A 57671-nucleotide genomic window follows, 5' to 3' on the forward strand; every position below is an offset into this window, starting at 1 on the left:
CCACATCATCAGGAAGCATCGGTACATGATCACTGTACGCACGCACACGAGCATACGGCACGCAATCTCAATGACATTATTGCTGTGATCCGCGCCGGAGCCCTGACAGAAAACGCAAAGAAGCTTGCGATCCGCATTTTTAAGATTCTTGCTAAAGCAGAAGCCACTGTACACGGAAAACGTATAGACGAAGTCCATTTTCATGAGGTCGGAGCAGTAGATTCTATCGTAGATATTGTAGCAGCCGCTGTCTGTATCGACAATTTAAACGCCGATGCGATTATTGTCTCTCCGCTTACAGACGGACAGGGACAGATCCGCTGCCAGCATGGCCTGATCCCTGTTCCTGTACCTGCTGTTGCTGCTATTGCTGTGAATGAAGGGCTGACGCTTAAATCTTCTGCCACACGAGGAGAGCTCGTGACACCGACCGGCGCCGCGATCGCTGCTGCTGTTTCTACAGGAAAATCACTTCCGGAAGAATACAAAATCTGCAAAATGGGATTTGGAGCCGGAAAGCGTGATTATGAGACTGCCGGAATCCTTCGCGCCATGCTCATTGAGCCCGCCTTCTCTGATACATGGGACACCATTCTGACGCTGGAGACCAATATCGACGACTGTACCGGTGAGGCGCTGTCCTACACCATGCAGCTGCTGTTTGAAGCCGGAGCTCTCGATGTTTTTTATGTACCGATTTATATGAAAAAAAGCCGTCCTGCCTGTCTTTTAAAGGTCATCTGCCGGCCAGAGGATCGTACGATAATGGAAGCTATTATTTTCCAGAATACTACTACCATCGGCATCCGCGCTTCGCAATCTACGCGTACAAAGCTGGAGCGCCGGATCCTTGCGATCGAAACTCCATGGGGGATGGCCGATGTTAAATGCTGCACGCATGGGCAGGAAACTTATTATTATCCGGAAAATGACAGCATCTGCCGCCTTGCCGCCGCCAATAAAACAGGCTTTCCTGAAATGTATCACATGGTTCAGGCATACGCGCGCGATGCATGCCGTTCCAAATAACTGCAGACCGGGCAATTATGTATCTGCCTTTTTATTCGCAGATATATTTCTTTCTTCCACTATCAGGAGGCGATTATGAATACTTCCATAAAAATGGATCGGGAGCTTTCTCCCAAACTGCTTCAGACCTATGCAGGACTCACTGCATATTTTCAGTCAGAGCTGCACAGAGGGATCTGCATCGCCTATTCCGGCGGAGTCGACAGTACGCTTTTGCTAAAAGCTGCATCTGATGCTGCTTCTTCTGGAATTGCCCCCAAGCCTCGCCCTGTGCTTGCTGTTATCCTGGAGACACAGCTTCACCCGCACTCAGATACACAGCAGGCAGTGCAAAGAGCCAGACAGCTTCACGCCCTTCCGGAAGTTATCCGGGTCAATGAATTTCAAGATCCTCAGCTTCTGAATAACCCGGACAACCGCTGCTATCTGTGCAAGCATCTGTTATTCTCAGAGCTGAAAACACGGGCACTGGAACATGGGTACTGTATGATATGCGATGGTTCTAATAAGGATGATGAGGGCGAATACCGCCCCGGCATGAAGGTATTAAAGGAGCTTGGCATCCGCAGCCCTCTTCTGGAGCTTGGCATTACGAAATCAGAAGTCCGGGCTCTCTCAGGCGCACTTGGCCTGCCAACTGCCGCACTCCCGTCAACGCCCTGTCTGGCTACCAGACTTCCTTATGGCACATATCTGGACCGGGACCTGCTGCTGCGCATCCATACCGGAGAACAATGGCTGCGCGAGCAGGGCTTTTACAATGTACGCCTTCGTTTTCATGAGCCATTGCTGCGGATCGAGATTGACTGCTCCGATTTTTCAAAGCTTTTACGAATGCGCGAGCAGGTGATCCGGCAGATGAAATCTCTCGGTTTTCTCTATGTAACCCTTGATCTGGAGGGGTTTCGCAGCGGCAGCATGGATCTGCAGATAACCAACACGTCCTCTGCGCACTCCGCAATTTCGTAACTTCCCTATACCATAACAAGGCTCCTTTCCAGGCAGACGTATTTATCTGACTGCCCGAAAAGAAGCCTTGTTATATAATTCTAATATTCGCGAGCCGCTACTGTTAAAGAATACATTTCCATGCCTCGACCAAACGCTCCAGAGAGAAGGCTGCGTTTGCCGGACTCGTCGACGGAAGCCCTGTAATCTCCCGCCCACAGCTTTTTTTCTGAAACCGGTCAAACAGCTTCTTTGCTGTCCCTCCGTTCGCATAGATCCGTTCGATCTGAGCTGTGTGCAAAATACACTGCAAGTCTGTTGGAATTACATTTCGGATGCTACTGTCACTCGAACCGATAATATCGCACTGCGCGATCACATCCCACACTGCAATATGATGCGCAAGCAGCAGGTGCTTCTTTGTCTCGATATCTGTCGGAACTTCTTCGCCTGTGAGTGCGGCGATCACCTTCCAGAAACGATTCTGCGGATGCCCGTAAAAAAACTGCTGCTCTCTTGATTTGACCGAGGGGAAACTCCCCAGAATCAATATTCTGCTGTGTTCATCGTACACAGGTGGAAATTCATGTCTGACCTTCTGATATTCTGACATTGCCTGTCTCCTTAAAAAAATACAAATTAAAAGCCTTCCCGTCTTCTCATTTTTCTCAGTTCATTGCGTTTTTTACCAGCTTCCCACTCGATTTCCTGTGTCACACCTTCTACGATCAGTCCTGGCACCTCGACCGGTGTCTGATTTTCATCCGTACCTACCATAACAAAATATGCCCTGTTGATCATTGTGCGCATTCCGTTCAGATTCTCCGCGTATGTATCAATGCGCACCTCCATCGAAGAACGTCCCACATACGTCAGACGCCCGATCAGCACGATCGTATCATTGACCCGTGCGCCCGATTTAAAATACATATTGTCAACAGCTACTGTCACAACATTCATCTCGGCATGGCGCTTTGCCACGATCCCCGCAGTCTCATCGATCCACGCAAGGAGCTGTCCTCCAAACAGATAGCCCGCAGCATTCAGGCAGCGCGGCATCAGAAGGAATGACTGCTCCACCATCGAGTCCTCCACCCGCTTCATTTTCCTATCCGGCATACTGATCCTCCTTTAGCCAATGCCCTGCCAGAGCATTGCTGTCTCTTTACTCGTAATCATGTACCAAAAACATCGGTTTTACAGCCATGATCTCATCAAATTCTTCCTGCTCTACAGATACACTCGAGTTCAGCGCCTTCAGATCCTTTTTGACCGTCTCAAGCGCTTCCTCCGGTGTATGGGCTCGTTCTAAAGCCAATACCTCTGTCATTCTCATCAAAACACCAGGGTGTGCATATCTCGCCGGTACAGGAAATGTCCCATATAAAGCAAGATAATCCTCCATTGCCCTCTCTGCCTCATTGAGCTTCCTTTCGATAAAACGGCGGTTATTTTTTGCTGTCGGAAGTACATGCGCGCCTGAAAACAGGAAAATAGCTGCCAGGCCCAGCAATAAAAAGTACATGGCAAACCCGGCATGTGTAACAAGCGCATAAATACCGTACAAAAGAGCTGCCAGACCCATAAGCGTGATAAACAGCGCCGCCCACTTATACGCTGGATTGGATCGATCATACGTCCGCTTTTTCTTTGCCGCCGCGCTCAACTCCTGATAGAGCTGCGGCCTTTGCTCCAGATACTCCTGCGCTCTTTCCAGATCAGCAATTTGCGCCTGTGCTTCCGGAGAAACCACACGGTTCCTTCGCTCTTTTGCGATCCGTGCTTTCTCTGCCAGACGTTTCTCTGCTTCCGCGCTGTGAAGCTTCAGACCAGGCTTCTTTGTCTGCAGATACGAAAGAATCTGATCCACCTGTTCTTCTCTTTTAAAATTACACTGCTTCTGCATTCCATTGTCATACTCTACCACAAGATATGGAATCGCTGCAAAAATCCCCTTTCCCGTGTATCCGCCTTTGCTCATCGCGATTCTTTTAAACACGCGTGTAATAGAGGAAAACGGAACATAATACCTTCTGTCAATGTAAAAACTGTTCAGGTACATTGCTTTTTCCCCTACACCGCACGGGCCGATCTTCCTGCATTGCTTTTTATCTGCCACAAGCTGCTCTGCTTCCAGCCCCTGCCTGCCTAACTGTTTTGGTTTAAAAATCATATGCTTCCCACCCTTACCTGATCCTGTCCCCTGATATTATCCCTGTCGGCATCCCGGCTTCTCAGGTATCTGCCACCGGCTACAGCAATCTGTGCCACACATTGCTGCAGCCAGCAGTTACAGTATAGTAAAAGGAGGGAATTCAGTCAAGCAGATTCCCTCCCTCTAAAATCAAACGTTTATCCGTATCTGTCTATGCATTTTCCGCTACGCACGCTTTGGCTGCTTTTTCGTCGCATACATAAAGATTCCCAAAAATGCAACTGCCAGAACAATACCTGCCGGATAAGCAACTGCCGTGCCAAGATTCAGACATTCCGGAGCATAGAAGAAATACGTCATAGAAACTGCACTCATAAATGTCGCCGGAACTGCTGTCAGCCAGTAGTTCTTTTTCTCTTTAAACAGATACATGCTTGCCGTCCACAGAACGATCATAGCTAATGTCTGGTTCGTCCAGCTAAAGTATCTCCACACGATCGTATAATCCAAATGTCCGATGATCGCACCTGCACCCAAAAGCGGAATACAGAGCATCAGACGCTTGGAGTACGATTTCTGTTCAATGCCAAACCAGTCTGCCAGTGTCAGACGCGCGCTTCGAAAAGCAGTATCGCCTGAAGTGATCGGGCATACGATTACGCCAACCATGGCAAGCGCTACACCGATGCCGCCCATTGTCTTCGCACATACATCATAGATCGCTGCCGACTGTCCATTTGCAAGAATATCCTGAAGTCCTGTGCTCAGTCCGCCAGTCACCTTGTAAATTGAGCATCCTGCTGCTGCCCAGATAAGGGCGATCACACCTTCACATACCATCGCTCCATAAAATACAAAGCGTCCCTGTCTCTCAGACTTCATACAGCGTGCCATCAAAGGAGACTGTGTCGCATGGAAGCCCGAAATCGCACCACACGCAACGGTGATAAACATAACGCTCCAGATCGGTGTTCCCTTCGGATGCATATTCGTGAGATTTGTCCAGATCTCAGGAATCACAAACTCAGAATGTGTAAAGATACCGAAGCATACACCCACTGCCATAATGATCAGGCAGATGCCAAAAATCGGATAAATACGTCCGATGATCTGATCAATGGAAATAAAGGTTGCAATGAAGTAATACGCCAGGATCACCCACAGCCAGAACTCCGTGCTCGAAAGCACACCGCCTACTCCGCCATTTTTAAACAGCGTAACGATCAGTCCTGCCGGTCCTACAGCAAATACCGTACCTACCATAACAAGGAGGACAACACTGAAGATACGCATCACATTCTTCATTACTCCGCCAAGATAAATTCCACACACTTCTGAGATAGAAGCACCCTCATTTCGCTCGGACAGCATACCTGAAAAATAATCATGCACACCGCCGGCAAAAATCGTACCAAAGGTGATCCACAGAAATACGACCGGCCCCCACAAAGCTCCCTGCATCGCTCCAAAGATCGGACCAGTCACTGCGATATTCAGCAATTGAACAAGGAACAGCTTCCATTGGGGCATGACTACATAGTCTACGCCATCATTGATCCGCACTGCCGGTGTCTCTGTCATCCGGAGCAAAGGTATTCTCTACGACTTTACCGTAAACAAAATACCCGCCGACCAAAAGAAGCAGACAGATAAAAAAACTAATCATAACTCCAACTTCCTCCTTTATAAAAATTTTATAATTTTAGATTAATTTAATTATATTCTTTTTCTCATAAAAATCAATACATTTTAACCAAAAAAAATCTTTTTCTATTTATTTTTTGTACAAACAGGACAAAAAACAGAGGCTCCGCATATCTGCGCAAGCCTCCATTCTTCTCACTTTTCCTGTTCATGCATATTCAGATACTTTTTTCTCGTGGCCATTCCCCCACGTATATGTCTTTCCTGCTTGTTTACATCCAGAATACTGCGCACCTGCGCTGCCATATCCGGATTAAATTCCTCCAGGCGTTCTGTTGCGTCTTTATGTACCGTACTCTTACTTATCCCAAATCGTTTTGCCGCCTGTCTGACCGTTGCATTATTCTCTATAATAAATGCAGCGACCTCTACCGCTCTTTCTTCAATATACTCTTTCAAGGAAATCCCCTGCCAGCATCTTTTTACAATGTATGCCAGGGGATGGTGCGGTATGAACCAGAATCCTGTGTTCTTCCAGTTTTCACAAATATCCCGCACTGCTCCGTCCCTTTTCCTTATAGTTTATTTTTTCCATAGGTACTTATGTTTCCATAGTAGTACCAAACGCAATCTCCAACAGCTTCACGGCCACCTGATGATTTTTAATCCGCATCAGATTATCCCACGATAGCAGCCTGTTTTAACTGTAGCCGCATTTCAGTATTTTCCCTGCCTGAATTATCTCATATAAAAGAAATACATGATCTGCTTACGTATTCTTCACACTTACGATAGTACGCAGTTATATCCTATAAATCTTATATTTCTGCTTGAACAATACGCCCAAAATTCATCTCATCTTTAAAAAGATCATACACATATTCTGAACTTTCCATATATAAACCAGTTTCTTTATCCTGAAGCTTTTCAAAAACTTCTGAATTATAAAACTTATTCATAGCCTCATCATATTCTATGTCCTGGTCTGAAGAAAACATATCAACAATATCTTGAACGATATATTCTATTAACTGTTCCTGCTTACCCATATTATTTTCCTACCTTTCGCAAAAGTTTTATACTTTTTTCTGTATGAAAAGAATACTGCGATGATGTCTTCTTATATATCATACCTCTCAATAAAGTTTCAAAATCAATAACTTCATTTTCATACTGACGAAATAATAATGCTATATTATCATCCGCAACAGGTCCTATAACAATGTCATATTTGTTATCCTTATTACATAAAGTATCTTTCACATTTGTAAAAGATCTATTTCTATTATTCATGACAAATTTTGCCCATTCTTCCGTTGTTTCTAAGCCAAAATCTTTCGCCTTAATATCATCTATTTTTCTGAAATCTTCTTGTATTTCAAAGGTATTTACAACAGGAGAACCTCCATAGATCTTTGACACCCTTACAGCCATTTTTTCTGCCTGCTCTTTTATGTCTGTCAAATAAAACCCTTTTCCAAAATCTTTATATGGTCTGCACATCGCCAGATTTATACTATCAATTACAATATTGCTTCCATGATATAATCTCATAAGACGCCTCCATTTTTTCGGCACAACATCCCCAAATCTTCTATTATTGTTCCAAAATCTAAAGTATGCTCAGCTTCATAGTTTTCTTTTATAAACGCAATACCTTTAAATTGAAAAAGGTAGCGGAACGCTTCTTGTGTGCTGAGATTATGATATTGCGCAAATTCGTTTATACATGCAACAGTAAAACCTATTTTCTTTTTCTTTTCGCTCATACAAACCTCCTACTATTCAATGCCTCTGTATAATCTGTTCCTTCTACTACTGCCATATACCCTGTCGAAGTCTGTTCCAGCGAAGTAACACAACCTTCTTCATAACAATTCAGTCCACGTTCTAATATATGTGTACGAAACAAATCCTTCCATGGTTTCATTTCCTTTATCCCCCAGTCATTTCTAACACATAATTGTCAAACTATCTCAATATGTCCATCTGCTTTCTACACTTTATTTTAACTGATTTTTATCTGCAACTCAAGAAAATGAGCAAAAGAAAAAGACCGCATTTCTGCGACCTTCTCTCCTCTTTACCTGACCTCATAAACAACCTTCACATAACTATCTGTTTTGTTATATCTATATATACCATACTCTTACTTATCCCAAATCGTTTTGCCGCCTGTCTGACTATGCCAGGGGATGGTGCGGTATGAACCAGAATCCTGTGTTCTTTCCAGTTTCCAAAAATATCCCGCACTGCTCCTCTTTCTTCGTTTGTATCCTTCTGGTTTCAGAGCAGATTGGCTACTTTATTCGTCACTGCCACAAACGGCTTTCTGGACAGAAGCCATACAAGTGCGACACAAAACAGGAGCAGCGCCACACTTTCACTGTTGCTCTCCACGGAATACAAAATGTTGGAGCCATATTTCAGGCAGCTGTACACCAGCCCATGGAAAATATAAATCGCCATTGTCCGCTGTCCCAGATAAGAATACGAGCGCTTTTTGTCCGGAAGGACGAGCATGAACACGTAGACCAGGAGGAAGGATATTCCATAACACACAAGACGGACCAGTGCGCCCTCCAGGTTTCCCTGTTCCATATCTGCATAGGAGTAACGTCCATAAAAAATGTACCAGGTCATTGTGCGGTGCAGCTTATCTGTAAAAAGAAAAATCGTAAATCCGCCAAGCAGCGCCAGTGCGCCCGCGTATCCGGCCCGTGTCCTGTATTTTTCCAGCTTGCTGCTGTCAAAACTCAGGCCTGCCAGAAAGAAGGGGAAGAAAAATACAATACGCGGTATGGAAAGAAAATTTCCCAGCTGAGTATATCCGATCAGCAGACCTCCCGCTATAGACAATGCCAGATGATGCGGGATCCTCTGGACAAACGGCGCCGCAATGCGCCATACAAAAAGCGCCATCAAATACCACAGGGTAAATTTCGGTCTGGCAAAATAAAAGCCTGTACTTTTATCAAGAACAAATGTATACAAAAGATAGTATACGATCTCATACGTAAAATATGGAATGACCAGACTCTTAACAAGCTTTTTTATGGACGGGATCTGCTTTGAAAAGTACCCGGAAATAAAAATAAAAGCAGGCATATGAAATGCTACGATCGCCCATTTCAGCTCATATAAATACGGGTTCTGTTCGCAGCAGGGATCGATAAAGTGTCCGATCACTACCAGAAGTATCAATAATACTTTATAATTGTCAAAAAGATATTCTCTGCTGTCCTTCTTCAATTTCTGTCCTCATCTTTCTGTCGGTCAAATTCTAACTGCTTTGGCGTCCTTACGGATCGCCCGATCCAAACAGAGCTATTTTACTTGCCGGATCTAAATTTTTCAAGAAAGAGATTGAAAGAAATCTTTCTGCCATATCGTATTTCTTTTGTACAATTTTAACAATCTGTGTCATGCTCCAGCATATCTTCTATAAAAATCCCATATCCTTTTGTCGGATCATTCACAAAAATGATATTTTATTCTCCATAAAATCCGTTATCACTTTTCTGTGCCCATTTCATATACATTTCCTTGTAGTTATCTTTTATAAATTCACGAATCATTCTGATTTCTCTATCAGTCAGTTGACCTTCATCCTCTATTGTTGTTTCACCATCTTTTTTCACAAAAAACTTTGCAGATCCTGCTTCTGTAAACTTTCTATCACTTGCATGTACATGCATAGCTTCAATTACACAATGCGAGGTATAATACAAATAATACCCACATACTTTATAGTCATAATATTTAGGCATATATTATTCCTCCATATATTTATGATTTTTCTGATAATATTCCAATACGATTTCCAATTCTATATCATCCATACTTGTTTCCAGTACTTCTCCCATTTTGCTTAAATACGCTGCTTTATATGGATTATTCAAATTAAGGACCCTTACATTTTCACTGTCTTTTGTAAATGCATATCCATTTATAATCATTTCCGCTGCATCTGCCACTTCTTTAATATTACACATGTTCAATCCTCACTTTCTCAATCGGCTTCAAAAATTCTTCCACATCAATATACAAATTATCGAGAATTGGAATTAAATCAATGTATTCTTCTTCCTCATCGCATCCCTCATATTTCGCCATAACAACGATATACCCATGATCCCATTCGACTACTTTTGTATATCGTTCCAATCTTGGAGATGTTTTAAAACGTATATTATGTCCATTAAACATAAAAGATGTAAATTCTTTGTTATTGCTTAATACTGCTTCGTTTATCACATTCTCTACCACCTTTCCAATAAATCTTATACCCATATCCTTTGAAATACAAATTTTATAACCTTATTGTAACACATTCCCATTCAAAACAAATAACAGAAAAGTTAAAATAACAAAATAGCCATATGCATTGAAGACTAAAACTCATACCTTGTTCCATGTGAAAGTAACAACCCATCGGTTAATTCTACGCATAAAATTATAGTATTCTCATCATCAAAATCATTATGTCCATTGTCGATCCACTCACAAAATACATTTTTCAGTTTCTCGGCAATCCAATAATTTTCCTCTTTCCCAAAATATCCCAAATTGATCCCCTTTCCATGTGCCGTGAACCATTCACCAGCTATTGCAACAGCAGAGTTGCTTTCCATCTGCCTCATTTTATCTGAAAGTGCATATGTAATAATATAAAATGCACTATTCTCATAATAGGCGTTTACATAGCGTACAAAAGGCATCTCATTTTCTACTGTTGCTAACGCAATAATAGTATCTTTTCCAAATCGTTCTGTCATTATTTTCTCAACTTCTTCACTTAATTTTCTCACAAAATCATCTGCCTTCCCAATTTCAATTTTATTATTCTCTTCCTGTTCTAAAGTCTAAAAAGTTAGCAACACAATAAAAAGGCACTTACAAGCAAGCTTTCATCGTCTACGCAATGCAGCATTCGCAATCCGCTCCAACAAGTCTTCCATCCTGTATGATCGGACTGCCGTTCACGCGTGATTGGCATTAGGGATAACATTTTTAAGCAGTTTACGAAAATGCAGTCTCCCTACACATTATGAAATAGATTTGCAGCCAAACGGAATAAACAACAACGGAGCAAATGAAGAAAGAACAACGGATACCGTAAAATTGCTCGTCAAGTTCATAAATAACGAGGATAATACCCCAGTCCAGTTTTGAATATAGGCTAGAATAACGCACAAAGAATTTGGAAAATTAGGGACATAGAGTTGTGCTAGAACAATCAGCAGGTAAATGCCTGATGTGATACCGGAAGATATCATAATTTCCTTTTTCGACATAGAGCGGAACGCCCATAAACCGCCAGCAAGCAATACAAGCAAAAAAAGTGCAACCTTAAAGATTATGGACCTGATTGAATCCGTAGAAATCTGTGTTACTCCGTCAGCACCAATAGTTTTTGATGTGAAGAAGAATCTGCCAATGTATACAGTTATGTAAAAGCTAATCCAACTGGCAACAGCACAATACACCGGTACTTTGCATAATGTCTGCATACGTATCTTCATGAACATCACTCCTTTTTTCCTTTTCCTACATTTCTTTTAATAATAATTGCTCGCTCTTAAATTTAATTTTTTCTATTACCATTATATCACAAGCACTTTTACTTTCATAGATAACAAAAATTACAAAAACAGGCAACGCATTTTGTTACGCTGCCTGTCTCTGTTATTCTGCTGCTTCCAACATATTCTCTATAAATATCCCATACCCTCTCGCGGGATCATTGACAAACACATGCGTTACCGCTCCCACAATTTTCCCATTTTGAATAATCGGACTGCCGCTCATCCCCTGCACGATCCCGCCAGTCTGATCAAGCAGCGCTTCATCTGTGACCTCAAGGATCATCCCTTTGTTCTCATCGCTTCCATTTAACCGAATCTCCCTGATCTCTATCTCATACGATTCACGTTCGCCTCCGACACAGCACAAAATAGTCGCTTTTCCGGTCTGCACCTCCTGCTTATGTGCTGTCAGATAGGACTCTTTGTCCTGTATAAGTGCCGGAAGATTGGATACCTTTCCAAAAATCCCGTTGCTGCTGTTTTTTTCGATATTGCCGATCTTGTAGCCTTCATTGTAATGGATCACACCGGACAGCTCGCCCGGCACTCCCTGCTGTCCGCGTATTACAGAGATCACGTCAGCATCGTACAGGGTACCGCCGCATACATCCAGCAGCTCGCCTGTATCTATGTCGCTGATCCCATGTCCTAAAGCGCCAAAACTTCCGTCTTCTTCCATATAAGTAAGTGTGCCGATTCCCTGCGTATCGTTGCGCACCCAGATCCCCGCGCGATACGTCCCTTTTTCATCCAGAACCGGCTGCAGTCTCAGACTGATCTGCTCTCCGGCACGTTCTACGTCAAGGACCACGTCCAGTCCTTTGCTCTTCGCAATGCAGGAGATAAGTTCTTCCTTTGTCGTCACTGTCTCCCCGTTTACAGACTGGATATAATCTCCCGACCGTACAATATCCTCCGCCGGACAGCAGCTCCTCCCGTCTGCCGATACAATATTTCCTGTATCCACAACAAGTACTCCGTCTGTCTCCAGATATATTCCGATCGGGCTGCCGCCCGCATAAAGTCTGCTGCGCGGCACGACCGATACGCTCACCATTTTGAGCGGGATCGCACCGAACAGGCGATAGGAAAGTGTGTAGCCCTGCGCACGTTCTGCTGATACCGCCCGCGCTTCTTCGGAAAACCCTGTACCTGACGCCTGTGCCGCACCGTCCTGCGGCAGCTGCGCCGCGTGCTGCCCTCTTTCCTCCTGCATATGAGCCGTCCCGTCTGGCTGTCCGGATATGGTCCGGTCAGACCTTACGCCGCTTGTGGACTGCTCCTGTGGTTCAACATACTCTGCCGTGACGATCCGGTCCAGACCATTTGAAAAAATCTGCGGGACCTCATAAGCCCCGGACACCTGTATCGAATCGGGTATTTCATTGCGGATCGCTTCTACTGTACACCACCCAAGCGCGATCATGCTCAAAAGCAATAACACGCATATGATTCTTCTGTAGCTTTTTCTGACATTCATCTTCTGCACCCCATTTCATCAAAAATTGGAACTGCTCTGCTTTTTTGTGCAAAAAGAAAGCAGAACACTGATCTCTCAGCCTCTGCTTTCAGTATGTGGAATATCTGTAAAACCACACTAGTATTTTTTTGCGTTTTTTGCCAGTTCTTTCATTTCGCGGGCGCTCTCAAGCACTGTGTCTGTGATTTTCGCGCCTCCCAGGATACGCGCCAGCTCTGCGATGCTCTCTTCCTCCGTGAGCAGGCCGATATTTGTCACAGTCTTGCTGTAAGCCGGTTTTTTTTCAATAATATAATGAAAATCAGCCATCGCCGCGATCTGCGCAAGATGTGTAATACAAAGGACCTGATGGTTCTGTGCGATCAGCGCCATTTTTTCTGAAACCTTCTGCGCTGTCCGGCCGCTGATCCCGGTATCGATCTCATCGAAAATCAGGGTGCTGACCTCGTCCTTATCCGCCATCACCGCTTTGATCGCCAGCATGATCCGTGACAGCTCCCCGCCGGAAGCAACGCTGCCGAGCGGCTTTAACGGAAGTCCCGGATTCATGGAGATCATAAAACAGATCTCATCCTTTCCACTTTCTCCCGGCTCTTCCAGCTCTTCAAAATCAATTTCAAAATGCACATCCAGAAAATTCAGATCGATCAAAGCTGCCGTGATCTGAGTCGAAAGCTCTGCCGCATATTTTCTGCGGATCCTGGAAATCTTATCTGCCGTGCGCCAGAGCTTTTCCTTTTCTTTTTCATAGGATGCCTGAAGCGCCGCGAGATATTCCTCATAGTTCATCAGAATATCAAGACGCTCTCTGCGCTGCCGTCCTGCTTCCAGGATCGTTTCAATGGAATTTCCATATTTTGCCTTTAAATGATTGATCAGATCCAGGCGTTCCTGCACTGCCCGAAGCTCCTGTTCATCAAACGTAAATTCATCCATATAATCGGACAGACTGCGGTTAAAGTCACTGACCAGAGCTTCAATATCTGTGATCATGCCGGAAAGCCCGCCGATCGCCTCATCATATGCGCTCACTGCATGGATGGCCCGGACTGCACGGCCAATCTCATCGCTGATCCCGGAATATCCGCTGGCTCCGGTCACAGAAGCTGTTTCCGACAGCGCCTCCATGATCTTCTGACCATTTACCATACGGCGGTACTGCACCTCCAGCTCCTCATCCTCGCCGGGCGCAAGAGCAGCGGATTCGATCTCGTTTAACTCGAACGCAAGGAAATCTACCTCCTTCATCCGATCACTGCGCGCGTTCTGTGCCTCCTGCCATTCCTTTTTTACCTTCTGATAGCTGCGATACTCCTCCCGGCAGCGCTTAAGCTCCTTTAAAAGTGCATCTCCCGCAAAACCATCCAGGATTGCCAGATGATTTTTCGCATACAGCAGGGACTGATGTTCATGCTGTCCGTGGATATCGATCAGCTGTGCGGCAAGTTCTCGCACAAAAGAAACCGGAACTGTCTCTGCATTGATCTTGCTGACGCTTCGGCCGCCCTTATATTTTCTCGTAATGATGATCTCCCCGTCCTCACAGGGGATATCCTGCATCTCCATTAATTGCAGTACGCGCGGGTTTTTTGTTGAAAATACAAGCTCCACAAGCGCATACTCTGCATCCTCCGGAACGTAGTCCCGGAAATTTCCTGTTCCGAGCGCGATATTAACAGAGCCTATCACAATGGATTTTCCGGCTCCTGTCTCACCAGTCATGATATTTAAGCCCTTGCCGAATTCGACCTCAGCTTCCCGGATCAGAGCCATATTCTTTACATGTAAACTGACTAACATTTTACCAACCTACTCTCTTCCCACGATCCTGCTGATCTTGTGCATGATCTGCACCGTATCTTCCGAGCTGCGGATGGCACACATGATCGTGTCATCTCCGGCAATGCAGCCGGCTACCTCCGGCCAGTGCATCGCATCGATCGATGCGGCGACCGCCATCGCCATCCCGGAGACTGTCTTGACAACGAGAATATTCTGCGCCATATCCATAGACACAAAGCCGGCTTTCAGCACATGGAGATACTTTTCATTCATTCCCTCTCCCTGCTGCTGCATCAGGGCATACTTCTGTCTGCCGGCATCCGTCGATATTTTTGTGAGCTTCAGTTCTCTGATATCGCGCGAAATCGTCGCCTGTGTTACACAGAATCCTTCCCGGTTCAGGTATTCGCCCAGCTCCTCCTGCGTCTCAATATCATACTTTCTGATCAGATCCACAATTTTCGCATGTCTTCCTACTTTCATACCAACGCCCTTTCAAAATCATCCAATTCATCAATTATTCATTTTCTCTCCAAGGATCTCAAGAAAGCTTGTATTCTTCGTTTTCACCATACGCACCCTGCTCTCCGACTTTGTGATAACGATCCTGTTTCCAAAATTCAGCTTTACAGAGGTATCTCCGTCAAATGTAGCTACCGCTCCGTCTCCGTCCGCACTGTGGCGCGATACGATCTCTATCGTGATCTCCACATCATCCGGAAGGACGATCGGCCTTGATACAAGCGTATGCGGCGCAACTGCCGTCAAAAGCATCAGCGAGGCCTGGGGCGCAACGATCGGTCCGCCGACAGACAGATTATATCCCGTCGAGCCGGTCGGGGTGGACACAATGATCCCGTCCGCAGAATAGGCGGTCAGAAACACGCCGTCTACATAAATCTTAAAATCGATCACGCGCAGCTTGCCGCTCCTTGAGATCACGATGTCGTTGAGGGCAATGTCACTTAGCACCTTCTTGTTCTGGTGATATACCGTCCCGTGGAGCATCATCCTGCTCTCTACCGAAAACTCTCCCGCCATAAGCTGATCAAGCGCATGTCGGATATTCCTGTGCTCTACCTCGGCCAGGTAGCCCAGCGTGCCCATATTTATGCCAAGCAGCGGTATGTTGCATTCTACAAGATCTCTTGCAGCCTGCAAAAGAGTCCCGTCTCCCCCCAGTACAAGCACGCACTCCGTATCCTTTGGGATTTTCTGCGCATCTGTATAGCGGAACGAGCCCTGATGTGCATCCTCCTCTGTTCTCTGGATGCTGCACACCTTTCCTTTTGATTCCAGATATTCTTTGATACGCCCGGCAGTCTCAAACTCCGGGTCCTTTTGATAGTTCGTGATAACATAAAAAGTATTCATGGATCATCCTCAGTCAAGCGTCGCATGCGCAAGAGATACTACCTGCCCGATCAATGCGCTCTCCAGTGTTCTTGCCTCCTGCTGCGGATCCTTTAACAGGTGGAGCAGATATTCAATGTTGCCTTCCGGTCCTTTGATCGGAGAAAATTCCAGCTCTTGGCTGGTAAGCCCGATCGTCTGTGCAAAGGCTGCAACCTTTTCAATCACCTCTTCGTGTACCTTCGGATCACGTACAACACCTTTTTTTCCAACCTTTTCTCTGCCCGCTTCAAACTGCGGCTTGATCAGGCACACGATATCCCCGCTGTCCGCCATCAGATCGCGCACCGGGCCAAGCACCTTTGTCAGAGAAATAAAGGATACGTCAATTGACACAAATGACGGCGGCTGCGCAATATCCTCCGGCATAACGTAGCGGATATTTGTCTTTTCCATGCAGACGACCCGCTCATCATTTCGCAGCTTCCAGTCCAGCTGACCATGTCCGACGTCGACCGAATACACCATGACTGCTCCGTTTTGCAGCATACAGTCCGTAAAGCCGCCGGTAGAAGCCCCGACATCCATACAGACCTTTCCGTCCGGCGTAATGTCAAAATGACTCATCGCCTTCTCCAGTTTCAGACCACCGCGGCTGACGTATTTTAGCTGGCTCCCCTTTACCGTGATCTCTGCCTTTTCATCAATCATCGTTCCTGCTTTGTCCTCACGCTGTCCATTTACAAATACGCTGCCCGCCATGATCACGGCCTTTGCCTTCTCGCGGGAAGCTGCCAGACCATTTCGGACCAGCAGGACATCCAAACGTTCCTTCATGCCTACTCCATTCTCACTGCAAATACTGTGCAATAATCTTTTTAAAAACTGATGCTGCGTCAACGCACGCTTCCTGCTTGAGCAGATCGACATTCCCATGTTCAATATAGTCATCCGGCAACGCGATCTGCAGTACCTTCACATCTGCTGCTGTATCATTGTAATATTCCAGCACTTTCTCTCCAAATCCGCCGTTCTTTACATTTTCTTCCATAGTCACCACGAGGCGGTGATCCCCGGCAAGATACGCAAGCATCTCTTCATCCACCGGCTTTATAAACCGTGCATTTACAACCGTGCAGTGGTACCCTATCTCCTTTAGCATCTCCCTTACCGCAAGCGCTGTTGCAACCATGCTGCCTGCCGCCACGAGCGCCAGACCTTCCTCATCATAGATCAGCTCACTCTTTCCATATACGATCGGAGCCCGGAATTCCCGCAGGCCGTCATACGCCTCTCCTCTGGGGTATCGCAGTGCGATCGGTCCCTCATAGTCGATGGCATATTTCAGCATATCCGCAAGCTCCCATTTATTCTTTGGAGCCATTACGCACATGTTCGGTATCGAAGACAGGTAGGACAGATCAAAAATCCCCTGATGCGTCTCTCCGTCGCTTCCGACCAGTCCCGCACGGTCCACGGCCAGCACGACCGGGAGATTCTGGATACAGACGTCATGGATCACCTGATCGAAGGCCCGCTGTAAAAAGGAAGAATAGACTGCGACTACAGGCTTTAAACCGCCCGCGGCAAGTCCTGCCGCAAAGGTCACCGCATGCGCCTCCGCGATCCCCACATCGAAAAAGCGGTCACGGTACATATTGCGGAACCGCTTCAATCCGGTCCCGTCCGGCATAGCCGCTGTCACTGCGACAAGCTTTGGTTCTCTCGCCGCCATTTTGCACATGACAGTCGCAAAGACATCTGTATAGGCAGCCTTCTTCTTGCGCGCCCTGGGAAGCCCCGTCTCCGGATCAAACGGCTCCGCTCCATGAAACCTTGACGGCATCCGCTCTGCAGGTCCAAATCCCTTTCCTTTTTTTGTCACTGCATGCACGATGACCGGTCCATTGACTTTTCTGGCGTCGCGCAGCACGCGCATGATCTGGGTAATATTGTGACCATCTACCGGCCCAAGATACGTAATCCCCATTTCCTCAAAAAACATCCCCGGCACCAGGAACTGCTTGATCCCCTGCTTGGTGTTGCGGATCCCTCGGATCAGCTTGTCGCCGTAGACAGGGATTTTATTCAAGGTATGCTCTACACCGCTTTTCAGCTCCGCATACGGCTGCGCTGTCCGGATATTGCTCAGATAATAAGAAATCCCTCCTACATTCTCAGAGATCGACATTTCATTGTCATTCAATATAATAATAAAATTTGTCTTTAACTGTGCCGCATTATTAAGCGCCTCATACGCCATGCCGCCTGTCAGGGCTCCGTCCCCGATCACAGATACGACTGCATAGTCTTCCCCCAGCACATCCCTTGCACAGACATATCCCAGCCCTGCCGATATGGAGGTTGAGCTGTGCCCGGTATCAAATGCATCGCAGTCACTCTCCGCCCGTTTTGGAAAACCGCTCATTCCTCCGAATTTGCGCAGCTCCAGAAAGCCGTCCTTGCGTCCGGTCAGGATCTTATGTGTATAAGACTGATGTCCCACATCCCATATGATCTTATCCTTTGGCAGGTCAAACGTCAGATGAAGCGCCATCGTCAGCTCCACCACACCGAGATTCGAAGCAAGATGTCCGCCAGTGCGGCTGATATTCTCGATCAGAAATTCCCGTATTTCCTGTGCCAGCTCCGGCAGTTTCTCTTTTTCAATATTTTTTATATCATTTACCTGATTGATCTTCTCCAGCAGGATAAACGCCACCCTTCATCATGCACGGCGGTGAACCAGATGCAGGATCAGCTCCCGCAGAAACTCGTTCTCATAAGGAAGCTCGTCCAGAAGCTGTATCGCTGCCTTTGAATAGCGCGCTACATCCTCCTGCGCTTTCTCAAGACCGTTCACCGTCACGTACGTTGTTTTGTTATTTTTCTCATCACTGTTCACCGGTTTCCCGAGCACCTCCTGCTCCCCGGTCACATCAAGAATGTCGTCCTGGATCTGAAATGCCATCCCGACATGCTCTGCTATTCTTTGTATTTTCTCTGTTTCCTCCTCAGACGCTCCGGCAAGGACCGCTCCTATCATCATGGAGGACTCGATCAGTGCTCCCGTCTTTAGCTTATAAATAAAGTAGAGCTGTTCCTGTGTCAGCGAGCGGTCGACATACTCCACATCAACAGACTGTCCTCCGATCATACCGTCAAGTCCCGTTTTACCGGAAAGAATCTGGAAGGCTCTGCCAATACGCGGATTTTCCGGCTCCATGTCAAACGCCTTTGCCGCTGTCTCATACGCAAGATTCAAAAGTGCATCGCCTGCAAGGATCGCCATTGCCTCCCCGAATACGATATGCGTCGTCTTTTTCCCCCTGCGGTATTCGTCATTATCCATAGCCGGAAGGTCGTCATGGATCAGTGAATGTGTGTGGATCATCTCGATCGCCGCCATAAATGGCTGTATGACTGCTGAACTTCCGCCAAACATGACATACGTCTGCTGCATCAGAAGCGGACGCAGTTTTTTTCCTCCCACCAGCATGCTGTAATTGACAGCCTCCAGCAGCGTGCGCTGAAATCCTTCTTCTTCCGGAAGATACTTCTGGATAATGCTTTTTATCTCTGTCACACGCTTTCTCATCTGCTCATCAAAATTCGTCAAGTCCACCATCCCCATTCATGATAAAAATTTTCTTTTCTACCGTATCTATCTTTTCATTGCAGTGCGCCAGCAGTTCCATCCCCTGCTGATAAAGACGAAAGGATTCTTCCAGCGGAAGCTCCCGGTCTTCCAGCTTTTCCAGCATTCCATCCAGCTGTTCAAATGCCTCCTCCAGGGTCAGTTCTTCTTTTTCTTTCTCCATGCAGCCACCTCCGTCCTGTCCTTATAAAAACGCCGCATCTGTGCACGCCGTCATTTTTTATTTTCTGTCTGCTGCGGTTCCTGTGAAAAAAGCTCCAGGGACGCCGTCTCATCAACAGAAACTGCGATCCGTCCGTCCAAAACGTACAGCCACAGCCGCTCTCCTGCAGCTGTCTGACGGATTGAATGGATCCTGTTCCCTTTTTCATCTGTCACTGCTGCATAGCCCTGCTCCAGCTTTGCAAGAGGCGACAGCCCCTTCATGCGCTCTATATAAACGGACATACGATATCTGCGATCCTGCAGGAGCTGTTCCATACTGCGTCCAAGAGCATCTGCCAGATCCGCTGCATGCAGCCGCTGCTCACGCACGCGCTGCATCGGGCTTTTATATTCGAGCTGTTCCCGATACCGCTCCAGCTTCAGCCGATATGCCTCAAGGCGATAACGCAGGATCCGTGCCATCTGGTTTCTTGACGCATCTATCCGATCCACTATCCCCCGGACATCCGCTACGGCCAGCTCTGCCGCAGCGGATGGCGTCGGCGCGCGAAGATCCGCGACAAAGTCCGCGATCGTCGTATCTGTCTCATGACCGACCGCTGAGATGACAGGCGTGCGGCAGGCGAAGATCGCCCTCGCAACGATCTCCTCATTAAATGCCCATAAGTCCTCCATTGACCCGCCCCCGCGGCCGACAATGATCACGTCCAGATCCATCTGATCGAGCTTCGCAAGGCCCATGGCAACACTTTCTGCCGCTCCCTCGCCCTGTACTCTGGCCGGATAGAGAATGAGCTGGATCCCCGGATTGCGCCTGGTAGAAATCGTAATAATATCCCGGACTGCCGCTCCTGTGGGCGCTGTCACAACTCCCAGCCTCCGTACATACGGCGGGATCGGCTTTTTATATTCCGGGGCAAACATCCCCATCTCCTCCAGCTCCTGCTTAAGCGCCAGAAACCGCTCATACAAAAGCCCGGCCCCATCCAGCCGGATACGGTTCGCATACAGCTGATACTTTCCATCCCTCTCGTATACATTGATGCTGCCATCCACCACGACCTGCTGACCATCGGACATCCGAAAAGCCAGTCCCGCTCTGGCACCGGCAAACATCACACAGGCGATCGTGCCGGATACATCTTTAAGCGAAAAATAGAGATGTCCTGATGAATGATATTTACAGTTGGAAACCTCTCCGCGGATACTGATCCGATTCAGGACGAAATCCTGTGTGAACATATTTTTGATGTAAGTGTTGATCTGGCCAACTGAATAAACCTTCTGCATGTCTTCCCTGTCTGACTGTCGGAATCTCTCAGCCTGCAAGCTTTCCGAGAATTCCGTTTATAAAGGCCGGTGCATCCTCCCCGCCATATTTTTTGGAAAGCTCCACCGCCTCATTGATCGCTACCTTTACCGGAATCTCCTCATCGTACAGCATCTCATAGACCGCCACTCTTAAAATGGCAAGCTCTGCTTTTCCCATGCGGCTCGTCTTCCAGCCTTTGGATACACTGTTGATCTTCTCATCGATCTCCGATGTGAGATCTTTAATATGGCCAAACTTTGTCTCCATATAGACGCGCTCCGGCTCCGTCATCTGCGGCAGCTCTTCAAAGTAGCTGCTGATCTGTCCGGGCGCCTCCTCCGCACTGTGAAACTGTGTACAAAATACGAGTTTAAAAATATTCTCCCTGATCTCGCTTCTTTTCATTTCGTATCTTTCTCCTTGTAAAAGGGGCTGCTGCAGGATGCATCCTGCAACAGCCTCCCTGTTCTCAATTCTTTTCCATTAACACATTTACGATCTTGATGTTGACCTCTGCAACCTCCAGTCCGGTCATTGTCTCGATCGCAGTCTTTACCTTCTCCTGGATCTTGGAGCTCGTCGCCGGAACATTGTATCCATACTGGATATTGATCGCCAGAGCGACATGGACTGTATTCTCCTCCATCGTGATCTTTACACCTTTTGACAGGCTCTTCATGCCAAGCTTTTCGATCAGATCTCTTGTCACATTGCCCGCCATAGAAGCGACTCCCTCGACCTCTGATGCAGCCAGTCCCGCAATAATTGCAACTACCTCGTCTGCAATGCGTACCTCGCCAAAGCTTTCTTCATTTTTTAATTTATGTGTATGAAGCTCAAGATTTTCCATAAGCACCTCCAGATTAAGTCCCCGTTCTGAACTTTTATATACATTATAGTAAAAACAGCCTCATTTTGCAAGCAATTTGTCTCCTACCTTCCGAACTCAGAAAGTACCAGGCCTTCATTCCGGTCAAGCACCATGCCCACGGACCAGCTGTTGACGAACAAAAGCAGCGGGCGATCTTTGAGATCCTTGATCTTTTTCATATCAGATGTGCCCACGATCCTGTTCAGGTCAATGTCCTCATTCTCGATCCAGCGGATATGCTCATACGGAAGCGGCTCCAGACGGATATCAACATTGTACTCGTTCTCAAGCCGGTACTTCAAAACATCAAACTGAAGTACGCCGACTACACCCACAATGATCTCCTCCATACCGGTATTGTATTCCTGGAAAATCTGGATCGCACCCTCCTGGGCGATCTGATTGATCCCCTTTACGAACTGCTTGCGTTTCATCGTATCCAGCTGACGTACCCTCGCAAAATGCTCCGGTGCAAAGGTCGGGATGCCTTCATAGGCAAACTTCTTGCCCGGCATGCAGATCGTATCTCCAATCGAGAAAATGCCCGGATCAAACACTCCGATAATATCTCCTGCATACGCCTCTGAGACGATGTGACGTTCCTGCGCCATCATCTGCTGCGGCTGAGAAAGACGCTGCTTCCTGTCGCCCTGCACGTGATAGACCTCCATCCCCGCTTCAAACTTTCCTGAGCAGATGCGCATAAACGCGATACGGTCGCGGTGCGCCTTGTTCATGTTTGCCTGAATTTTAAACACAAATGCAGAAAAATCTTCTTCTACCGGATCGATCACGCCGCAGTCCGCTACTCTTGGAAGCGGAGCGCTCGTCATGCTCAAAAAATGCTGCAAGAAGATCTCCACACCAAAGTTCGTCAGAGCCGAACCAAAAAATACCGGTGAAAGCTTCCCCTGATCGACAAGCTCCTGATCAAACTCTGCGGAAGCCCCGTCAAGCAGCTCGATCTCCTCAAGCAGTGTCTCTTTATTCTGTTCTCCGATAAATTCCTCCAGCTCCGGAGCATCTACATCCAGCTCTGTCGCCACACCTGCCTTTGTCCCCTTCTGGGTATCCGTAAACGTTGTGACCGTACGTGTCGCGCGGTTGTAAACGCCTTTAAAATTTTTCCCGGAGCCGATCGGCCAGTTGACCGGACATGTCGCAATACCGAGCTCCTTTTCAATATCATCCAGCAGCTCAAATGTATCGTTTGCATCGCGGTCCAGCTTATTGATAAAGGTAAAGATCGGAATGTGACGCATCACACAGACCTTAAACAGCTTTCTCGTCTGTGCCTCTACACCCTTTGAGGCGTCGATCACCATGACCGCTGAGTCTGCCGCCATCAGCGTGCGGTACGTATCCTCCGAGAAATCCTGATGTCCCGGCGTATCCAGGATATTAATGCAGTAGCCGTCATAATTAAACTGCAAAACAGACGAAGTGACGGAGATACCTCTCTCCTTCTCGATTTCCATCCAGTCCGACACCGCATGCCGCGCCGTCGCTTTTCCTTTTACAGAGCCTGCCAGATTGATCGCCCCGCCGTAAAGCAGGAACTTCTCTGTCAGTGTCGTCTTTCCGGCATCCGGATGTGAAATAATCGCAAAGGTCCGTCTCTTTGTAATTTCTTCTTTTATATTTATATTGCCCACAGTATTTTCCTCCAGCTGTTTTCCTCTGAAAATTTTCCCTGCCTATTCTATCAAGCTTGCCCCTGACTGTCAACGTGAATCACCGGGGTCATCAAAGCATCCGGAAAATCGTCAGAGCTCATCACAGCTGTCTGCATCCGCAAGCTCAGGATCTCCGTCAAGATTCTGTGTATTGAGCGTGCGTTTGCGTCTGCGCTCCTCCTCCGACTGCCGCAGGATAAAATCCTTGATCTCCCGCGCGCGTTTTACGTGTCGGATACGCAGATCCGGATCTGTCACATCGCTGCTAAAGCAATGCACCGTGCCAAGGCCGAAGATCCGTTCTGCCAGGCTGGTCTCCAGACGTACGTCAACGATCTTGTACATATAACAGTCATTTTCTGTTCGGTTCAATAATCCTTCCTGGACTGTGATGATCTCATCTTTCACAACATACGTTGTAAAAGTAAATGGCAGGCCAAAGAAGAGCCAGCGTTTCTTTTCTCTGTATTCCATCTGATATCCTCCTCATTTTGCGGCGGCACACACGACATCCGCACTACACTGCTGTTTTTTGTCTTCATTGTAATGATGAGTATACCCTCTTTAAAATATGAAGGCAAGAAAAATTTATCTTTTCATCTTGCATTTCCACCCGAGATACTGTATTATATCGGGAAGAACGATTACAGAACCCACAAACGATACCGAATCAGGTGTACATGAAGGAGGATACTATGAGACATTTGATGAGCCCATTAGATTTTTCAGTGGAAGAACTCGACAAACTTCTCAATCTTGCAAATGATATTGAAGCAAATCCGGAAAAATACGCACATGCCTGTGCAGGCAAAAAAATAGCCACTCTATTTTATGAACCAAGTACACGCACCCGTCTCAGTTTTGAAGCAGCAATGTTAAATCTGGGAGGCAGCGTACTTGGTTTTTCTTCGGCTGATTCCAGCTCTGCAGCTAAAGGAGAGAGCGTTTCTGATACGATCCGCGTCATTTCCTGCTATGCGGATATCTGTGCGATGCGCCATCCAAAAGAGGGTGCGCCGCTCGTAGCATCTATGAAATCACGGATCCCTGTCATCAACGCAGGGGACGGCGGGCATCAGCATCCGACGCAGACTCTGACCGACCTGCTGACGATCCGTTCTCTGAAAGGCCGCCTCGGCAACTTTACGATCGGTCTGTGCGGCGACCTGAAATTCGGCAGAACGGTGCACTCACTGATCCAGGCGCTGATCCGGTACCCGAACGTAAATTTCGTCCTGATCTCCCCGGAGGAGCTGCGTATCCCGGACAACATCCGCGATGACGTGCTGCGCAAAAATAACCAGAACTTTAAAGAGGTGGTACGTCTGGAAGACGCTATGCCAGAGCTCGACCTGCTCTATATGACGCGCGTGCAGAAGGAACGTTTCTTTAATGAAGAGGACTACGTGCGCATGAAAGATTTCTATATTCTGGACAGTGAAAAGCTGAAGCTGGCAAAACCAGATATGCAGATCCTGCATCCGCTGCCGCGTGTCAACGAGATCTCTGTGGAGGTAGATGACGATCCCCGCGCAGCTTATTTCAAGCAGGTGCAGTATGGCGTCTATGTCAGGATGGCGCTGATTCTCACATTATTGGAGGTGGAAGTATGTTAAATGTCGGACAGTTAAATGAGGGCGTTGTTCTGGATCATATCGAAGCCGGAAAAGCAATGTCCATCTACAAATATTTAAAGCTTGACCATATGGACTGCTGTGTGGCGATCATCAAAAACGCGCACAGCAATAAGATGGGAAAAAAGGACATCATCAAGATCGAGTGTCCGATTGACGAGCTGGATTTGAATGTACTTGGTTTTATTGATCACCGCATTACGGTCAATATTATCCAGGACGCCCGCATCGTTGCCAAAAAAGAGCTGACGCTGCCGAAAAAGCTGGTCAACATCATTCACTGCAAAAACCCGCGCTGCATCACCTCGATCGAGCAGGAGCTGGATCACATCTTTTTCCTGGCAGATGCGGAAAATGAAGTGTACCGCTGCCAGTACTGTGAAGAGAAATACCGCAGTTCACGGAAAAAGCAGTAGACTTATAGCCGTTTCGGAATTGTTTTCACGATTATCCCAGACAAAAAGACACATCATGCCACATTTGCATCTGCTGCGTGATGTGTCTTTCTTTATCTACTCTGCGATCCTCTCATACCGCAGGAAACGGTATTCCAGATCAAAGTATGTCTGCTCTTCACTGTCGCCCGTGATCACCCATTCCTTCTTCTCGTCAAGATTCGGAAAAAATGCATCTGCCTCGTATACATGGTCGATTTTTGTCACATGCGCCACTTTGCAGTACGGCAGGAACTGACGGTAGATGCTGTCGCCGCCGATCACATAGATTTCCTCATCCTCGTATTTTTTCAGCTCTTCGAGCGCTTCCTCGACTGTATGGCAGACAATCGCTCCTTTTACATGATAATGTGGATTATTGGTCAGGACGATATTTGTTCTGTTCCTGAGCGGAAGACCGTTCGGAAATGTCTCAAGAGTCTTTCTTCCCATGACTACCACATGTCCGCTCGTTGTCTCCCGAAAAAACTTCATATCTGCCGGAATACTCACAAGAAGCTGGTTGTTCTTTCCGATTCCCCAGTTTTTATCTACAGCTACTATCATATTCATTGCTTTGTTCCTCCCTTTTTCTTATACAGCGATCGGAATATTTTTGATCTGCGGTCCCGTCACATAATTTTCTATATGCAGATCGTCTACCGTAAACGCATAAAAATCCGTGATATCTGGTGTCAGCCACACCTTCGGCGCCGGATACGTCTGCCTTTCGATCAGCTCCCGGATCAGCGGGATATGTCTGTCGTAGATATGTGCATCTGCGATCACATGCACCAGTTCACCTGCCTGCATGCCGCAGCTTTGTGCCATCATATGCACCAGCAGCGCATACTGTACGACATTCCAGTTGTTGGCGGCAAGCACATCCTGCGACCGCTGATTCAGGATCGCATTCAGCGTCAGCTTATCTGAGTCCTTCTCCTGCGTCACATTAAAAGTCATACTGTAGGCGCACGGATACAGATTCATCTCATGCAGATCCGCATGTACATAAATATTCGTCATGATCCTGCGGCTGTACGGATTATGTCTGAGATCATACAGTACCCGGTCGACCTGATCCATCATTCCTTCGCGGTACTGATGCTTTACCTGCATCTGATAGCCATAGGCCTTACCGATGCTGCCGGACTCATCCGCCCAGCTGTCCCAGATGTGACTGTTCAGATCATGGATATTATTTGATTTTTTCTGCCAGATCCATAAAAGCTCGTCAAATGCACTTTTGATCCCCGTCCTGCGAAGCGTCAAAGCGGGAAATTCCTTTCGCAGATCATACCGGTTGACTACCCCGAACCGCTTAATCGTATACGCCGATGTGCCATCCTCCCATTTTGGACGCACCTTTTCTCCCTCCGTACTGACTCCGTTTTCCAGAATATCCTTACACATATCAATAAAAATCCTGTCTGCGCAGCTCATCCTCGTTCCTCCTTTATCTCATTTCTGTTCTTCTGCCGGCTCACCCGTCCGGCTTTTTCTTCTGCTGTCTCCAGCGAATCCTGACACAGCCTGTGCAGCTAGTAGGTCAGCCTGCTGATACTTGTATCTTCTGCAAAACCAGACGCATTATACAAAAACAGCAGGTCCGTATAATCGCCCTGTGCGATCAGCTCGCTCACCTTCTGATTATAATACCGGATATCCAGCATATCAATCGCGTCAAACTCCTCCAGAAGAAACGGCACAAAGCAGTGCGCGTAGGAATCCTTGATCACAAGAAGCCGCCGCCCCTTGCCGGCTCGCGTCCCGATCCTGACAAGCGCATGATTTCCGCCGAAAAATATATCATACTTGCTCTTCGTCTCAAGCGCTGTGCGGTCGTACACACTGTATCCGATCTCTCCGCCGTCTCCTTTTTGCACCGTATAGAAAATATCTTCCTTTTGCTTATAGATTTCAATGGAATCTTTCTGTGCGTCGATGCCAAGCTTTGACTGCACCGTACCCTCAAACGCCTCTGTCACTGTCTCTATCTCATAATCTGATGCCTGAGGCACAGCAAAGCCCTGCTGCTTCGCCCACTGCTGGTACACATAAAACGCTGCCAGCGTCTCCCAGTGGTGATCGGTCCGATAATAGATCTCCTCATCACTGTGTGCTCGCAGGATATCTGATGTATCAAACCAGACGCCCTCCGGAAGCGCCTGCTCGATCTGCGTCAGATACGCTTCCTCATCATATGGAGAGGCAAACGGCGGAAGCTTGTCCTTTAAGATATCGACTGCATTCGGAACAACCATCACGGTCATATGATCCTGAAACTGTTCCTGATACATCCTGGCAAATTCTCCGAGTACACGCACATTGAGCGCTGCCGTATCGGTCGTAAATGCCCCGGTATGCTTCTCAATCAAATATCCGTCATCCGCAAAATAAATATCCTTACTCTCTCTTTTAAACATCGCACGCTCGACATCTGTCTTTAAGCCGATCCACGCATCGCGGGCAACAAACTGATCGGTCAGATACGTCTCATAATCTGCTTCAAACTCTCCGCTCAAAACACTCTCTGCCGTAAGTTCCGGCATTTTTGCCAGCGTCCTGTTTTCTGATTCCGAATACTCTGTATCTGGCTTGATCATTGTCGCGATCGTAAAACCAAAGATCAGAATACAAAACAATGTGATGATATTCCAAGATTGCCGTTTATTCATATTAATTAAATCTCCACTTTAAAAATACCGTCTGATCCGTTTTAAAATCTGAAATATAAAAACGGATTGAAGGATGCATCTACAAGCCATGCTACAGAAAGCAGAAAGACTGCCGCATAAAATATATTCTTCACAAGAATGATCGCCACATCGCTTCCCTTTAAAGCTGCACACAGCCGGTCTCCGAGCTTTTTCGGCAGACGTGTGCTTCCGAGCATAAGGATTGCGAGCAGGATCACATTATTATATAGAAGGTAGATCGTCTCCTGATTCACAAATCCCTGTCCATATCCGCCAAACAGCGCACGCATAAATCCAAGTCCCAGCTTCATGTCATCAAACACGAACAGGTTCCAGCCGATCAGCACAAAAAAGAGACAATACACATGCTGGAAAATAGCAGGAAGCTTTTTCAGATATTTCCCAAGGAAAAATTTCTCCACAAATAAAAGGACTCCGTAGTAAATGCCCCATATCACAAAATTCCAGTTTGCGCCGTGCCAGAATCCTGTCAGAAGCCATACAACAAAGATGTTGCGGATATGGCGCAGTGTCCCCACTCTGTTTCCTCCAAGCGGTATGTACACATAATCACGGAACCAGGTTCCAAGCGATATATGCCATCTCCGCCAGAACTCTGTAATGCTCTTTGAAATATACGGATAATTAAAATTCTCAAGAAACCGGAATCCAAACATATGCCCCAGACCGATCGCCATATCAGAATATGCCGAAAAATCAAAATAAAGCTGGAATGCATACGCTGCCAGGCCGATCCACGCGGTAAGCACCGGAAGCTGTTCGTACGACATTGCCCGGACAGCCTCCCACAGTACACCTGCATTATTCGCAAGCAATACCTTTTTCCCCAGACCGATCATAAAACGGTGAATTCCAAGTGCAAACTGCTCCGAGGTCTCTTTTCTGCAGCGCAGCTGCTGATCGATCGTCTTGTACTGTACGATCGGTCCGGCGATCAGCTGTGGAAACATCGTCACATAAGCGCCAAATGAAATCAGATTCTTCTGTACCTGCGCCTCTCCGCGATAAACATCGATCGTATAGGACATGGTCTGAAACGTATAAAAAGAAATACCGATCGGAAGCGCCAGATGCAACAGCTCAAAGCCTGCGCCTGTGAGCCCGTTCACTGTATTGATCGCAAAGTCCGCATACTTGAAAAATCCAAGCAAAGACAGACTGATCACAGAGGACACAATGAGAGCCGCTTTTGCCCTTCCCTCATTTCCCTTTTTCTTCTGGCTATCCACCACAATACCGCCCGCATACGATACAAGGATCGACACAAGCATCAAAAGGATATAGACCGGCTCCCCCCAGGCATAAAATAAAAGACTGAAAAGCAGCAGCACCAGGTTCCTGATACTGCGCGGAACAATATAATATACTATAAGGACTGCCGGTAAAAATCGAAACAAAAATAACAAACTGCTGAAAATCATATATTATCTCCCCATCCATAGTACGCAGACGGATCGTCTACTTCGACATTATATAATACATAGGCTTCAGAAGCAAACGGTTTTTATTCTGCTTTTTTCTACATAAAATCCCTTCATCTTTGTCGAAATACTTGACTTTGCTATTGTTTCCTATATAATATGAACTTGTTGACATAAAAAAATTGGGGAGATTCATATATGCAGACACAAAAACGCAGGCGCAGACGGCGGCAGGACCGCCTGATTCTGAACCTTTTAATTATCGTCACCCTCGTCCTTGTCGTATTCGAAGGACGGCTGGTGATGACCATGGTGAAACACAGCACCTCCCGGAATGATCCTGAAATCTCAGATGACAAAAAACCGGGCAGCCACTCGGACGACAAGGACTCTGCCGCCCAGACAGAGGCGGACGATGACGCCATTGATCCCTCCGGCTCTCTGGCAGGCCTCCCCGCAAATGCAGGCGGTTCCTCTGTTTCCGGAGAGGTCTCCGGTCCTGCGGTTTCTACAGTGTCTGATCCATCCAGTCCGGCGATCGTAAAAAAAACAGATCCGCCTGTCGATGACTCCTACTTTTCAGACGCTGTCTTTATCGGAGACTCCCGCATGGAAGGCTTCCGCAACGCCTCCGGTATCACACAGGGGCAGTTCTTTACGAGTGTTGGAATGTCCTTATCCTCTATGACAAGCGGAGATGTGATCCAGACCGCAGACGGCAATATCACAGTAGCCGCCGCCCTCTCAGGCGGTTCCTACAACAAGATCTACATCATGCTCGGCACCAACGATCTGGGCGAATACGACTGGAACGCTTTTCAGGAAGGGTTTATCTCTGTGACAGAGCGGTTTCATGAGATCCAGCCTGACGCCATCTTCTACATCTGCAGTGTTATTTATGTAGAAGAAGACAAGGTCACAAGCGGAGAATATATCAATAACGCAAATGTCGACAAAATAAATTCTATTCTTCTGGACATCTGCGAAGAAAAAGGATATTATTATCTGGATCTGAACGAATTTTTGTCAAACGGTTATGGCTCTTTGATCCAGGGCGCCACCAGTGACGGTGTACACATCTATCCGGAATACTGCAAACAAATGCTCGACTATCTGAAAAGTCATTACGTTCCGGTCAGTGATGCTACTGGAAAAGAGGATGCCTCCGACGAGACAGAAGCGCAGACTTCCACAGAGGCAAAAAAAGATGACCAGACAAAGGAATGATCATTCACAAACAGGGTTCACAAAGAAAGGGGCTTTTTATGATGAAAAAATTCGCAGCAATCCTCTGCGCAGCAGCCATGGCGCTTAGCCTGACAGCCTGCGGAGGCGGGAATGACAAAGACGTATCCATTGACACAGCAAAGCTTGCCGGAGAGCTTCTCGAGACAGTCACCTCCGATCAGCTCAGCGAGACAGCTTCTGATATGCTCTCTTCTATTTATTTCTTTGAAGATGGTACGATCGAGACAGGCACTGCCTACGCAAGCTCAGGAGCAACCGCATGTGAAGTTGCAGTTGTACAGAGCAAGGATGCAAAAAATACTGCTGAGGTAGAAAAACTGTTTCGCACGCGTGTAAGTAATCAGTCTGAGCTCTATGCTTCTTATAATGAAGCAGAGGTGGCACGGCTGGAGGAGGCGATCGTCAAGAGCGCCGGAGCATATACCGTACTGTGTGTCACAGATGATACAGACAAGGCAAATGACATTTTAGAAGAATACGGGTTCTGATCCTGCCAGGATTTGCACTCCAGTTATTAAGAAAAACTCCCAGAGGAGTCCGCATACCTTACCGCCGGTACTCTTTGGGAGTCTTTTTAAGCCCAAAATTCCAAAATTTTTTCAGGATTTTTCAAAAAAACTCTTGCAAAATCCTGAGAAATTATATATAATAATCAAGTCGGTTGTGATAACCGCATATAGCATGTGCTGGATTAGCTCAGTCGGTAGAGCGACGCATTCGTAATGCGTAGGTCGTGGGTTCAAGTCCCATTTCCAGCTCGTAGGATTGCCCTGTATTTATTTTTAAATACGGGGTTTTTCTTTGTATTTAGAAAAAGGAGGGGAAGTTATGGAACAGGTACAAAAAACGACGCTCCTGACAGAGGGGCCGATCTGGAAGCGAATGACCGCATTTGCATTTCCACTTTTTCTGGGAAATCTATTTCAGCAGCTGTATAATACTGCCGATTCACTGATCGTCGGAAATTTTCTGGGCAGCAATGCACTTGCAGCTGTTTCATCATCAGGAAGTCTGATCTTTTTACTGGTTGGATTTTTTAACGGAATCGCGATCGGCGCAGGGGTGGTGATCGCAAAGTATTATGGAGCAAGGCAGACGGAGCGGCTGCAAAAAGCGATACATACGACCATCGGCTTCGGGATCATATCCGGTATTCTGCTCACGATCATAGGGATTTTGCTTGCACCGCAGATCCTGATCTGGATGAAAACGCCTGCGGATGTCCTTCCTAATTCCATTTTATATTTTCGGATCTATTTCCTCGGTTCACCGGCATTTGTGCTGTACACTCATTTTGTAGGAATTTTGCAGTCAGTCGGCGACAGCCGTCATCCGCTGTATTATCTGATTTTTTCATCACTCGTAAATATTGTACTGGACCTGCTCTTTGTCGGTGTTTTCCACATGGGAGTGGGAGCGGCGGCTGCTGCGACGATCATTTCACAGTTTTTGAGCGCAGCGCTGTGTCTGTACCGCCTGATGAAAAAAAGCCCGGAGGAATACCGTGTATCTTTGCGCCGCATCCGTCTGGATCCCTTTATGCTTCGTCAGATCATCAAAAACGGACTGCCTGCAGGAATTCAGAATTCGATCATTTCAATCGCAAATGTAGTAGTTCAGTCGAACATTAACGGATTTGGTAAAATGGCAGTTGCCGGCTGCGGCTCCTATTCTAAGATAGAGGGATTCGGCTTTTTGCCGATCACATGCTTCTCCATGGCACTGACAACATTCATCAGTCAAAACCTCGGAGCAAAAAAATATGACCGTGTCAAAAAGGGAGCCCGTTTTGGAATTATATGCAGCCTGGTCCTTGCCGAGCTGATCGGCATTATCCTTTACATTACCATGCCAGTACTTATTTCTGCTTTTAACAGTGATCCGGAGGTGATCGCATACGGAACACAGCAGGCGCGGACCGTTACACTGTTTTATTTCCTGCTCGCATTCTCTCACTGTATTGCAGGGCTGATGCGCGGAGCCGGAAAAGCGATCGTGCCAATGTTCGTGATGCTGATCTGCTGGTGCATCATCCGCGTTACATACATAACAATCATCGTGCGCGTCATACCTTCCATCAGCGTGATCTTCTGGGCGTATCCGCTTACCTGGTCGCTGAGTTCCATTCTGTTTTTGATCTTTTATCTGAAATCGGACTGGATGCATGGATTCGGAAAGTAAGAAAAAAAGACACTGTCAAAAAACAGTCAGAAAAAATACAATCGAAGATCAGAGAAGGGAGCGCAACCGCCCCCTTCTTTTGTACAACAACACTATGATAATTATTTTAAGGGGCGCTCACGCTCTGCCCCTGTTCACTTCAGGCTCCCTGTGCTTCCTGCATTCTTCTGAGTTCTTCTGCTATCTCAGTCAATGCATCCGAAACATTCTGGATCACCGTATAATCTGCCTCCTTATCACTGAAATGCTCCTTTTCATGGATCACAATCACCCGGTTTCCTTCATAATACCGTATAAACTGCTGCACAACCTCTGCGCGCATATTGGTTCCGGCCAGCAAAAGAGTATCTGCTTTTGCCACCTCCTCTGCCGCCTGGCTGATGACCTTAATGTCAACCATTTCGCCAAGCAGACGCACACCGGGGTGAACCGGCACACGGCATTGTGAACACAGAGGCACCTTTCCTTCTGTTCTCAGATATTCCAGAGAATAGTCCCGACCGCAGCGCGGACAGCAGTTGCGCTCATGGATCGTCCCATGCAGGTTAAATACTCTGCGGCATCCCGCCCGCCTTGGGAAATCATAAAGCTGCCTTGTGATCGTACTTTTTACGATCCCCATCTGGTCAAGCCGTGCCAGAGCAGTAAATGCTCTTCCCGGCTCCTTGTCCTGCGCCAGTACCTTTTCACGGTAAAACTTATAAAAGAGTTCTGTACGGTTATTAAAAAATTTTGCACTGAATACTTCTTCCGGTGAATATCCATATTCCATCTCGATCGCATACGCGCTGAGCATATTGCGCATGGAATCTATCCCGTCATCCACGATCATTTCCCTGCCTGACAGGCATACCGTATACTTGCTTTCCCACAAAATTTTTGCTATCTGCGCACTGTTCATACGTGACACCTCCACATACTTTCTGCACATCAACCGTGTGAAAAATGCGTCTACTTGATGAAACGGTCAATTGCTTTATTCAGCTCTTCTATTTCCTGCATGTCCCCTGATTCAATCGCGTCTACGAGACAGTGCTGGATGTGATCCTGCAGGATCACCTTTCCGGTATTGTTGATCGCCGCTTTCACTGCTGAAAGCTGTATCAGAACCTCACTACAGTCACGGCCTTCCTCCACCATGCGTTTAATAGACTGCATATGACCGATCACACGGGACAGTCGGTTGAGTACTGCTTTTGTATTCTCATGTGTATGAGTGTGCGACCCATGCGTATGTGTGTGCCCCGCATGGGAATGCGTATGCACACTTTCTTCATCTCCTGCATGTGTGTGCAGATGCTCATGTACTGCTCCATCTGTCTGCGCATCGTGGGCATGCACATGACTGTGCTCCTGTTCCTTTTTATTTTCCATGTCTTATCCTCATTTACGCCTTCTCCGTCCCGAAGCCTTCGAACCGTTTGCGGCAGAAGCCTTCTCCGGGATAACAGCTACCTCACCTTTCTTTTTCTCCGGTACGACGGCTACCTCGCCTTTCTTTTTCTCCGGGATCACGGCTACCTCGCCCTTTTTCTTCTCCGGTACGACGGCTACCTCGCCTTTCTTTTTCTCCGGGATAACAGCTACCTCACCGCTCTCCCGCTTTGCCGGAACCTGTCTTGCAGCGGCCTTTGCAGGCGTTTCTTTCTTCTTTCTGGTCCCCTTTTTCGCTGCGGTTGTCTTTTTCTCTGATGATGGCTTTGACGCTTCCTCTGTTCTTGTACACTTAAATACAGAGATACCCATCGGCGGCACCAGGATCTCGATCGAATCCTCTCTGTCATCACACGGACTCTTCTTAGACGGCTTCACACGCGGATTCGTGTTCCCGTCCCCGCCAAACACGATACTGTCGCTGTTAAAAATCTCTTTGAATTTGCCGCTGTATGGCACACCGATCCTGTGCTTTTCATAGACAAGCGGAGAGAAGTTCACAACAACAAGCAGGTCCTCTTCCTCTTTTCCGCTATGGCGCATAAATACCAGCATATTCTCATCCGCAGAAATATTATTGATCCACTCAAATCCAGCCGGATCAAAGTCCTTCTTAAACAGCGCCGGCTGCTCTTTATAAAATTTCATGAGCGCCTTCATATACGTCTGCATCTGATGATGCTCGTCATACTGGAGCAGATCCCACTCAATCTGGCTCTCCTCATTCCACTCGTCAAACTGCGCAATGTCCTGGCCCATAAACAAAAGCTTCTTGCCCGGGTGCATCATCATATAGCCGTATGCCGCACGCAGGTTTGCAAACTTCGCACTCTTCTTTCCCGGCATCTTTCCGATCATCGAGCCTTTTCCATGTACTACCTCATCGTGAGAAAGAGTCAGCACAAAATCCTCGCTGTACGCATAGATCATGCTGAACGTAAGCTCGCCGTGGTGGTACGAGCGGAAGAACGGATCAAGCTGCATATAGCCGAGAAAATCATTCATCCAGCCCATATTCCACTTATAATCAAATCCAAGACCGTCCTCTTCTACCGGCGCTGTGATCTTTGGCCATGCAGAGGATTCTTCCGCGATCAGAACCGCGCCATCAGCATCCTTCTTAAAGATAGAGTTGAGATGCTTAAAGAATTCCACTGCTTCCAGATTCTCATGACCACCGTACATATTTGCTACCCATTCGCCGTCATTCTTGCCGTAATCCAGATACAGCATCGAAGCGACTGCGTCCATACGGATACCGTCTGCATGATAGACATTTTTCCAGAAGAGCGCATTTGCGATCAGGAAATTTGACACCTCCGGCCGCCCGTAATTATAAATGAGCGTCCCCCAGTGCGGATGTGCTCCCTGGCGGGGATCCAGATGCTCATACAGACAGGTACCGTCAAAGCCGGAAAGTCCGTGCGTATCACGCGGGAAATGCGCCGGAACCCAGTCAAGGATCACACCGATCCCCTGCTCATGCATATAGTTCATAAAATACATAAAATCCTGCGGCGTGCCGTATCTGGCAGTCGGCGCATAATACCCGGTCACCTGATATCCCCACGAGCCGTCAAACGGATGCTCCATCACCGGCAGCAGCTCAATGTGCGTATAGCCCATTTCTTTTACATAATCTGCGATCATGGGAGCCAGTTCCCGGTAATTATAAAAAATCCTGCCGTCATCCGGTTTGCGGAATGATCCCAGATGAAGTTCATAAATAAACATCGGAGCATCTTTTGTCGATGACGCTCTGCGCTTTTCCATCCACTTCTGATCGCTCCACGCAAAATCGCGCAGATCCGCAATGACAGAGGCTGTATTTGGCCGCAGCTCCGCTGCATTTGCATAAGGGTCTGCTTTCAGATAAGTAAGCCCGCCCTTTGCCTTGATCTCATACTTGTAGATCTCTCCCGCTTTCAGTCCGGGCACAAACAGCTCAAAAATGCCAGAATCCCCAAACCTGCGCATGGGAAGTCTGCGCCCATCCCACAAATTGAAATCCCCGACAACGCTCACTCGCATAGCATTCGGCGCCCATACGGCAAAATATACTCCCTCCGTGCCATTTATGGTCATCGGATGCGCGCCGAGCTTATTATAAATATCATAGCAGATACCTGCATTAAATTTCTTTGTCTCCTTTTCCGTAAGCTGTGGAGCAAAGGAGTACGGATCCTGGTACTCTACCTCTGAGCCATCCTCATACTTCACGCAGTATACATAGGACGGGATCCTCTTTCCCGGGATCAAAACTGCAAAATATCCCGTCTCATCCTCCATATCCATCGGATAACTTTTTATTTTGCCAGACGAAACTGTTTTTAACACGACTTCTTTGGCATCCGGGAAAAAAGCCTGTATCGTGATACCATCCTCCACCTGATGCGCCCCCAGATACTGCTCCGGATGATCTTCCTCAGAATAAACGATCGCCTCTACGCCTGCCCAATCCATTAAATCATATAATTTCTTATCCATATGGTACCCTCCAAGCTTCCACATAGTTCTTGTTTTATAGAATTAGTCTATCACTTTATCTGTGGAAAGACAAGAAAAAACAGGAATATTCACACAAATTTAAGGCGAATTTCCTGTTGTTTCTTTATTATATATTTTCAGTTTTTTCTGTTACCTTTCAATCTGATGGAGAAACAGTCCGCTGTACAGCTTCGGTTCAAACCATGTCGATTTCGGCGGCATCAAAAGTCCCGCATCCGCAACGGCAAAAAGCTCTTCTCTCGCAGTCGGATACATCGCAAAAGCTACCGCACAGTCCGTATGTACCCGGCGCTCCAGCTCCTCCAGCCCTCGAACACCTCCGATAAAATCAAGCCTCGCGTCATTTTTAGGATCTGCAATCCCAAGTACCGGGGCAAGCAGCTCCCTCTGAAGTACGGAAACATCCAGATTGTCGATCACACCCTCCCTGCAGTACTGCGCACGCAGCCGCAGCTCATACCATGTATCGCCGAGGTACATCGCAAACACACCTTTTTTCTCAGGCTTTTTTGCTTTCACACATCTGCGGACCTCAAAGCGCTGCGCGATCCGGCCTAAAAACTCCTCCTGCGTCATCCCGTTGAGATCCCTTACTGCACGGTTATAGTCCATAATCGTCAGTTCATCCTCTGGAAATAGCACTGCCAGAAAAGAATTAAATGCCTCTGTTCCATCATAGTCCGGATGCGCCCTGCGGCGGCGCTGTCCCACACGCACTGCTGATGCAGCTCTGTGATGCCCGTCTGCAATATACAGACGATCCACATCCCCAAAGGCAGCCTGAAGTGTCTCTATATCCTTCTGCCGGGAAACACACCAGCCTCTGTGGCGCACGCCATCGAAAGATCCAAAGTCAAACACTGCGTCCTGACGCCGGATCCGCTGTACAACATCCTGCACAGCTGCATTCCGATGATATGCAAGAAACACCGGACCCGTCTGCATACCGCATGCGTCTATGTGCCGGATCCGATCCGCCTCTTTTTCTTCCCTCGTGTTTTCGTGCTCACGGATCACATGGCTCAGATAATCATCGATTGCCGCACATGCCACTACGCCAGTCTGTACATGCTGCCCCTGCGTCAGCTCATACAGATAATACATCGGCTTTTCATCTGAAACAAAAACTCCCTGTTCCAGACGCTCCCGTATCATATCCCCGGCCTTTTCATAAACCCTCTGCGCGTACATATCGGTATCTTCTGCAAACTGTGTTTCCGGCCGGTCAATATTCAAAAATGACAGCCTATCCTTCGCCGCCTGTATATACGCTTCTTTTCGGCTGTACACATCATAGGGCAGCGCTGCCACCCGCGCTTCCAGGCCTCGCGCCGGTCTGATCGCCTGAAACGGTCTGATATCTGCCATGCAACCATCCTTTCTGCGGATCTTTTATTTTACCACTCGGACCTTCACAACACCTTCCACCGCGCGCAGCCGTTCCACCGTCTCCGGAGACACCCTGGCATCGAGGTCAAACAGCGTGTACGCATAATCCCCTTTACTTGTATTGCTCATGTTCTTAATATTCGTATCAGAAAGGATGTCAGCAAATCGTCCGATCATCATTTTCACGTTTCTGTGGTAGATCGCCAGCCGCGATTCTGCCGTGCAAAGACCGAGGTCACAGTTTGGATAATTCACAGAATTTCGGATATTTCCATTCTCCAGGAAATTTTTCAGTTCTTTGACTGCCATAACTGCACAATTGTCCTCCGACTCTACCGTAGAAGCGCCAAGATGCGGCGTGAGCAGCACGCCTTTTTTTCCTACTGTCACAGGATTGGGAAAATCTGAAACATACCTGTGTACTCTGCCCGCATCGATCGCCTCGATCACCGCCTCCTCATCGACCAGAAGATCTCTTGCGAAGTTGAGGATCACTACATTTTTTTTCATCTTCGCGATCGCTTCTCTCCCGATCATCTTTTTCGTAGAATCCAGAAGCGGCACATGGATCGTAATGTAATCACACTGCTCATAAATCTCATTTACATCATTGATATGGCGGATGCTGCGCGACAGGTTCCATGCTGCATCGACAGAAATATACGGATCATAGCCATACACCTCCATACCAAGGTGCACCGCTGCATTCGCGACCTGCACACCGATCGCGCCAAGACCGATGATGCCAAGCTTCTTATCCTGCAGCTCACTTCCTGCAAATTTCTTTTTCTCCTTCTCTGTCGCAGCCGCTACTGCCTCATTCCCCGCCTGCGTCTGGACCCAGTTCGCACCGCCTATGATATCACGCGCGGCCAGAAGCATTCCGGCAAAGACCAGCTCTTTCACACCGTTTGCATTGGCTCCCGGCGTATTAAATACTACGATACCCTGTCGGGCGCATTTTTCCAGTGGAATATTATTTACGCCTGCTCCCGCTCTCGCGATCGCCTGCAGGGACTGCGGCAGCTCCATCTCGTGCATATTTGCACTGCGCACCAGCACCGCGTCCGCCTCATGAATATTGTTCACCTGTCTGTAGCCTTCCGTAAAACGATCCAGACCAACCTGCGCGATCGGATTTAAGCACGTATAACGATACATTACTTATTCGCCTCCTCAAATTCCTTCATAAATGCAACCAGCTCCTCTACGCCCTGCATCGGCATCGCATTGTAGATGCTTGCGCGCATACCTCCGACAGTCCGGTGCCCCTTCAGGTTCACAAAACCTGCCGCCTCTGCTTCTTTTACAAATCTCGCATCCAGCTCCTTATCGCCTGTCACAAATGGAACGTTCATCAGCGAACGGTCCTCCCTTGCGACTGTCCCCCGGAACATTTCACTCGCATCAAGGAAATCATACAGCACCTTCGCCTTCGCCTCGTTGCGCTCCTTCATTGCCGCAAGACCGCCCGTGCGCAGGATCCATTTAAATACCTTGCCGCACATATAGATGCAGTAGCAATTCGGCGTATTGTACATCGAATCCGCATCTGCATGTGTCTTAAACTTCATCATGGTCGGCGTAAACTCCATCACCTCGTCCGTGATCAGATCCTTGCGGATGATCGAGATCACCATGCCCGCCGGACCGATGTTTTTCTGGACGCCTCCGTAGATGATACCATAATCTGAGACCTGAACCGGCTCAGAGAGGAAACATGAGGACACATCTGCTACGAGCGGCTTTCCTTTTGTATCAGGAAGCTTCCGAAACTTCGTGCCATAAATCGTATTATTTTCACAGATGTATACATAATCCGCGTCTTTGCTGACCGGAAGATCACTGCAGTCCGGAATATAGGAAAACATTTTGTCCTCGCTGGAAGCAATCTTGTTTGCCTGCCCGTATTTCTGCGCTTCCTGCCACGCTTTTTTCGCCCACTGCCCCGTGACGATATAATCAGCTACACGGTTCTTCATAAGGTTCATCGGGATCATTGAAAACTGGAGACTTGCGCCGCCCTGTAAAAACAGGATCTGGTAATCATCCGGGATCTGCATCAGCTTGCGCAGATCCTCCTGCGTCTCATGGAGAAGGTCACCAAACAGCTTTGACCGATGGCTCATCTCCATCACAGACATTCCGCAGCCTCTGTAATCAAGCATTTCCTCCTGCGCTTCCCGCAGTACCTCCTCCGGCAATACTGCCGGACCTGCTGAAAAATTATACACTCTGCTCATTTTCCCATCCTCCTCTTTTTTTGCGCCTGCGAATCACCGCTCTATCCGGCGTTTCGCTTACTGTATATCATCCTGATCAAATACGGTGTCGATCGGCTTTCCCGCTGCCACCATCGGGAATACCTTGTCATCACAGTCGATCATACAGTCCAGCACGACCGGTCTGCCAAGCAAAAGCGCTTTCTCGATTGCCGGAGCAAGCTCCTCCTTTTTTTCCACCCGGATCCCAGTCGCACCCATCGCCTCTGCAAGCTTCACAAAGTCAACTGCATCGTTTAGCACGGTCGCCGAATAGCGCTTCTCATAAAACAACGTCTGCCACTGGCGGACCATACCAAGCACGTGATTGTTGATCACGACCTGGATAATCGGGATATTGTAGCGGGCCGCCGTTGCGATCTCATTCATATTCATGCGGAAACAGCCGTCTCCCGCAATATTAATGACGGTCTTATCCGGATTTGCAACCTTAGCACCGATCGCCGCTCCAAGACCATAGCCCATTGTGCCTAAGCCCCCCGATGTAAGAAGTGTACGCGGCTTCGGATACTTATAGTACTGCGCCGCCCACATCTGGTGCTGTCCGACCTCTGTTACAATGATCGCGTCTCCTCCTGTCTGCCGGTAGATCTCTTCTATAATGCCCGGTCCGCTCAAAACCTCTGTGTTATATTTCAGTGGATATTTTTCTTTCAGCGCGCGTATCTCATCATCCCACTCATCATGTCTGTGCTCTGTAAGTCTTGCATTCAGGCGTTTCAGGACTTCCTTCACATCCCCGATCACCGCTGCATCAACCATGATATTTTTATTGATTTCTGCCGCATCCACATCAATCTGGATGATCCTGGCATTTTTCGCAAACGACTGCGCCTGACCAACGACACGGTCACTGAAGCGTGCGCCGATCACGATCAGCAGATCACTTTTTGTCACTCCGAGATTTGCCGTCTTCGTCCCGTGCATTCCTACCATACCGGTATACAGATCATTTCTTCCGTCAAACGCACCCTTCCCCATCAGAGAATCTGCGACCGGAGCGTGGATCTTGCGTGCAAACTCCTGCAGCTCCTCCTGCGCACCGGAAATTACAGCTCCGCCGCCCACCAGAAGGAACGGGCGTTTTGCCTCACAGATCAGGCGTACTGCCTCTTCCAGATCCGCTTCTCTGATATATTCTGTGCTTCTTACAATAGGATCCGGAACCTTTGGCTCATACTCCGCAATCCCTGCCGTCACATCCTTTGGAATGTCGATCAGCACCGGCCCCGGACGGCCTTCCTGAGCGATCCGAAATGCCCAGCGAATCGTATCTGCAAGCTTATTGACATCCTTTACGATAAAATTATGTTTGGTTATCGGCATTGTCACGCCTAAAATATCAATCTCCTGAAAGCTGTCTCGTCCAAGAAGGGACACGCCTACGTTTGCCGTGATCGCAACGACCGGAACACTGTCCATATATGCTGTCGCGATGCCTGTGACAAGGTTCGTCGCGCCCGGACCCGAGGTTGCAAGGCAGACACCGACCTTTCCCGTCGAGCGTGCGTAGCCGTCCGCCGCATGGGCGGCGCCCTGCTCGTGAGAGGTCAGGATATGACGGATCTCACCGCTGTGCTTATACAGCTCATCATATATATTCAAAATCGCGCCTCCCGGATAACCAAACACCGTATCAACGCCCTGCTCCTTTAAACATTCAATAACAATTTCTGATCCATTTAATTTCATACGCAGCAACCCTCTCTGTTCTATATGATATACTGGAGTATTTCCCTAATAAAAGACAGCTTATCTGCCCTCCTCAAGCGGATTGATCAGTACTGCACCGCGGTTGCCTGAGGTCACAAGCGATGCGTAGCGTGCCAGATATCCTGTCCTGATCTTCGGCTCGCGCGGCTGCCATGCAGCTTTTCTTCTTGCCAGTTCTTCATCGCTGACTGCCAGATCAAGCCTGCACTCCGGAATATTTATTTTGATAATATCGCCCTCCTCTACAAGAGCGATCGGTCCGCCGACCGCTGCCTCCGGAGATACATGACCGATGGATGCTCCCCTCGAAGCGCCGCTGAACCGTCCGTCTGTGATCAGCGCCACGCTCGAGCCAAGCCCCATGCCGGCGATCGCCGATGTCGGATTGAGCATTTCTCTCATACCCGGTCCGCCCTTTGGTCCCTCGTACCGGATCACGACGACGTCTCCCGCCACGATCTTTCCGCCGAGGATCGCTGCGATCGCATCCTCCTCACAGTCAAAGACGCGGGCAGGACCTTCATGCACCATCATCTCCGGCACGACTGCCGAGCGCTTCACCACACCGGAATCCGGAGCCAGATTTCCTTTGAGCATGGCCAGACCGCCTGTCTCGCTGTATGGATTTTCCACCGGGCGGATGACCTCGGGATTTTTATTTACACAGCCTGCAATATTTTCTCCGACCGTCTTTCCGGTGACCGTCAGACAGTCAAGATCCAGCAGATTTTTCTTTGTCAGCTCATTCATGACTGCATATACGCCGCCCGCCTCGTTGAGATCCTCCATGTAAGTAGGACCTGCCGGAGCCAGATGACACAGGTTCGGCGTGCGCGCGCTTACCTCATTCGCAATATCTACATTCAGCTCTACACCCGCCTCATGCGCGATCGCCGGAAGGTGAAGCATGCTGTTTGTCGAGCAGCCCAGCGCCATATCGACCGTCAGGGCATTCATAAACGCCTTCTCCGTCATAATATCGCGCGGACGGATATTCTTTTTAAGCAGCTCCATCACCTGCATACCAGCCATCTTCGCAAGGCGGATACGCTCCGAATAAACCGCCGGGATCGTGCCATTACCGCGAAGCCCCATACCGAGCGCTTCCGTGAGGCAGTTCATGCTGTTCGCCGTATACATACCGGAGCAGGAACCGCAGGTCGGGCAGACCTTCTCCTCATACTCTCTGACCTCGTCTGCCGTCATCGTGCCGGCTGTGTACTCTCCGACTGCTTCAAACATACTGGAAAGACTCCTCTTTCGCCCCTTCAGATGTCCGGCCATCATAGGCCCTCCGCTTACAAAAATGGTAGGAATGTTCAGTCTCGCTGCCGCCATCAAAAGCCCCGGAACATTCTTGTCACAGTTCGGGATCATCACAAGTGCATCAAACTGATGTGCCATCGCCATACACTCCGTCGAATCTGCGATCAGATCGCGCGTCACGAGCGAGTATTTCATCCCGACATGTCCCATCGCGATCCCGTCACAGACTGCGATCGCCGGAAATTCTCTGGGCACGCCGCCCGCCATGGCTACACCAAGCTTAACTGCCTCCGTGATCTTATCCAGGTTCATGTGTCCCGGTACTACTTCATTATAGGAATTTACAATACCCACCAGCGGACGCTTCATCTCCTCTTCGGTCATGCCAAGCGCATGAAAGAGCGAACGATGCGGTGCCTGCTGGATACCTGTTTTTACTGCGTCACTTCTCATAAAGATTTCCTCCTTTAACGTAAACCAACTTATACAGTATTGCCTGTCATACTCGTGCTGCGATCAGATCTCCCATCTGTACTGTACCGACTCTTGTACAGCCTTCCGACATAATATCTCCGGTGCGGTAGCCTTCTTTTAATACCTGTCTGACCGCCGCCTCTATCGCATTGGCAGCTTCATCAAGGTCAAGTGAATACCGAAGCATCATCGCAGCAGAGAGAATCGTGGCGATCGGGTTCGCAATACCCTTTTCTGCGATATCCGGCGCAGAACCGTGACTTGGCTCATACAGACCGAACTTTGTCTCATTAAGAGACGCTGAGGATAACATCCCTATCGACCCCGTGACCATGCTCGCCTCATCCGAGAGAATATCTCCAAACATATTCTCCGTCAGGATCACATCGAACTGCGCCGGGTCACGCACGAGCTGCATCGCACAGTTGTCTACCAGCATATGAGAAAGCTCCACATCAGGATAATCCTTTGCTACCTCCTCGACCACTGCTCTCCACAGCCTCGAAGAATCGAGCACATTCGCCTTATCAACGCTGCACACCTTACCGCGGCGCTTCCTTGCGATCTCAAAGCCCTTCACCGCAATCCTGCGGATCTCCTCCTCATTATATACAAGCGTATCGACCGCTTTTCGGATACCGTTTTCTATTGATGTCTCGCGCGCCCCGAAATACAGTCCTCCTGTCAGTTCCCGCATGATCATCATGTCGAAGCCTTCTCCGATGATCTCGTCGCGCAGCGGGCATGCAGCCTTCAGCTCCTCATACAGATACGCCGGGCGAAGATTCGCAAAAAGATTCAGCGCCTTTCGTATTTTCAGAAGCCCCGCCTCGGGACGAAGCTGCGGCTCCAGCTTATACCACGAAGAAGTGTTCGCATCTCCTCCGATCGAACCCATCAGGACCGCCTCAGATGCTTTCGCCTGCGCGATCGTCTCATCGGTAAGCGGCACGCCGTTTACATCAATCGACGCTCCTCCCATCAAAAGCTTCGTATATTCCAGCTCAAACCCGAATTTTGCAGCAGCCGCGTCCAAAACCTTGCACGCCTCCGCCACGATCTCCGGTCCGATCCCGTCTCCCGGGATGACTGCTATTTTATGTGCCATATATGTATCATCCTTTCTCTTCCTGCCCGCTTTTCATACGGCAGAACCCTTCTCAAATATATCTGCCCTGCCACTCAGACGGTGCTGTACACTTTTTCAGAAATTAACACTTTACCGTAGCAGAGCCTTTCAACATATAATAAAGGATTTCCTGCGATATTTCAACTGTTTAATTGCGTGAAACGAAAAATTTACGAATTTTGTCCTCTGCACACTCCGTCTCTTTGATAAGGCTCTCATCGAACGCAAAAAAACCACCTGATCAGCCGTGCTTTCCACTCGACAAATCAGATGGTTTCATTTTCATTTTTCTAAGGATTATTCCTGTCCCGGCTTCTCTACTTCTGCAATCGCAGCTTTTCTCATCGGGATTCTGCAGTTTTTGTTGCTTCCGAACTCCACGATGCAGTCCTCGTCTGTGATGTCGATCACTACGCCGTAAAATCCGCTCGTCGTCACGACTGTGTCTCCCACTTCCATTGATGCAAGCAGCGCTGCCATTCTCTTCTGCTCTTTCTTCTGCGGACGGATCGCGAAAAAGTACATCGCTGCACCAATGATGACAATGTACACGATCATAAGCATCATTCCGCCGCCTGCTCCTGCAGCCTCTGAGAGTAAATTCAACATCTATCGTTCCTCCTTTTCTGATGTTCAGTTATCCTTATCTCCGGCCTGTGTGCTCTTTCATAAATATGAAATCACCTTTCCGAAAGATAGCCGCTCTTACCATAATACCTTATTCCGCAGGTTGAATCAAGCCTTTTTTTCCTGATTTTGTGTATAACGGTCAATTTTTTCCTTTTTGAACTGTTTATACCGCCCCTGCTCGATCGCCTCTCTGATCTCCTCCATCAGATGATTGTAAAAATAGAGATTGTGAAGCACACAAAGACGCATGCCGAGCATCTCTTTTGCCTTCAAAAGATGGCGGATATAGGCGCGGCTGTAATGGCGGCATGCCGGACAGCCGCAGCCCTCCTCGATCGGGCGCTCATCCAGCTCATATTTCGCATTAAACAGGTTGAGCTTGCCGTCATTGGTATAGACATGTCCGTGACGTCCGTTCCGACTCGGATATACACAGTCAAAGAAATCCACACCGCGGTCCACGCCTTCCAGGATATTGATCGGAGTCCCGACCCCCATCAGGTATGTCGGCTTATCGGACGGCAGATAGGGAACGACTGCATCAAGGATGCGATACATCTCTTCATGTGTCTCACCGACCGCCAGACCGCCTACTGCGTAGCCGTCAAGCTCCATCTCGGAAATACGCTTCGCATGCTCGATACGGATATCCTCATAGATGGCTCCCTGGTTGATACCGAACAGCATCTGGTGCGGATTGATCGTATCCTCCAGACTGTTCAGCCTTGCCATCTCCGCCTTGCAGCGCGCAAGCCAGCGCGTCGTACGCTCGACAGAATTCTGCACATAATCGCGGTCTGCCACACTCGATGGGCACTCATCAAATGCCATTGCGATCGTAGAGGCCAGATTGGACTGGATCTGCATACTCTGCTCCGGCCCCATAAAGATTCTGTGCCCGTCAATGTGCGACTGAAAATACACACCCTCTTCTTTGATCTTTCGCAGCTTTGCAAGAGAAAACACCTGAAATCCGCCGGAGTCAGTCAGGATCGGACGATCCCAGTTCATGAATTTGTGCAGACCGCCCAGCTTCTTTACCGTCTCATCTCCCGGCCGTACGTGCAGATGGTACGTGTTGGAAAGTTCCACCTGCGTCCCGATCTCCTTTAAATCTGTCGTTGCCACTGCTCCTTTGATCGCGGCGATCGTACCGACATTCATAAACAGCGGTGTCTGGACCGTACCATGTACGGTTGTAAGCTCGGCACGTTTTGCCATGCCATCGCGTTTCAAAATTTTATACATGCTCTTCTCCTTCTCTGCTCTTTGCATTTTTGCCAAATTTTTTACCTGTTTTTTAGAAATATTTTACTTTCAGAATAATAACTATTTTTTCATCTTTGTCCTGACTTTTCACTGTATTTTCCCGGCTTATCCCGCAATATTGTCAGTCTTTTTTGTGTGATATTCTCTATACACTTTACGTTTCTGCTTCTAAACTGCTCAGAGATACAGTATATATGGAAATATTTAATATTGCAAGCAGTTTGAAATTTTAAAAATTATGTCGTATAATATGAGCTGCTGTAGAATCAGCCAGAAAATCATTTTTTATCAACGAAAGACTTCCTATTTAAAGTCTGAGTTCAGTTTTCATTGTCTTAAAATGAAGGAGGCGCAGGAAAAGCCTGCGGATATCGAATGGATAAATCTTTACATACACTTGGAATCGATATTGGTTCCACTACCGTGAAAGTTGCAGTTCTTGATCCAGATCAGGAACTCTTATTTTCTGACTACAAACGTCATTACGCAAATATACAGGAAACGCTGGCAGAGCTGATCACAGAAGCAGCCAACCAGCTTGGAGATCTGGAGATCTCCCCTGTCATCACCGGTTCAGGAGGGCTGACGCTTGCGAATCACCTCGAAATACCGTTCGTACAGGAGGTCATTGCTGTAGCCTCATCACTGGAGCACTTTGTTCCCCAGACAGACGTAGCGATCGAGCTGGGCGGTGAGGATGCAAAGATCATTTATTTTGAGAACGGCAATGTGGAGCAGCGCATGAACGGGATCTGTGCAGGCGGGACCGGCTCTTTTATCGACCAGATGGCCTCTCTGCTCCAGACGGATGCCACCGGCTTAAATGAGTACGCCAGAAATTATTCCTCCCTGTATTCTATTGCTGCACGCTGCGGCGTGTTTGCCAAGTCGGATATCCAGCCTCTCATCAATGAGGGCGCTACAAAGGAGGATCTGTCTGCCTCCATTTTTCAGGCAGTCGTCAACCAGACGATCAGCGGTCTGGCCTGCGGCAAACCGATCCGAGGCCATGTGGCTTTTCTGGGAGGCCCGCTCCACTTCCTGTCGGAACTGCGTGCAGCCTTCATCCGCACGCTGAAGCTGGATGATACGCATGCGATCATCCCGGAAAATTCCCACCTCTTCGCAGCGATTGGCTCCGCGCTCAATGCAAAAGAGACCTGTCAGACAACGCTTGGCGCGCTTGGGAAGAAGCTTTCCGGCAATATTAAAATGGAATTTGAGGTAGAACGTATGGAGCCGCTGTTTGCCTCAGAGGAGGACTATCACGATTTTATCGCACGCCAGAGCTGCAACCGCGTCTCAACCGCGCCGCTTGCCACATACAGCGGCAATTGCTTCCTTGGTATTGACGCCGGCTCCACGACCACAAAGGCGGCGCTTGTATCGCAGGACGGCACACTGCTCTATTCCTTTTACAGCAATAACAACGGAAGCCCGCTGCGCACGACCATCACAGCAATACAGGACATTTACCGTCAGCTCCCGCCTGACGCCCATATCGCCTACTCCTGTTCGACCGGATACGGCGAGGCGCTTATTAAGGCAGCGCTGATGCTCGATGAAGGAGAGGTCGAGACAGTCTCTCACTACTACGCAGCTTCCTTCTTTGATCCGGAAGTAGACTGTATCCTGGACATCGGCGGCCAGGATATGAAGTGCATCAAGATCAAAAACCATACGGTCGACAGCGTACAGCTCAATGAGGCCTGCTCCTCCGGGTGCGGTTCTTTCATTGAGACCTTTGCAAAGTCTCTGAATTATTCCGTGCAGGATTTTGCGAAAGCAGCACTTTTTGCCAAGCATCCGATCGATCTGGGCACACGGTGTACCGTATTTATGAATTCCAAAGTAAAGCAGGCGCAAAAAGAGGGCGCTGAGGTTTCTGATATCTCAGCAGGACTTGCATACTCTGTTATCAAAAATGCCCTCTACAAGGTTATTAAGGTCTCTGACGCATCAGAGCTTGGAAGACATATCGTCGTCCAGGGCGGTACCTTCTACAATGACGGCGTTTTGCGAAGCTTCGAAAAGATTGCCGGCTGCGAGGCGATCCGTCCGGATATTGCCGGTATTATGGGTGCCTTTGGCGCCGCACTCATCGCAAGGGAACGCTATCAGGAAGGCGTGCAGACAACGATGCTCTCCATTGACCGCATCAATGCACTTCAGTACACGACCTCTATGGCAAAGTGCAAGGGCTGTACCAACCAGTGCCGTCTGACGATCAATCGCTTCTCCGGCGGCCGTCAGTTCGTCAGCGGCAACCGCTGTGAGCGCGGTATCGGAAAGGAACGCAATAAGGATCACGTTCCAAACCTGTTTGAGTTTAAAAATAAGCTGCTCTTTTCTTATGAGCCGCTTCCTGAGGATGAGGCGGATCGGGGTATTGTCGGTATCCCGCGTGTCCTGAATATGTACGAGAACTACCCGTTCTGGTTCCGCTTTTTCACAACGCTCAGATACCGGGTGATCCTCTCCCCGCCGAGCACACGCAAGATCTACGAGCTTGGCATTGAATCCATTCCGAGCGAGTCTGAGTGTTATCCGGCAAAGCTTGCGCACGGACACGTCGAATGGCTGATCCGAAAGGGCATTACATACATCTTTTATCCGTGCATCCCGTACGAGCGCACAGAGTTTAAGGATGCGCCAAACCACTACAATTGTCCGATCGTCACCTCATACGCGGAAAATATCAAAAACAACGTCGAGGGGCTGCGCACCGGCAATATCCGCTTCGAGAATCCGTTTATTGCATTTACGAATCTTGAGACGGTGACCAGGCGGCTGCAGGAAGCGTTCCCGGATATTCCGGCCACAGAGGTAGCAGAAGCAGCAAAAGCCGGATGGGAAGAGCTGTCGCACACCCGGGAGGCCATGTATAAAAAAGGGGAGGAGACGCTGAAATATCTGGAGGAAACAGGCCGCCATGGTATCGTGCTGGCCGGCAGACCGTATCACATTGATTCTGAGATCAACCACGGGATTCCCGAGCTGATTAATTCCTTCGGTATGGCAGTACTGACAGAGGATTCGATCTCCCATCTCAATCCGGTCGAACGGCCGCTGATGGTGCTCGACCAGTGGATGTACCACAGCCGTCTCTATGCCGCGGCAAATTATGTCAAAACACGCGAGGATCTTGACCTGATCCAGCTCAATTCCTTTGGCTGCGGCCTTGACGCAGTAACGACGGATGAAGTAAATGATATTCTCTCACACTCAGGCAAGATCTATACCTGCCTGAAGATCGATGAGGTAAACAACCTGGGAGCGGCAAAGATCCGTATCCGTTCGCTGATCTCTGCGATCCGCGTGCGAAAGCAGAATAATGAGAAGCCGCGTCAGATCGTTCCGGCAAGCATTAACCGCGCTGTGTTCACAAAAGAAATGCGCAGGGATTACACCATCCTCTGTCCTCAGATGTCCCCGATCCATTTCGGGATGCTCGAGGCCGCATTAAACGCTTCCGGCTACCACATCGAGCTGCTCCGCAACGATAACCGAAAAGCAGTTGACGTCGGACTGAAATACGTAAACAATGACGCCTGCTATCCGTCCCTGATGGTCGTTGGGCAGATCATGGACGCGCTGCTCTCCGGTAAGTATGATCTGAGCCGCACTGCTGTCATCATGACACAGACCGGCGGCGGATGCCGTGCTTCCAACTACGTTGGCTTTATCCGCCGCGCTCTGCAAAAGGCCGGCATCCCGGATATCCCTGTTATCTCCCTGAACCTGAGCAGCCTGGAGAGCAACCCGGGATTTTCGATCAGCTATCAGATGGTAAAACGCGCGATGTTCGCTCTCGTATTCGGCGATATTTTCATGCGCTGTCTTTACCGGATGCGTCCATACGAGCAAACACCGGGATCAGCCAATGAGCTGTTTCACAAATGGGAGAAGCGCTGCTGTGATTTTGTCTCCGGCAAGCCCTCCTACAATCAGTTCCGAAAAATGTGCCGTGAGATCATTCAGGAGTTTGATCATCTCCCGATCACCGATCAGCAAAAGCCAAAGGTCGGCATTGTCGGAGAGATCCTGGTAAAATTCATGCCGGCAGCAAACAACCATCTTGTCGAGCTTCTGGAAGCAGAGGGCGCGCAGGCGGTTGTCCCGGATCTGATGGATTTCCTGCTCTACTGCTTCTACAATCAGAATTTCAAAAGCCAGTATCTGGGCACAAAGAAGAAATCTGCAATGATCGCAAACTTTGGCATCTATGTACTGGAAAAGCTGCGCTCGGCGGCTGCTGACGAGCTGAACAAAAGCGTACACTTTGACGCCCCGCCAAATATCGAGCATCTAAGCGAAATGGCGCAGGATATCGTCTCACTTGGCAATCAGACCGGAGAAGGCTGGTTCCTGACCGGAGAGATGCTTGAGCTCATCCATTCCGGCGTCAATAACATTGTCTGCACACAGCCATTCGCCTGCCTGCCAAATCACGTAGTCGGCAAGGGCGTGATCAAGGAGCTGCGCAGACAGTATCCGCTCTCCAACATCGTAGCGATCGACTATGACCCCGGTGCGAGCGAGGTCAACCAGCTTAACCGTATCAAGCTGATGCTTTCTACCGCACAGAAAAATCTGAAGAAATGATGATAAGCAAAGCGCTGCAAAACCGTCTCTGAGGCCGGTGACTTGCAGCGCTTCGTTTTGCACTGTTCCACCCCCTCTGCCCATAGCCGGAGTCTCCAATCCCATAGAGATGTTCTTCCCATCTGTCGCCTAATATTTTCTGCGTGGAATTAACAAAGTGCAGTGATAAAATATCGACAACACTTCTCTCGTGTGATACAATCACTGGTATATATATGCATTTTAGGCGGAGGGATGGACGTATGATAGCGATTATTGATTATGACGCCGGCAATCTGAAGAGCGTGGAAAAAGCGCTTGTATCACTTGGCGAGGTACCGGTGATCACACGGGAGAAGGATGCGATACTCAGTGCAGACAAGGTGATCCTGCCAGGTGTCGGTGCTTTCGGTGATGCGATGGAGAAGCTGCAACAATATGGGCTGACTGACGTGATACGACAGGTGGCAAAAAATGACACGCCTCTGCTTGGTATCTGCCTGGGCCTGCAGCTTCTCTTTGAATCAAGCGAGGAATCGCCAGGGGTTGAAGGGCTTGGCATTTGCAAGGGAAAAATCCTTCGGATTCCGTCAACAGACGGGCTGAAGATTCCGCACATGGGGTGGAATTCGCTGCATTACGATCATTCAGGCAGGCTGTTTGCAGGTATTGAAGAGGATTCCTATGTCTATTTTGTCCATTCATACTATCTGGAAGCAGAGGATGAAGAGATTGTAACGGCATCGACGGAGTATGCGGTGCATATTCATGCGTCCATTGAACAGGGAAATGTGTTCGCCTGCCAGTTCCATCCGGAAAAGAGCAGTGATACAGGTCTGGCCATTCTGAAAAACTTTATCAAACTGTAGGAGGGACGAAGGATATGTTTACAAAGCGGATTATTCCATGCCTTGACGTACATAACGGGCGCGTTGTAAAGGGTGTTAATTTTGTCAATTTAAAAGATGCCGGAGATCCCGTTGAAATTGCGGCTGCTTACGATAAGGCAGGTGCCGATGAACTCGTTTTTCTTGATATTACGGCTTCTTCCGATGCACGCAGTACGGTAGTCGATATGGTCCGGGAGGTCGCAAAGAAAGTGTTTATTCCGTTTACGGTAGGCGGCGGTATCCGTACAGTGGATGACTTCCGGCTTTTGCTTCGAGAAGGGGCGGATAAGATTTCTGTCAATTCGGCTGCGATCATGAATCCGCAGCTCATCCGTGATGCCGCGGAGAAGTTTGGCAGTCAGTGTGTTGTCGTAGCGATCGACGCGAGAAAACGCGAGGACGGAAGCGGTTGGAATATCTATAAAAATGGCGGACGAGTCGATATGGGGATCGATGCAGTAGAATGGGCGATGCAGTGCGACCGGCTCGGCGCGGGAGAGATCCTGCTCACAAGCATGGACTGCGATGGGACAAAAGCCGGATATGATATAGAGCTTACGAGAACAATCGCGCAGAATGTTTCAATCCCGGTCATTGCTTCCGGCGGTGCAGGAACAAAGGCACACTTTTATGATGCACTGACAGAAGGAAATGCAGATGCGGCGCTTGCAGCATCCCTCTTCCATTATAAAGAGCTGGAGATACGTGAGGTGAAGCAGTATCTGAGGGAGCGCGGCGTATCGGTGCGGTTGTAGATGCGTTTTATTTGGCGATGTGCAGTATACTTTGCATATCTGTACCGGATTGATAAAGACAGAAAATGGAGGAGCACACCATGAATATAACGATCGAAAAGGCATCTCCGGCCAACGCGGCGGCGCTGCTTGAATATTTAAAGACAGTCGGAGCACAGACGGAAAACCTGACCTTTGGGGCAGAAGGATTGCCGGTCTCCGAAGCAGATGAGGCCGCCTTTATTGCCGGGATGGCAGAATCCGCAGATTCCATTATGCTCCTTGCAAAAGCGGACGGGAAGATCATAGGGGACGCCAGCGTAAGCCGCCTGCCGCGGCGTATGAACCATCGCGGTGAGTTTTGTATTGCTGTAGCTAAGGAGTACTGGAACAGAGGGATCGGCAGCAGGCTTTTAGAGGAGATCCTTGCATTTGCAAGGAAGAATTCTTTTGAAGTGCTCGATCTTCAGGTACGCAGTGACAATAAGCCGGCAATCTGCCTTTATGAGAAGTTTGGCTTTCAAAAGACAGGTACGCACCCGGCATTTTTTAAGATAGATGGACAGTACATCGCTTTTGATTACATGTCTTTGAAACTGTAAATCAGAAAATGAAAAGAGAAATACAACAGAAAAAACAGATAAGGAGGACGGACATATGCCGCCAATTTCAAATGACTGGCTTATTCCGCTAAAACCGGAGTTTGCCAAACCATACTATGCAAAGCTGTATCAGAAGGTAAATGAAGAATACCGCACACGGGTGATCTATCCGCCGGCGGATGACATTTTCAACGCATTTGCATATACTCCGCTTGAGAAGGTGAAGGTCGTGATCCTGGGGCAGGATCCGTATCATGGCGACGGGCAGGCGCATGGGCTATGTTTTTCCGTTAAGCCAGATGTAGAAATACCTCCGTCACTTGTAAATATTTATAAAGAACTGCATGAGGACTGCGGCTGCTATATTCCAAATAATGGATATCTGACAAAGTGGGCACAGCAGGGAGTATTTCTTCTGAACACAGTGCTGACAGTGCGTGCACATCAGGCGAATTCCCATCGTGGCATCGGCTGGGAGGAGTTTACGGATGCTGCGATCCGCATATTAAACGAACAGGATCGTCCGATCGTATTCATCCTGTGGGGACGTCCGGCACAGATGAAAAAAGCGATGCTGAACAATCCGAAGCATCTGATCCTTGAAGCGCCGCATCCCAGCCCGCTCTCCGCCTATCGTGGATTCTTCGGAAGCAGACCATTTTCACGGGCAAATAAGTTCTTAGAGCAAAACGGAGTGGCTCCGATCGACTGGCAGATAGAGAATATAGAAAAATAATAAAAATGCCCACAAATCTATGGCAATAACCTTCCGCATTGTTTCTATTGACTTTTCTGCTTTTTCTCAATATAATCATTTCAGAAACTCGTGTAACTATAGGGGATACAACGAATAAACCGACACTGAAAAAGCCGATTCTGCTATATTGGCGCAGAACAAATGTTTCATTTACAGGCGGAGGAAGGAACATGAACGAATCGGAAGCAATGCTGCATCAATTATTGAACATCGGCGAATGTATGCTGTCCTGCGGCGGAGAAGTGAACCGGGTAGAAGATACACTAAACCGCATAGGACGAGCCTACGGCGCCGTCAACATGAATGTATTTGTCATCACCTCCAGCATTATCGTAACAATGACTATGCCTGATGGAAATGAGTGTACGCAGGCCCGCAGGATCGTCTCTGCGGGAAGTACTGATTTTCTGAAACTGGAGCGTCTCAATCACTTAAGCCGCTGCTACTGTGCTGCTCCAACGCCCCCTGAAATACTTCAGGCAGACTTTGAAAAAATCAACTGTAATCTTCCCAGGCGAATTGCTGTATATCTTGGAAGCATGCTGGCAGCCGGCAGCTTTGCCATATTTTTTGGCGGAACACTGGCTGATGGATTCGCAGGAGCTTTTTCTGCTATTTTAATCTGCCTGCTGCAGGATTTTCTCGGTCCCCTTTGTAAAAATAAAATTTCCTTTAACCTGATGTGCGCCTTTATTATTGGCATAATTATCTGCCTCATCGGCCACCTGATCTCGTTTGTACACACAGACGAGATCATGATCGGAGACATCATGCTTCTGATCCCCGGAATCGCCATGACTAATTCGATCCGTGATATCCTGGTAGGAGATACCATCTCCGGCATTATGCGTTTTATAGAAACACTTGTCTGGTCAGGCGCCCTTGCTGTAGGCTTTATGGGGGCGATCTTACTGATGGGAGGCTGAGATGATATGAAGCATATAATATTACAACTGATCACTGCCATGACCGGTTCTATGGGATTTGCTCTTTTATTTCACGTAAGACCTCGGCTCATCCTGCCTGCGGCTCTCGGCGGATTTTTCAACTGGGGGATATATCTCATCTCCGCACGTTTTTTTGGTGGAGTCTTAATGCCTTCTGTTGTCACAGCCGCCTTTTCTGCACTTTATGCTGAAGTAATGGCACGGCGCTTCAGGGCTCCCGCTACGGTATTTTTTATCCCGACTATCATTCCTCTGATCCCCGGAAGCACACTTTATTATACGATGAGCTGCATCGTTTCCAAAGACTGGAACGCTGCCCGGGAATTTGGATATACTACCGCACAGTATGCGCTCGGTATCGCCGCAGGTGTGAGCCTGGTCTGGACATTAAACGATGTGATTAAAAAAGTCAGTGCCACGCTTTCACATAAAATTTAACTCCTGTATAGGAGCAGCCTGAAAATATGCAAAAAGAGAAGAATCTCCAGCTCCGGATTTCTTCTCTTTCATACATGCTGTATCATTCGCAATATCTTTCTTTATATTGCTTCGTAACCTGCGCTTTATTGCTCAGGAGATATGTATTACAGCTTTCACAAGATCTGTCTTATTCTTCACTGCCTCATCATATGCCTCCTGAATCTGTTCAAACTCAAATTCATGTGTAACGACATCTTTTACGTTAATCGCGCCTCCTGCAACAGCGGCAATTGCTTTTTCGTAAATGTTTCTGTACCGAAATACAGATTTTATGGTTAATTCTTTATCCATCACCTGAGCAAAATTATAGTTAATTTCCGGTTTTACGGATAGCCCGACTAAAATAACAGTTCCGCCGCGCTTTGCAAGAAATGGCGTTTGTGTGATCGTAGCTGGTGCCCCTGCTGTCTCAAAAACTTTATCTGCACCTTTGCCGTCTGTTAATTTCATTACTTCTCTCATCACATCACAATTTGCGCCATTAAGAACATAATCTGCTCCCAACGCCTTCGCCTTTTCCAGTCGTGCCTCCACAAGGTCTGAGACGATAATTTTACCAGCGCCATGCGCTTTACAGGAAAGCATTGTCATAATGCCAATACATCCACCACCCAGTATTACACACGTATCGCCCACCTGAACATTCCCCTGATTCGCTGCATGAAATCCTACAGACAGAGGCTCGATCAGTGCCCCTTCCATTGTGCTTACATTTTCCGGTAATTTAAAGCAATACGCTGCCGGATGTTCTATAAACTCTTCATTACAGCCATGATACGGCGGCGTTGCCAAAAATTCCACATTCGGACAAAGATTATATTTTCCTGCTTTACAAAATTCACATGTACCGTCTGTTACTCCCGGTTCTAATGCTACCCTGTCGCCAACCTTCAGATTTGATACACCATCTCCGACTTCTACTACTGTACCTGCGCATTCATGTCCTAACATATAATCCTGTGAAAGATCTACCTCATAAGCACCTACTCGGCCATTGTGATAATAATGCACATCTGATCCGCAAATCCCCACATATTCCAATGATACCACTACATTTCCTGGTCCAGCTGATGGCTTCGGTATCTCCTTGATGATCATTTTGTCTAATCCTCTCATAAATGCTCCTCTTTGCGATCCCATTATAATCTTCCTCCTTTTTTCTCTGACGGATAACTAAGCCCCCAGTCCTTTCTTAAACTATCCATTTGCTTCAAAACATTTAACGTGACATTCCACGGAATGTCGGGAGACTCTTTAATTCCTGCCCTGATGCACTTATTTACA

The 57671-nt window shown here is 48.1% G+C and carries 58 protein-coding genes, 1 tRNA gene and 1 pseudogene (2 of these 60 cut by a window edge); 15 read left to right on the forward strand and 45 right to left on the reverse strand.

Annotated features, from left to right (window positions below; translation table 11 throughout):
- On the forward strand, positions 1-1029 hold the 3' portion of the coding sequence (larC, locus tag QOX44_RS08965; RefSeq protein ID WP_283682750.1) for a nickel pincer cofactor biosynthesis protein LarC. The gene continues 369 nt to the left of window position 1, outside the view; the window shows 1029 of its 1398 coding nt (coding positions 370-1398); its start codon lies beyond the left edge, outside the window; its stop codon occupies positions 1027-1029.
- A 75-nt stretch (positions 1030-1104) separates the two neighbouring features.
- A complete protein-coding gene (gene larE / locus QOX44_RS08970; RefSeq protein ID WP_283682751.1) occupies positions 1105-1998 on the forward strand; it encodes an ATP-dependent sacrificial sulfur transferase LarE in 894 nt (297 codons plus the stop codon).
- Positions 1999-2101: 103 nt separating this feature from the next.
- Here the strand turns inward: larE and QOX44_RS08975 are convergent, their stop codons facing one another.
- The 28 genes and pseudogenes from QOX44_RS08975 to QOX44_RS09110 form a co-directional block, all read right to left on the reverse strand.
- Positions 2102-2590, reverse strand: a complete 489-nt coding sequence (locus QOX44_RS08975) for a DNA-deoxyinosine glycosylase (protein ID WP_283682752.1) — start codon at positions 2588-2590, stop codon at positions 2102-2104.
- A 26-nt stretch (positions 2591-2616) separates the two neighbouring features.
- Positions 2617-3096, reverse strand: coding sequence for an acyl-CoA thioesterase (locus QOX44_RS08980; protein ID WP_283682753.1), 480 nt, complete (start codon positions 3094-3096; stop codon positions 2617-2619).
- Between the two features lie 46 nt (positions 3097-3142).
- Positions 3143-4150: an ATPase P gene (locus QOX44_RS08985; protein WP_283682754.1), complete on the reverse strand. Its 1008-nt coding sequence runs from the start codon at positions 4148-4150 to the stop codon at positions 3143-3145.
- A 207-nt stretch (positions 4151-4357) separates the two neighbouring features.
- A pseudogene (locus QOX44_RS08990) lies at positions 4358-5798 on the reverse strand (carbon starvation CstA family protein).
- Between the two features lie 173 nt (positions 5799-5971).
- Positions 5972-6235 (reverse strand): sporulation transcriptional regulator SpoIIID, encoded by a 264-nt coding sequence (gene spoIIID / locus QOX44_RS08995; RefSeq protein ID WP_283682755.1) that lies wholly within the window; start codon positions 6233-6235, stop codon positions 5972-5974.
- A gap of 359 nt (positions 6236-6594) precedes the next feature.
- Positions 6595-6825 carry a hypothetical protein gene (locus tag QOX44_RS09000; RefSeq protein ID WP_283682756.1) on the reverse strand — a complete coding sequence of 77 codons (231 nt, stop codon included), beginning with the start codon at positions 6823-6825 and terminating at the stop codon, positions 6595-6597.
- A 1-nt stretch (position 6826) separates the two neighbouring features.
- Positions 6827-7330 carry a DUF3990 domain-containing protein gene (locus tag QOX44_RS09005; RefSeq protein WP_283682757.1) on the reverse strand — a complete coding sequence of 168 codons (504 nt, stop codon included), beginning with the start codon at positions 7328-7330 and terminating at the stop codon, positions 6827-6829.
- Complete coding sequence (locus QOX44_RS09010) at positions 7327-7545, reverse strand: DUF3791 domain-containing protein (RefSeq protein ID WP_283682758.1); 219 nt, start codon at positions 7543-7545, stop codon at positions 7327-7329. Before QOX44_RS09010 ends, QOX44_RS09005 begins: the two co-directional genes overlap by 4 nt.
- Positions 7542-7706, reverse strand: a complete 165-nt coding sequence (locus QOX44_RS09015; protein WP_283682759.1) for a hypothetical protein — start codon at positions 7704-7706, stop codon at positions 7542-7544. The genes QOX44_RS09010 and QOX44_RS09015 overlap by 4 nt, the downstream gene beginning before the upstream one ends.
- 356 nt (positions 7707-8062) lie before the next feature.
- Positions 8063-9028 (reverse strand): acyltransferase family protein, encoded by a 966-nt coding sequence (locus QOX44_RS09020; RefSeq protein WP_283682760.1) that lies wholly within the window; start codon positions 9026-9028, stop codon positions 8063-8065.
- A gap of 239 nt (positions 9029-9267) precedes the next feature.
- Positions 9268-9546 (reverse strand): DUF4160 domain-containing protein, encoded by a 279-nt coding sequence (locus QOX44_RS09025; protein WP_283682761.1) that lies wholly within the window; start codon positions 9544-9546, stop codon positions 9268-9270.
- A gap of 3 nt (positions 9547-9549) precedes the next feature.
- Entirely contained in the window at positions 9550-9771 is a 222-nt protein-coding gene (locus QOX44_RS09030) for a DUF7723 family protein (protein WP_283682763.1), read from the reverse strand.
- Entirely contained in the window at positions 9764-10033 is a 270-nt protein-coding gene (locus QOX44_RS09035) for a DUF7724 family protein (protein ID WP_283682764.1), read from the reverse strand. The genes QOX44_RS09030 and QOX44_RS09035 overlap by 8 nt, the downstream gene beginning before the upstream one ends.
- Before the next feature lie 137 nt (positions 10034-10170).
- Positions 10171-10587, reverse strand: coding sequence for a pyridoxamine 5'-phosphate oxidase family protein (locus QOX44_RS09040; RefSeq protein WP_283682766.1), 417 nt, complete (start codon positions 10585-10587; stop codon positions 10171-10173).
- Between the two features lie 237 nt (positions 10588-10824).
- The gene (locus QOX44_RS09045; protein WP_283682767.1) at positions 10825-11301 is read right to left on the reverse strand and encodes a hypothetical protein; all 477 of its coding nucleotides are present in this window, start codon (positions 11299-11301) and stop codon (positions 10825-10827) included.
- Between the two features lie 163 nt (positions 11302-11464).
- Positions 11465-12844, reverse strand: a complete 1380-nt coding sequence (gene spoIVB / locus QOX44_RS09050) for a SpoIVB peptidase (protein ID WP_283682768.1) — start codon at positions 12842-12844, stop codon at positions 11465-11467.
- Positions 12845-12961: 117 nt separating this feature from the next.
- The gene (recN, locus tag QOX44_RS09055; protein ID WP_283682769.1) at positions 12962-14644 is read right to left on the reverse strand and encodes a DNA repair protein RecN; all 1683 of its coding nucleotides are present in this window, start codon (positions 14642-14644) and stop codon (positions 12962-12964) included.
- Between the two features lie 9 nt (positions 14645-14653).
- Positions 14654-15109 (reverse strand): arginine repressor, encoded by a 456-nt coding sequence (gene argR, locus QOX44_RS09060; RefSeq protein ID WP_283682770.1) that lies wholly within the window; start codon positions 15107-15109, stop codon positions 14654-14656.
- A gap of 30 nt (positions 15110-15139) precedes the next feature.
- Complete coding sequence (locus QOX44_RS09065) at positions 15140-16000, reverse strand: NAD(+)/NADH kinase (protein WP_283682771.1); 861 nt, start codon at positions 15998-16000, stop codon at positions 15140-15142.
- 9 nt (positions 16001-16009) lie between these two features.
- Positions 16010-16816, reverse strand: a complete 807-nt coding sequence (locus QOX44_RS09070) for a TlyA family RNA methyltransferase (RefSeq protein ID WP_283682772.1) — start codon at positions 16814-16816, stop codon at positions 16010-16012.
- A 13-nt stretch (positions 16817-16829) separates the two neighbouring features.
- Positions 16830-18692: a 1-deoxy-D-xylulose-5-phosphate synthase gene (dxs, locus tag QOX44_RS09075; protein WP_283682862.1), complete on the reverse strand. Its 1863-nt coding sequence runs from the start codon at positions 18690-18692 to the stop codon at positions 16830-16832.
- A gap of 15 nt (positions 18693-18707) precedes the next feature.
- Entirely contained in the window at positions 18708-19607 is a 900-nt protein-coding gene (locus QOX44_RS09080) for a polyprenyl synthetase family protein (RefSeq protein ID WP_442955394.1), read from the reverse strand.
- Positions 19585-19800 (reverse strand): exodeoxyribonuclease VII small subunit, encoded by a 216-nt coding sequence (gene xseB, locus QOX44_RS09085; protein ID WP_283682773.1) that lies wholly within the window; start codon positions 19798-19800, stop codon positions 19585-19587. The genes QOX44_RS09080 and xseB overlap by 23 nt, the downstream gene beginning before the upstream one ends.
- A gap of 50 nt (positions 19801-19850) precedes the next feature.
- Positions 19851-21092, reverse strand: coding sequence for an exodeoxyribonuclease VII large subunit (gene xseA / locus QOX44_RS09090; RefSeq protein ID WP_283682774.1), 1242 nt, complete (start codon positions 21090-21092; stop codon positions 19851-19853).
- A gap of 28 nt (positions 21093-21120) precedes the next feature.
- Positions 21121-21519 (reverse strand): transcription antitermination factor NusB, encoded by a 399-nt coding sequence (nusB, locus tag QOX44_RS09095; RefSeq protein WP_283682775.1) that lies wholly within the window; start codon positions 21517-21519, stop codon positions 21121-21123.
- A 64-nt stretch (positions 21520-21583) separates the two neighbouring features.
- On the reverse strand, positions 21584-21964 hold the full coding sequence (locus tag QOX44_RS09100) for an Asp23/Gls24 family envelope stress response protein (protein WP_283682777.1): 381 nt from the start codon (positions 21962-21964) through the stop codon (positions 21584-21586).
- Between the two features lie 83 nt (positions 21965-22047).
- Positions 22048-23640 carry a peptide chain release factor 3 gene (locus QOX44_RS09105; protein ID WP_283682778.1) on the reverse strand — a complete coding sequence of 531 codons (1593 nt, stop codon included), beginning with the start codon at positions 23638-23640 and terminating at the stop codon, positions 22048-22050.
- Between the two features lie 111 nt (positions 23641-23751).
- Positions 23752-24135, reverse strand: coding sequence for a PH domain-containing protein (locus QOX44_RS09110; RefSeq protein WP_283682779.1), 384 nt, complete (start codon positions 24133-24135; stop codon positions 23752-23754).
- A gap of 221 nt (positions 24136-24356) precedes the next feature.
- Here QOX44_RS09110 and pyrB point away from each other — a divergent pair, with 221 nt between their 5' ends.
- Both pyrB and QOX44_RS09120 read left to right on the forward strand, forming a co-directional pair.
- Positions 24357-25277, forward strand: coding sequence for an aspartate carbamoyltransferase (gene pyrB, locus QOX44_RS09115; protein WP_283682780.1), 921 nt, complete (start codon positions 24357-24359; stop codon positions 25275-25277).
- Positions 25271-25711, forward strand: coding sequence for an aspartate carbamoyltransferase regulatory subunit (locus QOX44_RS09120; RefSeq protein WP_283682781.1), 441 nt, complete (start codon positions 25271-25273; stop codon positions 25709-25711). The genes pyrB and QOX44_RS09120 overlap by 7 nt, the downstream gene beginning before the upstream one ends.
- Before the next feature lie 96 nt (positions 25712-25807).
- On the opposite strand, the gene QOX44_RS09125 is transcribed toward QOX44_RS09120, so the two are convergent.
- From QOX44_RS09125 to QOX44_RS09140, 4 genes are all read right to left on the reverse strand, one after another.
- Complete coding sequence (locus QOX44_RS09125) at positions 25808-26302, reverse strand: dihydrofolate reductase (RefSeq protein ID WP_283682782.1); 495 nt, start codon at positions 26300-26302, stop codon at positions 25808-25810.
- 21 nt (positions 26303-26323) lie between these two features.
- The gene (thyA, locus tag QOX44_RS09130; RefSeq protein ID WP_283682783.1) at positions 26324-27172 is read right to left on the reverse strand and encodes a thymidylate synthase; all 849 of its coding nucleotides are present in this window, start codon (positions 27170-27172) and stop codon (positions 26324-26326) included.
- Between the two features lie 98 nt (positions 27173-27270).
- A complete protein-coding gene (locus QOX44_RS09135) occupies positions 27271-28407 on the reverse strand; it encodes a DHHW family protein (RefSeq protein ID WP_283682784.1) in 1137 nt (378 codons plus the stop codon).
- Positions 28408-28448: 41 nt separating this feature from the next.
- On the reverse strand, positions 28449-29870 hold the full coding sequence (locus QOX44_RS09140) for an MBOAT family O-acyltransferase (RefSeq protein WP_283682785.1): 1422 nt from the start codon (positions 29868-29870) through the stop codon (positions 28449-28451).
- A 198-nt stretch (positions 29871-30068) separates the two neighbouring features.
- Here QOX44_RS09140 and QOX44_RS09145 point away from each other — a divergent pair, with 198 nt between their 5' ends.
- The 4 genes from QOX44_RS09145 (at position 30069) to QOX44_RS09160 (ending at position 33299) form a co-directional block, all read left to right on the forward strand.
- Positions 30069-31097, forward strand: a complete 1029-nt coding sequence (locus tag QOX44_RS09145; RefSeq protein ID WP_283682786.1) for a GDSL-type esterase/lipase family protein — start codon at positions 30069-30071, stop codon at positions 31095-31097.
- A 38-nt stretch (positions 31098-31135) separates the two neighbouring features.
- On the forward strand, positions 31136-31606 hold the full coding sequence (locus tag QOX44_RS09150; RefSeq protein WP_283682788.1) for a DUF4358 domain-containing protein: 471 nt from the start codon (positions 31136-31138) through the stop codon (positions 31604-31606).
- A 197-nt stretch (positions 31607-31803) separates the two neighbouring features.
- Positions 31804-31876, forward strand: a tRNA-Thr gene (locus QOX44_RS09155).
- 70 nt (positions 31877-31946) lie between these two features.
- Positions 31947-33299, forward strand: a complete 1353-nt coding sequence (locus QOX44_RS09160; RefSeq protein ID WP_283682789.1) for an MATE family efflux transporter — start codon at positions 31947-31949, stop codon at positions 33297-33299.
- 139 nt (positions 33300-33438) lie between these two features.
- On the opposite strand, the gene QOX44_RS09165 is transcribed toward QOX44_RS09160, so the two are convergent.
- The 11 genes from QOX44_RS09165 to tgt form a co-directional block, all read right to left on the reverse strand.
- Complete coding sequence (locus QOX44_RS09165) at positions 33439-34200, reverse strand: SIR2 family NAD-dependent protein deacylase (RefSeq protein ID WP_283682790.1); 762 nt, start codon at positions 34198-34200, stop codon at positions 33439-33441.
- A 50-nt stretch (positions 34201-34250) separates the two neighbouring features.
- The gene (locus tag QOX44_RS09170) at positions 34251-34673 is read right to left on the reverse strand and encodes a metal-sensing transcriptional repressor (protein WP_283682791.1); all 423 of its coding nucleotides are present in this window, start codon (positions 34671-34673) and stop codon (positions 34251-34253) included.
- Positions 34674-34682: 9 nt separating this feature from the next.
- On the reverse strand, positions 34683-37220 hold the full coding sequence (gene glgB, locus QOX44_RS09175) for a 1,4-alpha-glucan branching protein GlgB (RefSeq protein ID WP_283682793.1): 2538 nt from the start codon (positions 37218-37220) through the stop codon (positions 34683-34685).
- A gap of 150 nt (positions 37221-37370) precedes the next feature.
- A complete protein-coding gene (locus QOX44_RS09180; RefSeq protein WP_283682794.1) occupies positions 37371-38609 on the reverse strand; it encodes a DUF1015 domain-containing protein in 1239 nt (412 codons plus the stop codon).
- A 24-nt stretch (positions 38610-38633) separates the two neighbouring features.
- Positions 38634-39791: a 3-phosphoglycerate dehydrogenase family protein gene (locus tag QOX44_RS09185; protein ID WP_283682795.1), complete on the reverse strand. Its 1158-nt coding sequence runs from the start codon at positions 39789-39791 to the stop codon at positions 38634-38636.
- Positions 39791-40873, reverse strand: coding sequence for a 3-phosphoserine/phosphohydroxythreonine transaminase (gene serC / locus QOX44_RS09190; RefSeq protein ID WP_283682796.1), 1083 nt, complete (start codon positions 40871-40873; stop codon positions 39791-39793). Before serC ends, QOX44_RS09185 begins: the two co-directional genes overlap by 1 nt.
- A gap of 57 nt (positions 40874-40930) precedes the next feature.
- Entirely contained in the window at positions 40931-42604 is a 1674-nt protein-coding gene (ilvB, locus tag QOX44_RS09195; RefSeq protein ID WP_283682797.1) for a biosynthetic-type acetolactate synthase large subunit, read from the reverse strand.
- Positions 42605-42664: 60 nt separating this feature from the next.
- Positions 42665-44344 (reverse strand): dihydroxy-acid dehydratase, encoded by a 1680-nt coding sequence (gene ilvD / locus QOX44_RS09200; protein WP_283682798.1) that lies wholly within the window; start codon positions 44342-44344, stop codon positions 42665-42667.
- A gap of 46 nt (positions 44345-44390) precedes the next feature.
- Complete coding sequence (leuB, locus tag QOX44_RS09205; protein ID WP_283682799.1) at positions 44391-45473, reverse strand: 3-isopropylmalate dehydrogenase; 1083 nt, start codon at positions 45471-45473, stop codon at positions 44391-44393.
- A gap of 318 nt (positions 45474-45791) precedes the next feature.
- The gene (yajC, locus tag QOX44_RS09210) at positions 45792-46061 is read right to left on the reverse strand and encodes a preprotein translocase subunit YajC (RefSeq protein ID WP_442955396.1); all 270 of its coding nucleotides are present in this window, start codon (positions 46059-46061) and stop codon (positions 45792-45794) included.
- A 168-nt stretch (positions 46062-46229) separates the two neighbouring features.
- The gene (gene tgt, locus QOX44_RS09215) at positions 46230-47372 is read right to left on the reverse strand and encodes a tRNA guanosine(34) transglycosylase Tgt (protein WP_283682802.1); all 1143 of its coding nucleotides are present in this window, start codon (positions 47370-47372) and stop codon (positions 46230-46232) included.
- Between the two features lie 396 nt (positions 47373-47768).
- On the opposite strand from tgt, the gene QOX44_RS09220 reads away from it, so the two are divergent.
- The 7 genes from QOX44_RS09220 (at position 47769) to QOX44_RS09250 (ending at position 56345) form a co-directional block, all read left to right on the forward strand.
- Positions 47769-51998 (forward strand): 2-hydroxyacyl-CoA dehydratase, encoded by a 4230-nt coding sequence (locus tag QOX44_RS09220; RefSeq protein ID WP_283682803.1) that lies wholly within the window; start codon positions 47769-47771, stop codon positions 51996-51998.
- 242 nt (positions 51999-52240) lie between these two features.
- On the forward strand, positions 52241-52846 hold the full coding sequence (hisH, locus tag QOX44_RS09225; RefSeq protein WP_283682804.1) for an imidazole glycerol phosphate synthase subunit HisH: 606 nt from the start codon (positions 52241-52243) through the stop codon (positions 52844-52846).
- Between the two features lie 14 nt (positions 52847-52860).
- Positions 52861-53622, forward strand: coding sequence for an imidazole glycerol phosphate synthase subunit HisF (hisF, locus tag QOX44_RS09230; protein ID WP_283682805.1), 762 nt, complete (start codon positions 52861-52863; stop codon positions 53620-53622).
- Between the two features lie 80 nt (positions 53623-53702).
- Positions 53703-54203, forward strand: coding sequence for a GNAT family N-acetyltransferase (locus tag QOX44_RS09235; RefSeq protein ID WP_283682806.1), 501 nt, complete (start codon positions 53703-53705; stop codon positions 54201-54203).
- Between the two features lie 55 nt (positions 54204-54258).
- Entirely contained in the window at positions 54259-54939 is a 681-nt protein-coding gene (locus tag QOX44_RS09240) for a uracil-DNA glycosylase (protein ID WP_283682808.1), read from the forward strand.
- A 191-nt stretch (positions 54940-55130) separates the two neighbouring features.
- Positions 55131-55886: a threonine/serine exporter family protein gene (locus QOX44_RS09245; protein ID WP_283682809.1), complete on the forward strand. Its 756-nt coding sequence runs from the start codon at positions 55131-55133 to the stop codon at positions 55884-55886.
- A gap of 6 nt (positions 55887-55892) precedes the next feature.
- A complete protein-coding gene (locus QOX44_RS09250) occupies positions 55893-56345 on the forward strand; it encodes a threonine/serine exporter family protein (protein ID WP_283682810.1) in 453 nt (150 codons plus the stop codon).
- A 132-nt stretch (positions 56346-56477) separates the two neighbouring features.
- Here the strand turns inward: QOX44_RS09250 and QOX44_RS09255 are convergent, their stop codons facing one another.
- Entirely contained in the window at positions 56478-57503 is a 1026-nt protein-coding gene (locus QOX44_RS09255) for an NAD(P)-dependent alcohol dehydrogenase (RefSeq protein ID WP_283682811.1), read from the reverse strand.
- 23 nt (positions 57504-57526) lie between these two features.
- A protein-coding gene (locus QOX44_RS09260; protein WP_283682812.1) for a Gfo/Idh/MocA family protein crosses the window boundary here: on the reverse strand, positions 57527-57671 show its 3' portion. It continues 896 nt past the right edge of the window; only the last 145 of its 1041 coding nucleotides appear in the window; its start codon lies beyond the right edge, outside the window — the gene reads right to left on this strand; the stop codon is at positions 57527-57529.

This window comes from Parablautia sp. Marseille-Q6255 (genome assembly GCF_951230155.1).
Lineage (GTDB): Bacteria > Bacillota > Clostridia > Lachnospirales > Lachnospiraceae > Choladousia.

Excerpts from the sequence above, each read along its gene's own strand:
- QOX44_RS09180 (WP_283682794.1), bottom strand. The coding sequence starts at position 38,609 with ATGGCAGATATCAGACCGTTTCAGGCGATCAGACCGGCGCGAGGCCTG.
- nusB (WP_283682775.1), bottom strand. The coding sequence starts at position 21,519 with ATGAAAAGAAGCGAGATCAGGGAGAATATTTTTAAACTCGTATTTTGT.
- QOX44_RS09145 (WP_283682786.1), top strand. The coding sequence starts at position 30,069 with ATGCAGACACAAAAACGCAGGCGCAGACGGCGGCAGGACCGCCTGATT.
- QOX44_RS08985 (WP_283682754.1), bottom strand. The coding sequence starts at position 4,150 with ATGATTTTTAAACCAAAACAGTTAGGCAGGCAGGGGCTGGAAGCAGAG.
- larE (WP_283682751.1), top strand. The coding sequence starts at position 1,105 with ATGAATACTTCCATAAAAATGGATCGGGAGCTTTCTCCCAAACTGCTT.
- QOX44_RS09160 (WP_283682789.1), top strand. The coding sequence starts at position 31,947 with ATGGAACAGGTACAAAAAACGACGCTCCTGACAGAGGGGCCGATCTGG.
- QOX44_RS09010 (WP_283682758.1), bottom strand. The coding sequence starts at position 7,545 with ATGAGCGAAAAGAAAAAGAAAATAGGTTTTACTGTTGCATGTATAAAC.
- QOX44_RS09170 (WP_283682791.1), bottom strand. The coding sequence starts at position 34,673 with ATGGAAAATAAAAAGGAACAGGAGCACAGTCATGTGCATGCCCACGAT.
- QOX44_RS09165 (WP_283682790.1), bottom strand. The coding sequence starts at position 34,200 with ATGAACAGTGCGCAGATAGCAAAAATTTTGTGGGAAAGCAAGTATACG.
- QOX44_RS09125 (WP_283682782.1), bottom strand. The coding sequence starts at position 26,302 with ATGAATATGATAGTAGCTGTAGATAAAAACTGGGGAATCGGAAAGAAC.
- QOX44_RS09240 (WP_283682808.1), top strand. The coding sequence starts at position 54,259 with ATGCCGCCAATTTCAAATGACTGGCTTATTCCGCTAAAACCGGAGTTT.
- QOX44_RS09245 (WP_283682809.1), top strand. The coding sequence starts at position 55,131 with ATGAACGAATCGGAAGCAATGCTGCATCAATTATTGAACATCGGCGAA.
- spoIVB (WP_283682768.1), bottom strand. The coding sequence starts at position 12,844 with ATGAATGTCAGAAAAAGCTACAGAAGAATCATATGCGTGTTATTGCTT.
- tgt (WP_283682802.1), bottom strand. The coding sequence starts at position 47,372 with ATGTATAAAATTTTGAAACGCGATGGCATGGCAAAACGTGCCGAGCTT.
- xseA (WP_283682774.1), bottom strand. The coding sequence starts at position 21,092 with ATGCAGAAGGTTTATTCAGTTGGCCAGATCAACACTTACATCAAAAAT.
- QOX44_RS08980 (WP_283682753.1), bottom strand. The coding sequence starts at position 3,096 with ATGCCGGATAGGAAAATGAAGCGGGTGGAGGACTCGATGGTGGAGCAG.
- QOX44_RS08975 (WP_283682752.1), bottom strand. The coding sequence starts at position 2,590 with ATGTCAGAATATCAGAAGGTCAGACATGAATTTCCACCTGTGTACGAT.
- QOX44_RS09120 (WP_283682781.1), top strand. The coding sequence starts at position 25,271 with ATGTTAAATGTCGGACAGTTAAATGAGGGCGTTGTTCTGGATCATATC.
- QOX44_RS09065 (WP_283682771.1), bottom strand. The coding sequence starts at position 16,000 with ATGAATACTTTTTATGTTATCACGAACTATCAAAAGGACCCGGAGTTT.
- QOX44_RS09005 (WP_283682757.1), bottom strand. The coding sequence starts at position 7,330 with ATGAGATTATATCATGGAAGCAATATTGTAATTGATAGTATAAATCTG.
- ilvB (WP_283682797.1), bottom strand. The coding sequence starts at position 42,604 with ATGAAATTAAATGGATCAGAAATTGTTATTGAATGTTTAAAGGAGCAG.
- ilvD (WP_283682798.1), bottom strand. The coding sequence starts at position 44,344 with ATGAGAAGTGACGCAGTAAAAACAGGTATCCAGCAGGCACCGCATCGT.
- glgB (WP_283682793.1), bottom strand. The coding sequence starts at position 37,220 with ATGGATAAGAAATTATATGATTTAATGGATTGGGCAGGCGTAGAGGCG.
- argR (WP_283682770.1), bottom strand. The coding sequence starts at position 15,109 with ATGAAAGTAGGAAGACATGCGAAAATTGTGGATCTGATCAGAAAGTAT.
- QOX44_RS09025 (WP_283682761.1), bottom strand. The coding sequence starts at position 9,546 with ATGCCTAAATATTATGACTATAAAGTATGTGGGTATTATTTGTATTAT.
- QOX44_RS09140 (WP_283682785.1), bottom strand. The coding sequence starts at position 29,870 with ATGATTTTCAGCAGTTTGTTATTTTTGTTTCGATTTTTACCGGCAGTC.
- xseB (WP_283682773.1), bottom strand. The coding sequence starts at position 19,800 with ATGGAGAAAGAAAAAGAAGAACTGACCCTGGAGGAGGCATTTGAACAG.
- yajC (WP_442955396.1), bottom strand. The coding sequence starts at position 46,061 with ATGATGCTTATGATCGTGTACATTGTCATCATTGGTGCAGCGATGTAC.
- QOX44_RS09255 (WP_283682811.1), bottom strand. The coding sequence starts at position 57,503 with ATGAGAGGATTAGACAAAATGATCATCAAGGAGATACCGAAGCCATCA.
- hisH (WP_283682804.1), top strand. The coding sequence starts at position 52,241 with ATGATAGCGATTATTGATTATGACGCCGGCAATCTGAAGAGCGTGGAA.
- QOX44_RS09045 (WP_283682767.1), bottom strand. The coding sequence starts at position 11,301 with ATGAAGATACGTATGCAGACATTATGCAAAGTACCGGTGTATTGTGCT.
- hisF (WP_283682805.1), top strand. The coding sequence starts at position 52,861 with ATGTTTACAAAGCGGATTATTCCATGCCTTGACGTACATAACGGGCGC.
- QOX44_RS09015 (WP_283682759.1), bottom strand. The coding sequence starts at position 7,706 with ATGAAACCATGGAAGGATTTGTTTCGTACACATATATTAGAACGTGGA.
- QOX44_RS09110 (WP_283682779.1), bottom strand. The coding sequence starts at position 24,135 with ATGGAATACAGAGAAAAGAAACGCTGGCTCTTCTTTGGCCTGCCATTT.
- QOX44_RS09235 (WP_283682806.1), top strand. The coding sequence starts at position 53,703 with ATGAATATAACGATCGAAAAGGCATCTCCGGCCAACGCGGCGGCGCTG.
- QOX44_RS09220 (WP_283682803.1), top strand. The coding sequence starts at position 47,769 with ATGGATAAATCTTTACATACACTTGGAATCGATATTGGTTCCACTACC.
- thyA (WP_283682783.1), bottom strand. The coding sequence starts at position 27,172 with ATGAGCTGCGCAGACAGGATTTTTATTGATATGTGTAAGGATATTCTG.
- QOX44_RS09250 (WP_283682810.1), top strand. The coding sequence starts at position 55,893 with ATGAAGCATATAATATTACAACTGATCACTGCCATGACCGGTTCTATG.
- QOX44_RS09135 (WP_283682784.1), bottom strand. The coding sequence starts at position 28,407 with ATGAATAAACGGCAATCTTGGAATATCATCACATTGTTTTGTATTCTG.
- QOX44_RS09030 (WP_283682763.1), bottom strand. The coding sequence starts at position 9,771 with ATGTGTAATATTAAAGAAGTGGCAGATGCAGCGGAAATGATTATAAAT.
- QOX44_RS09185 (WP_283682795.1), bottom strand. The coding sequence starts at position 39,791 with ATGTATCGTTATACGTGCTTAAATCCGATCGCGCAGGTTGGTCTGGAT.
- QOX44_RS09100 (WP_283682777.1), bottom strand. The coding sequence starts at position 21,964 with ATGGAAAATCTTGAGCTTCATACACATAAATTAAAAAATGAAGAAAGC.
- QOX44_RS09150 (WP_283682788.1), top strand. The coding sequence starts at position 31,136 with ATGATGAAAAAATTCGCAGCAATCCTCTGCGCAGCAGCCATGGCGCTT.
- leuB (WP_283682799.1), bottom strand. The coding sequence starts at position 45,473 with ATGGCACATAAAATAGCAGTCATCCCGGGAGACGGGATCGGACCGGAG.
- recN (WP_283682769.1), bottom strand. The coding sequence starts at position 14,644 with ATGTTAGTCAGTTTACATGTAAAGAATATGGCTCTGATCCGGGAAGCT.
- serC (WP_283682796.1), bottom strand. The coding sequence starts at position 40,873 with ATGAGCAGAGTGTATAATTTTTCAGCAGGTCCGGCAGTATTGCCGGAG.
- QOX44_RS09070 (WP_283682772.1), bottom strand. The coding sequence starts at position 16,816 with ATGAAGGAACGTTTGGATGTCCTGCTGGTCCGAAATGGTCTGGCAGCT.
- pyrB (WP_283682780.1), top strand. The coding sequence starts at position 24,357 with ATGAGACATTTGATGAGCCCATTAGATTTTTCAGTGGAAGAACTCGAC.
- QOX44_RS09000 (WP_283682756.1), bottom strand. The coding sequence starts at position 6,825 with ATGGGTAAGCAGGAACAGTTAATAGAATATATCGTTCAAGATATTGTT.
- QOX44_RS09080 (WP_442955394.1), bottom strand. The coding sequence starts at position 19,607 with ATGGTGGACTTGACGAATTTTGATGAGCAGATGAGAAAGCGTGTGACA.